Here is a 57,671-nt window from a genome sequence, read left to right as displayed (position 1 = left end):
ACCGCCCTCGATCTGGTTGATGACGCCGTCCGGATTGATGGCCTCGCCGACGTCGACCGCGAGCGTCAACCGCCGGACGCGAATGTTGTCGGTGCCTTCGATCTCGGCGATCGCGGCGCAATAGGCGCCCGTGTTCTTGTAGCGGGCGAAGCCGACGCCATGGCCGATGCCAGACTGTTTTTGCGGTTTCCACTGCGCGCGCCGTGCCGCGGCGCGAATGACGTCGCTGGCGCGCTCGTCGCGGAGATGACGCAGGCGGAACGCGATCGGGTCCTCGCCGCGCAGGACCGCGATCTCGTCGAGTATGGATTCGATCGCGAACACATTGCCTTGCCCGCCCAGGGTCCGCAGCGCCGACGTGCGCACCGGCATCGTCAGCAGCCGGTGGCTCGTGATGGTCCAGGCCGGAAGGTCGTAGAGTGGAACGGAGTTGCGGTCGCCGCCCCCGCCATTGGCGGCCGGTGGATTCGTCGAGATCATGCGCGGGTAGGGGTTCGCGATCTCGGTCGCCGCAAGCAGCGCCGGCTGCGCCGCGCGTCCCGGGCGCGCGGCGTGGCCGTTGCTCCAGATCGCATGGCGCCAGTCGATGATCTCGCTGTCCGCATCGAGGTCGGCCTCGATCTCGATGGCCATCGCTGCGCCGAATGGCGCATGAGACATCTCGTCATGGCGCGACCACTGCACCCGCACCGGGCGGCCGCCGGCGCCCTTCGCCAGCAACACGGCATCGAGCGCGACGTCGTCGGCCGCATTGTGCCCGTAGCAGCCGGCCCCCTCCATATGCTCGACGACGATGTTCTCGGCCGGCAGCTCGAGCACGATCGCAAGATCGGCGCGCAGCAGATAGACGCCCTGGCTGTGTGTCCAGACATGGACACGCTCGCCGTCCCATTGCGCCATGGCGCAGGACGGCGCGATCGAGGCGTGTGCGATGTAGGGACGGGTGTATTGCCGGCGAAGGGTGCGCGCAGCTCTCTTCGTCATTGACGCTGCTCTGGTGTCGATGACGGTGGTTTCGACCGGCTGGCTCTTCAGAAAGCTCGCGAGATCGTCTTCGTCGGGCAACGGCTCGCCGGCCGACCAGGTTGCGCCCTTGCGCAAGGCTTTCAGTGCGGCTTCCGCCGAAGCCTCGCTATCGGCAACCACGCCGGCAAAGCCGCCGTCGCGGACGATCGCGACGAGGCCGGGAACGACGCGCGCCGCCGTCTCGTCGAGCGCGATCAGCCTGGCACCCGAGATGTCAGGCCGCAGCACGCGGCCGTGCACCAGGTCCGGCAATGCACAATCGTGAATGAAGCGCGGTCGCGCAAACACCTTGTCGGGAATGTCGACCCGCTGGACCGAATGTCCGGCGACATCGCGTGTGGCAGCGGGCTTCGCGACGGCGCCCGCGGTGGCGTCGCGGTCGAGCGAGACGTCGCCAGCCAGCTCCCAATAGCTGGTCCTGACATTGCCGGGACCCGAGATCGTGCCGTCATCGACATCGAGCAGCGCCGCATCGACGCCGAGACGCTCCGATGCGGCTGCGAGGAAGCGCTGGCGGACCTCGGCGCAGACCTGTCGCAGTGCGCGGCCGGATTGCTGGACCGAGAGGCTGCCCGAGGTGACGCCCTCGTTCGGGCTGGCCGCCGTCGAGGCGCGGATCAGCTCGATCCTGCCGATCTCGACGTCGAGCTCGTCCGCAGCGATCTGCGCCAGCGCCGTGACGATGCCCTGGCCGATCTCGACCTTGCCGGGCGAGATTGCGACACCGCCTTCGCCACTGAACCGCACCCAGGACGACAGCTTTGGATTGGCCGCGAGACTAACCGGCAGTTTCGGGACGGGGGACGGCACACTCATGACGTCGCCGTCTCCGCTGCGGCGCGCAGCACGGCGCGGACCATGCGATTATGCGATCCGCAGCGGCACAGATTGCGATCGAGCGCGGCTCTGACCTCAGTCTCCGTCGGCGAGGGATTGCGCTTCAGCAGCGCTGCCGCGCTGATGAGGATTCCCGATACGCAGTAACCGCATTGCATCGCCTGCTCGGAGACGAAGGCGCGTTGCAGCGGATGCGGCTGCTCGGCCGTGCCGAGGCCTTCCACCGTGACGACGTCCTTGTCCGCCACCGACCACATCGGCATGTCGCAGGAGGCCATCGCGCGGCCATCGACCATGACGTGACAGGCCCCGCACTCACCGGCTCCGCAGCCGAAATGCGGACCGGTGACGCCGAGCCGGCCGCGCAGCACATCGAGCAGCGTCTGGTCGGGATCGGCCTCCACGGCTATCGCCGCGCCGTTGAGCTGAAATTGAATGGTCGGCATGATCGCTCCGCGACCTCAGGACTTGTCGAACTTCTTGACGACATCGGCCCATTTCTCGATATCGCCGCGAAGGAATTTTTCGAATTCCTCCGGCGTCATGGACATGGGTACGGCACCCTGCTCGGTCCAGAGCTTTACGATGTCCTGTCGCTTCACCATTGCGTTCACGGCGGCATTGAGCTTGTCGATGACAGGCTTCGGCGTACCGGCCGGGGCCATCAGACCAAGCCAGATCGTGGCCTCATAGCCCGCGACGCCGGCTTCGCCCGCGGTCGGCACGTTCGGCAGCACGGCCGAGCGCTCCTTGCCGGTGGTCGCGAGCGCACGGACCTGGTTCTCGCCGATATTCGGCGCCATCGCCGGCACGGCGTCGATCATCATCTGCACCTGTCCACCGATCACGCCGCTGCGCGCCTCGCCGCTGTTGCGGTAGGGCACGTGGACCACGTCGATGCCGGCCATCGCTTTGAACAGCTCGCCGGCCATGTGATAGGGCGTGCCCTGGCCGGAGGAGGCGTAGTTCAGCTTGCCCGGCTGCGATTTGGCGAGCGCGATGAACTCCTGCAGAGTCTTCGCCGGAACCTGCGGGTTCACCACGATGACGAGGTCGGAGTAGTTCACCGGCGCGATCGGCGCGAGGTCGCGCATCAGCTCGTATTTGCGCTTGTCCGGCGTCAGGAGCGATTCATTCGCGGTCTGGGTGTTGGACATCATCAAAAGCGTGTAGCCGTCGGCCGGCGACTTTGCCGCTTCGACGGTGCCGATGAGGCCGCCCGCGCCGGTGCGGTTCTCGACCACGAAGGGCTGGCCAAAGCTCTCCTGGAGCACGTTGCCGATCAGCCGTGCCGCGACGTCCGCCGGCCCGCCGGCGCCAAAGGGCACCACGATCCGGACCGCGTGGTTGGGGTAATCCTGTGCCAATGAGGGGGATGCCGAGAGTGCGGCGAACAGGCTTACGGCCAGCGCCAGCATAAAACGTCGGGCCATTATGCCCACCTCCCTGATGTCGTTCTTGTTGGCTGGCACTGTAGCGGCACGGAACGTGGACTGTCGACGCCTCACAAAGCTGGTCGAACAGGGAATATCGGGCGGTTTTCGGTGTGATCCCGCAGCATTTCGCAGGCGCGGCAGGAACCGCGGGCGCGCGCGATTTGAGCAATTCGCATGGGCATTGCCGGATAAATGCCCTCGGCTGGCTGCTATTTTGATGTTACGAAATGGACATGAACCAGCACGCCAAGATCGAAATCCGCCATTCGACCTGTCCGCACGACTGCCCTTCGGCCTGCGCGCTCGATATCGAGGTGGTCGAAGGCCGCAGCATTGGCCGCGTCCGAGGTTCGAAAAAGCAGACCTACACGGCTGGCGTCGTCTGCGCCAAGGTCGCCCGCTACGCCGAGCGCATCCATCACCCCGAGCGGCTGATGTATCCGATGCGCCGCACCGGGCCGAAGGGCTCCGGGCAGTTCGCGCGGATCTCCTGGGACGAGGCGCTGGACGAGATCGCGGATCGCTTCAACCAGGCCGAGCGCGAGTACGGCGCGGAATCGATCTGGCCTTATTACTACGCCGGCACGATGGGACTGGTGATGCGCGACGGCCTCAATCGCCTCACGCATGTGAAGAAATATTCGCGCTTCTATCAGACCATCTGCGCCAATGTCGGGCGCATCGGGTTCGCGATCGGCACCGGCAAGATTGCCGGCGTCGATCCGCGCGAGATGGCGCTCTCCGATCTCGTCGTGATCTGGGGCACCAACCCGGTCAACACGCAGGTCAACGTGATGACGCATGCTGCCCGTGCTCGCAAGGAGCGCGGCGCCAAGATTGCCGCCGTCGACATCTACGACAACGAGACCATGAAGCAGGCTGACATCAAGATCATCCTGCGGCCCGGCACCGATGGCGCCTTCGCGTGCGGCGTGATGCATGTCCTGTTCCGCGATGGCTACGCCGACCGCGCCTACATGGACAAGTACACGGATTGCCCCGATGAGCTCGAGGCGCATCTGAAGACGCGCACGCCGGAGTGGGCGTCCACGATCTGCGGCGTGCCGGTATCGGAGATCGAGGCCTTTGCGAAACTGGTCGGCGAGACCAAGCGGACCTTCTTCCGGCTCGGTTACGGCTTTACCCGCTCGCGTAACGGCGCCGCGCAAATGCATGCAGCGCTCTGCGTTCCCGCGGTGACCGGCGCCTGGCAATATGAAGGCGGTGGCGCCTTCTTCAACAATTACGCGCTGTGGCACTTCAATGAATCCCTCATCGAGGGCCACGACGCGATCGATAAGACCACGCGGGCGCTCGATCAGTCGCAGGTCGGCCGCATCCTCACCGGCGATGCTGAAGCCTTGCTCGGCAAGGGGCCGATCAAGGCGATGCTGATCCAGAACACCAATCCGATGACGGTGGCACCGGAGCAGGCGCTGGTGCGTCAGGGGTTTGCGCGCGAGGATCTGTTCGTGGCGGTGCACGAGCAGTTCATGACCGAGACGGCCGAGATGGCCGACATCGTGCTGCCGGCGACCATGTTCATGGAGCATGACGATCTCTATTACGGCGGTGGCCACCAGCACATCTCGGTCGGGCCGAAGCTGATCGACCCGCCCGGCGAATGCCGCTCCAACCATCAGGTCATGCAGGCGCTGGCGCCGCGGCTTGGCGCGAAGCATCCGGGCTTCGAGATGACGCCGCGCGAATTGATCGACGCGACGCTGAAGCTCAGCAACCACGGCGACATCGCTGGTCTCGAAGCCGACATCTGGCGCGACCTGCAACCGGACTTCCGGACCTCGCATTATCTCGACGGCTTTGCCCATGCCGACAAGAAATTCCATTTCAAGGCCGACTGGGCGCATCCACCGTTCGGCGAGACGATGGGCGATTTCGACAAGATGCCGTCGCTGCCGGACCATTGGGCGGTGATCGAGCATGCCGATCAAGCCCATCCGTTCCGGCTCGCGACCAGCCCCTCGCGCAGCTTCCTCAACACCACCTTCAACGAGACGCCGTCCTCGCAGGCGCGCGAAGGCAGAGCGAGCGTGATGATCCATCCGCTGGATGCGGCCGCGCTCGACATCGCCGACGGCGACGCCGTGACGCTCGGCAACACCCGCGGCGAAACCACGCTGCTCGCAACGCTGTTCGACGGCGTGCGGCGCGGCGTGCTGATCGCGGAATCCGTTCACCCGAACAAGAATCATATCGGTGGCCGCGGCATCAACGTGCTGACTGGAGCCGATACGATCGCGCCGATCGGGGGAGCTGCATTCCACGACAACAAGGTCTGGATCAGGAAAACGGTCTTGGCCTGAGCGCGCGCTTCGCTCGCCCGCCAATTTGTGTCGAGGCGCTAAAGCAAGGCCTCGTCGCAGATTGCCCTTGCGCCTGCCGCCCGAGCTGCCGCAAATGGCTGCAAACGGGAGCAAGGAAGCGAGCGTACCATGACCGACACCACAGCAATCATCACCGATAAGCGTGGGCAGGCGTTTTGGATCACCATCAACCGGCCGGAGAAGCGCAATGCGCTGAATGGCGAAGTCATTGCCGGCATCGCCAAAGGCTATCGCGACGCGCATGACGACAAGGACGTCCGCGTCATCGTGCTGACGGGCGCGGGCGACAAGGCGTTCTGCGCCGGCGCCGACTTGCAGAATTCCGGCGCGGCGTTCGCGATGGATCATTCCAAGCCGAATGTCGACTATGCCGATCTGCTGCGGCTGTCGCAGAACGCGACGAAGCCGGCGATTGCGCGGGTCGGTGGCGTCTGCATGGCCGGCGGCATGGGCCTGTTGTGCATGACCGACATGGCGATTGCGGCCGATCACGTCATCTTCGGCCTGCCGGAGGTGAAGGTCGGCGTATTCCCGATGCAGGTGCTGAGCCTGTTGCAGAGCATCGCGCCGCCGCGACTCGTCAACGAATGGGCGCTCACCGGCGAGCCGTTCAACGCGAAAGCGGCGCAAGCTGCGGGCCTGCTCAACTACGTCGTGCCCACCGTCGAGCTCGATGCCAAGGTCGACTGGCTGATCGGCCGCATCGTCGACAAGTCCCCGACCGCGATCCGCCGCGGCAAATATGCCATGCGCGCCATCGCCTCGATGTCGTTCGACGAGAGCATCGCCTACACCGAAAGCCAGATCGCGTTACTCGCCATGACCGAGGACGCCAAGGAGGGCCTGAAGGCGTTCAGCGAGAAGCGGAAGCCTGCCTGGACAGGGAAATAGCATTCCCACTCCACGGGGTTCAAAGTAGATCGCAATTGCGAGGCGTTCACCTGTACGTCTCGCGTAAGCTCCAATTATCTCGAGAGCAATCTTCGGTCGCGTAAGCTCTGATGTTGTTGGTGTGGTCGCGACTCCGAACTCGCATCAGTCCTCGTCTGAAGCGCGCCGACAGGAGAGGCTCATCAATGATTGTGGCTCGCGCGAAAACGTTGTCCGTACATTATCGCCGATGGTGCAATCGGCGACGACGCTTGGCCTTAGAGTTTCACGAGCGAGCGGCCTCCGCCCAGTCTCCCCCTTGATTCCGAAGGCGGACTGAGAAGCTTGATCCGTATCGGAAATGACCTTCCGGCAACGGCTTGAGCGTCTGATGGTGTCGAGATAGCGCAACCAAGATGCGTCGAAGCCGATCGGCCGCGGTAGTCGCGAGTTTTGCTCGTCCATTCTCATGAGGGCAAAGTCTTTCGCGGCGCCTCACGCTGCAGAGTACGTCAGGGTCCCCGGGCGACGAACGCTGTACGTAGAACTTTTGAAGCGGGTCGCTCACCCGGTAAATGGACCTCAGGCTTGGCCTTTCAGGGCGAGTTGCTTGGCGGCCTCAAGTAGCAGGCGGCAAAGTATGGCCGCCGAACGCGATAACGTTGCACAAAGCCCTATCGGTCATTGTTATCAGGAAATGATGGCCGACACGCGGATACAAGGGAGCGCGCTTAGCGCCTGTCAAGTACCGGCCTGAGCCACCACGAGTGAGCTTGATCTCCGTCGAAATCGCACTGCGATAGGCGTTCGCCGTGAGGCTTGCCGGTCGGAAAATAAGCTTCGCATCAAGGCGATCACGGCTGGGAATTTCGTGCTTATCTAGGTATCTCGGTCCGAACAGCCAGATCCGCAGTATCCGTCTCGCTCGTGACGGTAAAGCCGACTGCTTTGCCGTTCACTGCTTCCAGCGCGCGAGTCAGTTCCGCCTTCGTCTCTTCCTTTCATGTTTATTTTCACCATGTTGGGGCCGCCTACGCGACCTATTAACAGACACTCGTCCGTTCGGTGACCTCCGGCGATTGCATCGGTAAGATCTGCCTAGAGCACTACCTTGGAATGATGCGTTGCATAACCGCAACCGCTGACCATCTGGCCCGCCGGAGACTCCGGTGCCGGCTGTTGAAAACGGGGACGGCAGCCGGAATCCTGTTAGGCCATCTGTACGTTCGGAGTTAACAGCGTTTTGGCTTGCCGAGATTTGCATGCTTTTGTGTCACGGTGCCGAACGAACTGTAAGGTCCGCGCCGTCGGCTGAGGCCTTTCCAGCGGGCATAGAAGCTTAGCTCGCGGCACAGATTCATCTCACCGCGGATCCAATCACCGACGCCCTGCTGAGGCCGAGGCGGTGAAGTCCCGCCGGAACCATTCCGCTGCCGCCGTTGGGACGAACGGGGGACCCAAAGTCCGGCCGGAGAGCCGTGTCCTCGAAGGAGCCCGAGAGGCAAGGACCGGGTCGATCTCCATCACATCGAAGCAGCCTTGAGAGCCATCCAAGGACGAGTGTCCGAGCGCGTCGCGGCCATGTCGAGACGCGCCCCCTGGCGAAAGCGATCGTCGCAAGGGCGCTGGCGCGCGGAATAGCACTTGACGAAGCCTTCGAAGATCGGCTGTCGATCTACGGCGATGCTGCCACGTTGGGGAAAATGCTGGAAGCCGCGGATCAGATAACGGACTTCCATGCCTACGCCTCCGAGATCGGCATCAAAGATCCGAACTCGCAACCATGAGCTACTGAAACGACGCCGGCACGTCCTCGCGCCGAAAGATCCAGGCGCGGATCTTGTGCGGATGCGGAGAAGACGGTTAACGGCTGGGCTTTAGTTCGGATCGTCCGAACTAAAGTAGTAATTTCCACACCGTAATCCGAGTAGCCGGTAATTCGATGAGCAGCTTGCCTGGGACGGCCGCCGCGCAGCAGGTGACTATCCGTTTTCGGAAACTTCTCTACTGCGGCCCGCAGTGACAGCGGTCCCTGGTGCAGATATCCTTGTGGCCTTCGCGCGGGCGCATGTCGAACTTCGGGCTCGCCATCGACTTCGACGCCTTGTCGGTCTCGGCGATCTGCCGCCTGACGGCGTGGGTCGCGGTGTCATCCTGGGGCTCCAGGCGCAGCGAGACGTTCTCGAGCGCGGTCAGGATCGCGAGTTGATTGCGGAGGGCCAGTTCGATGCTCATGCGGCAACTCCCTGATCGAGGCGCTCGAACGCCTTCTCGACGCCCTTACGAATTTGCGGATCTGCGATCGAGAGGTCCTCGAGGGTGAAGATGAAGTTGCGGACCACGACGTAGCGCAGGCCCGCGTCATCCACCGCCCAGGCCGTACGGCCGCCAGCGCCATCGATACCTTCAACGTAAGGCCACCGATCAGCCTTCCCTGCCTTGCGGCCGGCGCGTTTGCGCATCGCTGCGATCGCGCCCGTCAAGCCTGTGTCCGCCAGCATATCGGCCGTCGCCGTCGGGTTCTCGCGTGGGTCGAACATCAGGATCTGCATCAGACCACCTTCCTGGTGCTTTCCTGCCAGGCCTTCACATCATCGGCGAATTAGGCGATGCGTTGGGAGTGATCGCGCGAGCGGCCGGGAAGTGCCCAGCGTCCATCTCGCGATAGAGCGTCGCTCTCGACATCGGCACGGCCTTCAGCACTTGCTTGACGGACAGCATCGGTCGCAGATCGACAGGCTAATCGTTATTTGCGTTCTCGGTCATCATGAGACTGAGCATGACGCCGCCGCCGACACCGCGTTAGAGGCACGCATTCTCTCTCCGCAAAAACCACCGTTCACCGTCCACCACCGGCGTCCACCATCCACCACCGTCATTGACGCGCTCTGTAAAATGTTCTCTATCTGTTCTCAACGAGGAGGCGAGCTATGGCGGGTCGGCGGGCCGCGGAATGGCGACTTCCGACAGAGAAGCAGCAGCGCACCGACGAACTGCGCAAGGCGCTGCTCAACCGGACGCAGTCAGCTCCAACAGATGAAGATGCCTGGTGGGACTCGGTGCTGTCGGATCCTCGCGCCAGGCCGACGACGCCCATTGCTGATCGTGAGCTTGGTCAAATCACTGAGGAGGTGCTGTGAGTCGAGTGCTTGAGATGCATGCGCATCGTCCAGATCACGCGCGCGGATGCGATCAAGCTCTACAGCGTAGGTTCAGTGTGGCGCGCCGTCTGAATGCATCTGTCCGCCGATGGCTGCCAGCACCGCACCGGCAGCCACGAGGAAGACGGCTGCTGGCCGGATTTTCGTTGATGCTAACAGGTCCGAAGCGGCCCTGTTGGGAGCTCCCAACTTTTCGAGTTTTGAGCCAGCACCGCACCGGCAGCCACGAGGAAGACGGCTGCTGGCCGGATTTTCGTTGATGCTAACTAGGTCCGAATCGGCCCTGTTGGGAGCTCCCAACTTTTCGAGTTTTGAGCCAGCACCGCACCGGCAGCCACGAGGAAGACGGCTGCTGGCCGGATTTTCGTTGATGCTAACAGGTCCGAAGCGGCCCTGTTGGGAGCTCCCAACTTTTCGAGTTTTGAGCCAGCACCGCACCGGCAGCCACGAGGAAGACGGCTGCTGGCCGGATTTTCGTTGATGCTAACTAGGTCCGAATCGGCCCTGTTGGGAACTCCCAACTTTTCGAGTTTTGAGCCAGCATTCGCGCCGCCAACTAGGGCCGAAGCGGCCGAGGTGACACCTGTCAACTTTTTGAGTTTTGGCTCCCGGCCTTGTACAGCCGACTGAGTTGGCAGATGCCAACTCAGTCTTCCTGGCTGCGCCGGTGCGCCCACATGGCGACCTTCGCGACCAACAGCCAAACCGATGTCGCGCGGGAGTGCTTCTCGATGCGACCGGTATCTGTCCATGCCCGCACTGCGGTCAGATCGTTGTCTTCCTCACCCACCGTGAACTCGTAGTCGCCAACCCACGCTGAGCCGCCGACATTCGAGATCTCGGCGCGCGCGAGTGTACGGATGAACCTTTCTTGGCCACCTGGAATCAACTCAACTGTCACACGCAGCGTCATCTGAGACCTCCGCATTTTCTCGACTGAACAAAACGTTTAGTCGAAAAAAATCGCCTGACGTCAAATGCGATCAGGGCAGCTTCACGCGGTCGAATTCGGTGAAGACATCCTTCAACCACTTCTTAACCGTCCCGCTCAGCACGGCCAACTGATTGTTGGCACCGAACGCAGCGAAGCCGGAGTTGGACCTGTCGACCGCCTCGCTCGCCTTGGCGGACAACATCGGGATCTTCACTGCGCCAGCGGGGAAGGCGAACTTGGTGTCATTGATGTGGTTGACGATCGCGATGTGACGCATGCCGGCGATCTTCTGCGCGACCGGCGCCAGCTCATCGATCGACGCCTGGTTGTTGCCGGCACGTGCATGATCGTGATGCCAAAGCGGCTAGGATCGAGGAAGCCGATATCCTCCAGGAGCTGCCGCGTCGGCGACAGCAGGCCGGCGCGAACATCGATCACCGTGGCGGTGGCGCCGCTGATCGTGTCGAACACCTTCATCTGGTCGTCGGAGTCGCGCAAGTTCACGATCTCGGTGCGCTCCGGGAAGAAGCGCTTCCGCACGCCTTCGGCGACCTCATTCTCCGTATCGAAGGCTCGGTTGCTGACGCCGCGCGCGTCGAGGAAATCCAGAAAGGCGCGGGTGACGGTGGTCTTGCCGACGCCGCCCTTATCGGCGCCCACGACAAAGATGACGGGCTTGCTGTGCATGGTGGAAGGACCTCCTTGATCCTGCTGCGCGTGAATTCGCGGCAGGCACGATCGCCTCCATGCCGGTGTGCTCGCAAAGAAGAATCGAGTCGATTTAAGCGAACCTTGAGTCTGGCTGGCGACGCCCACCCACCAGGTGGCTACGCAGCATAGCCGACATCCCGCACCGCGAAGCCCAATGGTGCGCGCTCGATCGCTTGTCTGAATGCCCCGGATCTTGGTCATAAGGATGCGACCCAACCATATTCAGTGAGGTGGCTCGACCCGCTTCGAGGCCTTTGAGCATGCGTCCTACCGCAGGATCCCGCGGGCACCGGCCGCAACACCGATCCGCCTTTCTTGAACGTTTGCGCCAACTGTCATAGATGGAACGACACATGACTAAACGACTTCAAATGCGTAAACGAGACACCGACCCGCCACAACCGATTGAGAAGACGCGGCTGGCTGCAGTCGCTAGTCTGCTTGGCGCTCCGTCTACTTTTCGAAAGGTTCCCCAAAGCCCGTTGGAGGCGCATGAGATGCTTCTGAACGGGCTGCCGTCCAGAGCACTGTTACATCTGGTTGAGAACCTGGCGTTTCTTCGCTGGGACGACTCTTTCGCCAAAGCGATTGGAATGAGCCATCGCACCTACCAACGCCATGCCTCCGCGGGAGGCAAGCCACTCAGCCCAGAGCAAAGTGGGCGAACATGGAAGCTCGCGGAAGTCCTGGCGAAAGCAACCTCCATTTTCGGTTCCATGCAGGAAGCTGAGCAATGGTTGGAACGGCCGGCTATCGGCTTGAACCAGCATAAGCCAATCGATCTGTTGGCCACACCGGCTGGTGTTGAGTTGGTGGAAGATTTTCTCGTTCGACTTGAGCACGGTTTCTAAAGTCTGCGCTCAGCTGATCCGTTCGACATGACATATCATTGAGTGGTGCCGTGGTGATTGATCACGGCAAGGATACCGTCAACGAACGCCTGGCACTCAGCGTGGGTCTTGAATGTGCCTTTGTATTTTCCGAATAGGAAGATGGTTCGTCCGTGGCCCTTTCCGAACAAATATTGGCCGATCGGCCTCCCGGCTTCGTCTTTAAGTTCAATGCTGTCGACGCTTTGCACTGCCTTGAGGTCGGTCGCGGGAAGCTTAATCTGCATAAGGTGTCTCCGCTGGATTGAGACCAGAACAGCCTCGCACCTGTTTGGTCAAATCCGCTGCTGCCGCGCCGGCAAGCAAGCCGTTTGTGCCATTATTTCTGGTCGTCCTTGCCGATCCAGAGTTAAAAAGTAAGATGCGCATCTGAAAGCCCTCCATACATCCAACCGCAACCAAAGCGAGAGCTCAAGGGGCGCCACCCTCATTAAGCGGTGGATTGCCCCAATCATCCTTTGACCCGCCGCGACTAAGGCGCGCCCTTCCGCAGCGCAATTATGCGCGTTGTGGAGCCGAGTATATCCCGTGTCAGGGCGCCCTGGCGCCGCCACAGGTGCAGGCGCGCGGGCCGTCCCAAGGACGGTCACGGCTGTTTCTCGCAAACCCAGCCGAGATCGTCACAGTTGATGCACGTCGTGGTCATTGCACCGGCGGCCAGAGGCTAATCCTCACGGGGCATCAGGCGACTCCGCGCAAGGGCAGCGTCAGCTGCATGTCGAGGCGCCTTCGTGGCGTTAGCGGCGATGAAGTCCTGCAGTGCAGGCGAGACCTCCACATCGGTGTCGGCTGCGCGCTGGGCCAGTGCGTCGGCAACGTCGGAAGTCGCATCCCGCGACCAAGGTAGGGCTTACAAGGGCACGTCAACCGCCCGTTCGCACCCCCTGAGGGAGTAAGTCAGACTCCTGAAGGGATTGGACTAGCGCCCGGAGGGAGTGAAAATTGCTGAAACTTGAGATGCGTCAAATCGACGGGGCCCCTCCCATCTAAATTTTCTTCATGTGGGCAAGAACAGTTGTGGGGTTTTCAATCCTTTGTATTTCGGGACCGAGGGCTCGACCAGCCTTGGTGTACCACAAGTTGCGCTCAACTTTCCCTATCATTTCGTCCCTCGCAACGTTCGCGCGGCCCCGGAATATCCCGCCACCGGCGCTAGCTCTCCGCTGCGGCTATTTACGAATGACATAACGGCCAGAACAACACGCTCAGTATATGCGAGGCAGGCCTTTGAGTGACCCGGGGATGCTGAACATCGTGCTGGATGGGTGCAAGGCGGAGCTCCAAATTCTCCAGGCCGAGCTTGATGACTTGCTCGGCTCAAATCCGCTGGACGTGACTGCCGTTCAGGACGTCGCACGACGCACGAGCGCGGTTGCCTTAAATCTCGCAGCGGTCAGCTTTGCGATTCTGGCTGGCCGGCCGTCGGGTGATCCTGTGAACTGAGCAGTTCGCTACCCTTGAGGTAATGGACTGGCGCCATCGAAGGGATAAGAGTTGCGCCGCAGTATCGACCCAGAGTGCCGGCATTGTTGCCGATACCAACAAAAAATGCCAACAAGCTGACGCGCCGTGGCAAAAATAAAACAGCAGGCTCCTTGCAGCAGGGAATGCCCATGCCGCTCCGGTCTCCACAATCGTCCCAACTGGAATCGAACCCGGCTCGGATCGAAATTGCTGCGGGATCGAGCTAACCCAATATCAGGAGGTCAAGGGCGGCTCTTGTCATACGTACCCATCCATTAGGCCCGACGATGTCGAGCGAGACACTTACCTCACAATAGACGACTTTGGCGGTCAGCTCGGTGGCGCATGGCACGAGACCGACGTCGAAAAGCGCTGATCGCGCGACGCTGATCCGCGATATGCTGAACCTACGATAAGAATGGCTCAATAAACGTCCTGACCCGAGAGCGCCACCACAGTCCGCATCATGATGCGGATGTCCAGCCAAATGCTCCAATTTGAGACGTACCATACGTCATACTCGACGCGCTTATTCATCAGATCGATGGTGGGTGTCTCGCCGCGCAAGCCGTTTACCTGAGCCCAGCCGGTCAGGCCTGGTTTGACGTGACGACGACAGGCGTAATTGCCGATCATCTGATCGTAATAGTTGTCGTGCGCGAGAGCATGGGGTCGCGGACCTACTAGCGACATTTCTCCGCGCAGCACATTCCACAGCTGGGGCAACTCATCGATACTGGTCTTGCGCAAGATCCGGCCGGCCCTGGTAACGCGCGCGTCCTCCTTGCTTGCCTGCTTGATCTCGGGACCATTCTCCGAGACCGTCATGCTGCGGAACTTCCAGATATCGAACAACTCGCCGTTGAAGCCACGGCGGGTCTGACGGAAAATGATGCTGCCTGACGAATCCAGCTTGACGACGATCGCCGTGATGATGAGCAAGGGCGCAAGAAACAAAAAGCCGATCGAAGCAAGGCCAATATCGGTGGCGCGTTTCAAGGCTCGCTCGCCGACCGAAAGAGGCGCTCGCTGGATTTCGATCGTGACAGATCCGCCGATGGGTGAGAATGGCCGAGATACAAGGTCGGCGATCTCGGAATCCGGCAGCAGACGGACTGGATTCGGCACCTGACGCAAACATTGGCTCAGATGCTGAAATAGCGGCAGGTCTCGCCAGTTGAAGGCCAGCAGAAATTCGTCGGCGCCTGCGCGACGCGAACTTTGAACGACACTCGCGAGCTCGCGCTTCATTGCGGCTGCGTCAGACTTCAGCGCAGGGTCGAGGACGAAGTGACCTACCACCTGAAAGCCGTTTCTGCGCAGATCTTTGAAACGGGCTGAGGTGAAGTCAAGCGGCTCGCCGCTGATCAAAACGACTCTTCGTTTGGGGGAGTGCCTGCGCGCGAAAGAAGAAGACAGGGCAAGTCGCCAAATCACGCGGTGTGCGACCAGACCAACGAAGCCGGTCGCGGTAAACAGCACGATGGTGATGCGAGATAACTCGGCGGTCGATCTCAGCAGGAAGGCGGAAAGCACGAGAATTGCGAGTGAGAGAAGCCATACGGTCGAGGTATTGCGCAGCTGCAAGCTCGTGTTGGCCAGGTTGTGGTTGTCGTAATAGCCTCTGAAGAAGGAGATGGCGACGAATGCTGTCGCCACAAGGAACGCAACACCAACGGGAGGTTCCCGCTCGGCAAGTGTCGCCATGAATCTGCGGTAGATCAGGTCGGCCGCGGCGTAGCTGAGCAGAATGAGCAGAAAATCGCCGGCCACGATGAAGAATTGGAGCGGCCTCTGGAGTGAGACGCCCCGCCTTGCCGGCATCGGGAATGAGGACTTCGAACCGTATGTGGTTAATGACATGAATGGCCTCATATCAAAGACTTGACGCGGAAATCGTATTCGCGAGAGGTGCTTTCAAAAATCTGCGTCGAGAGGCGACGGCCCCGATGCGATCGACGTAGCTCCTCGCGACGTCTCGACGATCGCGAGGATGAATTGCGTATGGCTCCTATCGCGGCGCCAGGGTCCGCAGACACGGCGAGGGTCCGCTCGCAGTGCGCTGGGTGCTGGCGACAGTGGAGGGGAGCGAAGACTCGGCCAGGGGTGGGGGTGGGTCCGCGACGAACTGCGCCGTGCTACCCGAAAAGAAGTAGAGTGTTGACCAATTGGTAGAGAGCTCGACCCAGTTGCTATTGCCGGCTCCTCGATTGTTGGCACCGTTGTGCAGCGCGTCCGGAGAGCGCCACCAATCGGCTCCGACATTAGCGACCACTTTCATCTCGGGATCCGTCGTCTTCATGTCGATCTGGACGTAAACGGCATCGACGGCGCCGGCGGCGTAGCTACCGCGTCTCACGAGCCACATCAGGTCATTGCGGCCGGAAGGAGGGCCGTCGACAAGGGTGCCTCCATCCGTCTGAACTTCGACCTTCAACTGGACGGCCACGTTCCTCGAGACAATCGCGTCGAAATGGGCTCCGACGATCTCGTTCTCCGACTGGTCTTGCACCAGAACCCATTCCTTCGTGGTGCGGAGGCGAACCCATGTCTTTCCGTTGGCGACGACGATCTTGCCGTCCTTGCCCGGCGTGGTCGCCCCGAACTTTGGAAATACAGACGCTATTCCCGTGACGGCGGTGAAGTCGGCGGGAGGTTCGCCGTTCTCGGGTTTGGAGGCGCCATTGCACCAGGAGGCCGTCTTTGGCGCTCCGGCAGGATATGCTTGGCTATACCCGGTGGTGTTTTGCTCGACGACGCTCGGGACGGCGTTCGGCCTTTCGTTCGCGGCATCGGCACTCTTCGTAGGGAAGGCTAGAATGCCAATGATGCCGAGTGACAGGAGCCAACCTGAGATGGACCGCTCGCAGGCGCAAATCGTACGAGCCTTAGCGGTAGGTGGCGAACAGGACGACGGGATAGAATGGCAAGTGTCAGACATAGACCGACCCATAACCAGTTAAGCGTCTTTTGGATCGTAGGCACCGGCGGTGCTCCGGACTTGACGAACGTCAAGAATGGCTCTGCGATTGGCGATGCGGCTCGGAAGATCGGCGTTGCGAAGCATTCCGTATCGCCAGAGCTGTTGGTTCCGGGCTCCGGAACAGCCGTGATGACTGTCGGCGTGCTGCCGCGTCAGCCCGTTTGACGCCGAAGCCCTTTGTTGTCGGGTGCCACGACGTCCGCGATCCGGCGCCTGCTGCCTCGCCCGAGACCGTCGATATAGTGCCGCGCCGGCGTTTCGATCACGACGTAGGAGAAATAGGAGATCGCGAATATGATCACCCATGAGATTGCGCAGAACACGACCATTAGTCCGGACGATGCCTGGAAGAGCTTGTCGGCGATCGCATTCATGACGATCAGGATGACGAGGGAGTGCCACATATAGATCGAGTAAGTCAGTTGGCCGAGAGGAGCGAAGCGCTTGACCAGCGCCGGCGCAGTCGCTTGATCCGCCGCGATTGCCGCGATTGCAACGACATAGACGAGCCCAAGCGAGATGAGATGATGGGTGTGGGTGACCATCGAGATCGTCAACATCGTCAAAGATAATAGCAGGACGCGTCCCGGTGCTGGGATCCGAACCTTGTCGCGGAAGTAGAACAGGCAAACGCCGATCATGAAGGAGGGAAGCGCCCGGAGGGGTGGCCAAACGTCGACCCAGGAGCGATCGACCGGGTTCTGCACGAGATCGACGATGATCATTGCAACGAGCGCAAGGGAGGTTATCGCAAGGAACCGGAGCTTTGACCTGACCACCGCCCAGGCGAACAGCGGAAACATCAGATACATGACCATCTCGGCGCCGATCGACCATGATACGCTGCTGAATTGATTCCGTTGCCGCAGGAGAACATCGAATTGAGCAGAACGGCGGTTTCAGCGATGCATCTCGCTTCGAAGGATGGCTGGTGATTTCCTGCCTTGCCGAGCGCGACGAATCCGGACCAGACGATAATCGCCGCGACTAGCGTCAGCCAATGCAGCGGCATCAGCCGGCCGACACGTCGTTGGAGGAACATCCCGTACTCGGAAAGGGTGCCCACTTTTCCCTGGTAGACATGTGCGATCACGAATCCCGAGATCGCGAAGAAGAGATCGACGAACAGGGCGAGGCCGCTCGGGAGCGTCGGCCGAATGGCAGCCGGATAAAAGAACTCGAACGAATGCCGGACGACAATGCCGACAGACGCGATGAACCGGAGCAGGTCCAGATGCAGCATCTCATCGGATGCGACCTGCAGAGCAGGAAGTTTCCACGCGTTGGCCGTCATGCTTTCACATCCGGTTTGCCCGTCTGCAGCTTGGCAGTTCTGGTCCGGCCAACTTTGACCAGTGCTCCCAGCGTCAGGGCGAAACCCAATAGGCAGTCGTTCGCCATCACACGGACGGTTGTGATCGGATCGGCGAGAATGATGTGCGAGCCGGAGTTGATGGACTGCTGCGAGGCCTGTTGAGCTGGAGCCTGCTCGCCGGTCGCGTTCAGGCCGGTGTGTTTCTGCTCCCCGGAAGGCGGCGCAGGTTGAATCGGCCCCTCCTGGATGACATTCTCGCCGCTTCGGGCAGGTGCCGGAGGGCTTGCGGGCGGCGTCTCCGTCGCCAAGCCGCGCAGCGGCGGAGCCGGGCTTGCGAAAAAATCATCGGCGCTCATGGAATAGAAGCCGATCACCTTCCACTGCGTCGAGAGCTCGATCCAGTTGGTGCCGCCGATGCCCGGATTATTGCTGTGGTCGTCGAGATATGGGGCTCGTGCGTCGCGCCACCAGTCGGCGCCGACCATAGCCACAAGACGCAGGTTCGGATCGGTGACCCGCATCTCCATCTGGACATAAACGGCATCCACGGCGCCAGCTGGGTAGGTTCCGCGCGCCTTGTACCAAAAATGGTTGTTGTAGCCGGCTGGGGGCGCATCGAACGCGATCGTCGCCCCGGCCAGGGGAGTGGCCTTCATGGGAATGGCAACGTTGCCGACGAAGTCGGGGACGAAATGTCCTCCCGTCAATTGGGTTTTGGCCTGGTCCTGCACCAGCGTCCATTCGCCCGCATGCTTGATGCGGACATAGGTCTTGGCGTTGGCGACCTCGACCGTCGCACCCGGATTGGAATACGGCGCCTCTCCCACCTTGGGATAGACCTGTCCCCAGCCCTCGACCGCGGTGAAATTCGTGGGCGGCGACCATAGCCCACCGTCATTCCAGCCCTGATACCAGTTGTAACTCGGGGGCACACCTGCCGGAAAGCCTTCGCTGTTCCCGGGGCTATTCTGCTTGATGAGCGCTGAGATCGAGAAATCCATCAACTATGCTTCCTTGCTCATGCATTGGGCAGGTCACGTGCCCGCCATTTCGGGGACGTGAACCGGCCTGCGTAGGAAAAGAACAGTGTCATCGACGTGAAATTGTCGATCAGGTTTTCGGACAGGAAGTAGATCAGAAGCACCGTGTACATTATCTTTGCCGCCCGATCCTTCAGCGAGAAAACGATGCTGAAGACGAAGACGACGAAGACCAGGAAATTGAGCAGGCCATATTCCGCCAGGACACGAAGGTAGTCGTTGTGCGGCGGGAGTGGCAGCACGGTAAGGACGCCGGTCTGGCTCGCGCCGTATCCGAACAGTATTCCGCCGGGCCCCAGCGACGAATAGATCTGCCAGATATTGGTCCAATGGGTGATGCGAAAGAACGCGGACATGTCCGTCGTTCCAGTCAAATCGATCAGCTGCTTCGTCGTCATCCGGGCGACCGTGCTCGGGTCAAGGCTCCAGATCAGCGCGATTGCGTTTAGCCCGGTCAGAAGTCGATCGAGTGCCCCGAAAGCGTGGGCCGCAATGCTGGCGCACGCCAGCAGGATGAGCACGACGAAGACCTGCGGTCGCAATGGGAAGAAGGACCAGAGGCCGATGGAGACGATGGTCGCCAGGGCCGGACCGACACGGTTCATGATCGCGGCATTGATAAACTGCGCGACCAGGACCCGATTTCCGAACCAGGGGGACAGAGCGAAGAACAACGCCGAGAAGTAAAGCGCTGCGGTATTCGTGTTGGGAAAGTAGGAGAACACGTCAGGATATTCGATGCTGGTGTAGACGTGGGTCTGGCCAACCACCCTGAAAATGAGCGGCAAAGCCGCAAGCATGTAGATGCAGCGCTTTTCCGGGAGTTGCATCCGCTCGGACATGCCGCGGCCGGCGACATAGAACGAATAGATCGAGACGAGCTTCAAACCATCGGATAGTTCGAAAGAGCCGAAGTTCACTAGATAGCTCGTACCCGTGAAGATGCAGGCCAGCGTCAACAGCGCATTATAGAAGTAGTTCTTTTCGTTCGTGATCATGACGTGGTGCGCAGACCACAGGATCAGGAGCAGGCTCGTCGAGTTGCTCAGGACGTTGAATACCGTCGAGCCGGTGAGATGAAAGAGGAAAGTCAGGCAATTCAGGAACACCAGGCCAAAGCAGGTGACCACGAAGAAGCGACCCTGCATGGTCATTGAACCGGAAGCGAGGTGCGGTGTTCCCTCCCTTCCCAGAGCTAGATCGTTCACGGCAGGCGTACTCCGCGCTTCTGACCTTTCGGTTCCGCGTCGTCCCTTCGAACGGGAGCGCCCTATCCGGCACCGATCTGTCGGATCAACATGTCGGCAATTGCCGGGTCTGAGTTGACGGTCGTCAATACCCGCCCGAGCGCTTGGGTGGACCGTGGGCTGTCACAAGAATTGGAGTCAACCGTGGAACGTGGCACGAGCAGTGTATTGGCCAGTGCATTCGGTCTGTTGTGGCGTCGGCAATGGGTCATCTATCTGTGCTTGTTGCTGACGTCCGGCGCGGCCTTTCTGTACTACGCTGCGGTTGGCGACCGCTATGAAGCCTATGTCCTGCTTCGTGCCGGGCAGGGCATCAAGGAGCGATCTGCCACGAATGCGGCGACCTCGCCATTCGGAGAGGGCGTCGACCTCCAAAGCCGAATGGAATCCCTGTCGCGCATCGCCAAGATCGATCAGGTCATCCTCGAAGCGGCGAAGAACGTCGGCTACGAGAGGCTATCGGCCGACTCGAATCCGACGCTTCTGGCCAGATTCATGGCATGGGGAAGGGAGATCGATCTTCGGGACGTATTCACCAGGGAATCTGCAGACCAGAAGGCGCAGGCGAATCCGGTTGACGAAACGGAAGAGGACATCGAGCGCAACCAGGCGGGCATTCTCAGCTTGCGGGACCGGGTGAATGCGAAACAGGAAGGGCGCTCGGATCTACTGAAGATAACGTTTCGCCACAAGGACCCGGTGATCGCCGCGAGCTATCTGAACGAGCTCGCCAACGCGTTGGTCACCGTGCAAAGCCTCGACGTGCAAATGCCGGGCGCTCAGGAGTTTTTCCAGGCACAAACGAAACGGCTGGAGGAGGAAGCCGAGGTCGCGGCTGCGGACCTGAAGCGCTTTTCCGTCGAGGCCTCGATTTATGCCGTCGACGACCAGCGGCAATTGCTTCTCAAACGAGCCAGCGACCTTTCTGCGCAGATTGCCACGACGCGAGGAACGATCGAGGACAAGAAGGGACAGAAATTGTCGATCGCCGATCAGCTGTCGATCTTGCGGCCAGTTGCACAGAACAAGACCGTCAGCCGGATGGTGACCACGCTCGGAGGGCAAGATACCCGCAAAGCGCTTGATCCGGTCGCAAAGCCGCCGGATCAGTTTGAGGAACAGCCGCCGTTGCTTCTGATCAAGGTCTACCAGGACAACATGGCATCACTGATGAAGCTGAATGCCGAACTCAATGGTCAGACGGAACTCCTCAATCAGCTCGGCACCGAGCTCGAGAAAGTGAACAAGGAGCTGGCGTCGCTCGCTGCGAAAGAGGCGGAATACGGAAGATTGAAGCGGGTTCTCACAACCGCATCGTCGGCTGCCGCTCAGTACGCGACTCGTATTCTCGAAGAGCAGATCAGCTCTGAGGTCGCCAAGAAGAGCCAGCTCTCCTCTCTTAGAGTGGTGCAGAAGGCGATAACGCCGACGGCCCCGGTGTTCCCGCAAGTCTCGCAACTCGTCGCACTGGCGATTGCTGGCGGAATTCTGCTCGGTCTGGGCGGCATTTTCGGTCCCGAGATTGCCAAGAGCACCATGTCTCCAGCGTCAAGCCAGGCCACCGCGGTTGCGGATCAGGATCAGGTCACGAATCTGTTGATGGCCGCCCAAAGAGGAGATCGGGTGAGGGGGCTCTATCCAGCCGGGTGGGCTGACTACGAGGACAACGGCGCCGGCACTGCGCGATCGTCCAGAATGCCGCCGCTCAAGGGATGAACGCAGTGTGCCGTGCGCGTGAGTGCCACCTGATGCGTTGGTAGCCGTCGCCGGTACAAAGGGTGATCCGCGACATGAAGATATTCAGCATTTGCTGCGTTCGAGACGAGAATGACATTGTCGAGGAGACGCTGAAGGCGGCTCTTGGGTGGAGCGATCGGATCTTTGTCTTTGACAACGGAAGTGTCGATGGGACCTGGGAGACGCTCCAGGATCTCGCCAATTGCCACCCCAGAATCGAGCTCGTTGGCCACGACGACAGGACGTTTACCGACGAACTCCGTGGAGACATATTTGAAACGCGACGCCACGTTGCTTCTCCGGGAGACTGGTGGTGCAGGCTCGATTCCGACGAGTTCTTCATCGATCATCCGGCCCGATTCCTCAAGGACGTGCCCCAGAACTACGGCTTCGTTCTCTCGGCGACGATGAATTTCTACTTCACGGATGCCGATTTGAGGAATTACGAGGAAAACCCGGCGGAATGGCTCGCCCGCCCTGTGCAGGAGCGCCTCAGATATTATCAGAACAATTGGAGCGAGCCGCGTTTCGTCCGTCATCGGCGCGATCTCCGCTGGGGCGGACTGATCTGGCCACATAATCGCGGACGCACATATCCGTCACGGATACGGTTGAAGCACTTTCCATACCGCTCGCCGGCCCAGATATCCAAGCGGCTTGCGATCCGTCAACAGCAGCCGGGGCTGTTCAAGCACGAGGCAAATCGGGTGCTTGCGAAGGGTCTTCAGCCTGACTGGGCGGACAGCGCTCCAACGCCGCAGCATGAGCTCGCCTCCTGGCGCGATCGCGTGAGAGAGGCTGCCGAATGCGATCTCGATCAGGGCGATGGAGTCTTCTTCACGCGCGACGATCTGATGCCCCCCCTTCCGTCGCCGGCCCTGGACCTGGTGAAGGTTGGGCTGCGGCGGACCCAACTGGGCAGGGCAATTGTGTCGCCGCTCCTGAGATGGCGGCGAAGCCAATTCGGCTGGCGGTGAGCCGTCTGTCCCACCCACACGCGATATCGACCACCTGGTCGAACTTGACTGAACCCGACAGGAGCAGAGACATGATGGTGAAGGATCGACTGAAATCGTTCGTCAGAGCAGCTGGATACGAGATTCGCCGTCATCATCCGAATTTGACGGAGTTTCTCCAATCCCGCTCTGTAAACCTTGTTCTCGACGTCGGTGCGAACGAAGGCCAGTTCGGGCAGGATCTCAGATCGCAGGGTTATTCGGGCAAGATCGTCTCCTTCGAGCCTGTGGTTGACGTGTTCAAGAGTCTCGAGAAAAGGTGCGCCGCCGACCAGAAATGGGAGTGCCGGAATACTGCGCTTGGTGACGCCAATGGCATCATCCAGATCAACGTGAGCAAGAACTCCGCGATGAGCTCGATCGTCAGCCAAACGGAGATCGGTCGCGCCAGCATCTACGAATCCCAAGTGGTTCGCGTCGACCAAGTCCCGATCGCCACGCTTGACTCGATGTTCGCGGAATTCGCCGGCGAGCGCGTGTTCCTGAAGGTCGATACGCAGGGGTTCGAGCAGAGCGTCCTGCGTGGAGGCGCAAACTCGCTTCATAACCTGCTTGGCGTTCAGCTCGAATTGCCCCTGATCCATCTCTATGAGGACACCTGGAAGTTCGATGAAGCACTCTGCTTCATGCGAGAGGCTGGCTTTACGCTGAGCCAGTTGCGCCCGGTGACTTATTACACCCGGGATCCCGCATCGTTGCTCGAGGTCGACTGCGTATTCAGGCGGACCAAATATGCCGGCGGTGTCAGCCGTCCCTGACGGCTGAACATTCCCGGGAACGCTCTGAACCTCTGAACTAGACGCCCGCCCGGCGGGAATGGACGTTCGAGACAGGGAAGCCGAACAGCAGCCAGTAGCGCCACAAGGTCATGATGAGCGAGGCCAGGAGGATTGCCGCTCCGGCGCCATGGAGCCCAGCGATGGGCAACAGCGCCAATTGCGCCAGTACAAGTACGCCGACCGAGGCGAGGTTCGTGACCGTCGTCAGACGGTCAAGATGCGCCGTAAACAAGGCCAAGGCTCCGAAATCGGCCATGTAACGAACGGCCAGTCCCGCCACGATCAGCCAGAATGCCGACAGTTGGGCGATGAGGGCTGGCTGTGGGGCAACCCAAGGCAGAAGCACCTGGAATGTGAATCCAACCGCCGTGCTGAGCGCAGCGGTCGCGAGCGCCGTCGTCTGCAGGAAACGCCAGGCCAGCTGACGATGCGCCGAGGGGCCGCTGGTCCGATATGCGCTGATCAGCGATGGGCGCTGCTTCTGTTGCAGGACCAGAGCCAGGAAGGTGGTTGCGGAACTGCCGACCGTCCAGAAAAGGAAGTAGACGCCGGCGACTTTCAGGCCCAGGAACAGTGTGATCAGGTAACGGTCGATATATTGACTCGTAATGAATCCGAGGTCGCTCAACAGCATCAGATAGGACCTGCGGATCGCGTCGGTGATCACGGCAACCCGGAACGGACGGGAAAAGGATGCCAGCCATGGCCATGACCGGCTCAGGAGGGCGAACAGTCCCACTGAGGCGGCGCCTCCCACCAGCCAGAAGCCGAACAGATGCGGAAGCGATCTGAAGCTGGTGTCCCAGATGGCGAGCGGGACAAAGACGAGAATCCAGGCCGCGCCACGAATGAAGCCGATGGCGTTTGCCCAGACGTGGCGCTGCAAGCTGGAAAGGAGGTAGAAAATGTCGTTGCCCACGTGCTCGAACGCGATCACGGCGACGATGAGGATCCAGAGAGACGTGGTGCCGAGGAGGACGGTTACCAGCGCCGCGATCGTCAGAAGAGTCGTGTACGCGAAGCCCACGAAGCCCCAATAGTGGCGCATGCTGTCGATCATGTCGTCGGTAGAGGCCGTGACGGCGTCGCGCATGAGCAGGTGGTTCATACCAAGATTGACCACGATCGGGACGGCTGCGATCGCGCCGGCGGCGAGGCCATAGAGACCCAGCGACGACAGGTCGAGATAGCGGGCGATGAACAGCGCGAGGCCGAATTTGCAACCCATGACGCTCGCCCGCATGGCCATGACCATGAGATCGACGAGAAGGCGTCTGGATGAAGCAGGCAACGCTGTTGTGCTCATGATGCGGGCAGTGAATCAGGCATAAAAAACCACCATCGCGCTCTTTCGCGTCCTGTCCGCTCGATCGGCAATCAACGACTCCCGGGCAGCCTAGGGCGCGAGAGCCGGACGAATTTGAGAGGCATCAATAACGGTTTAGGCCGGTCAATCGTGGCCGACTGTGCCGGCCCTGCAGAATTCGCTGGCGGCCGGCCAGGTTCGTGCCGTCAAGCGAGTTGTTCGGCGGTGCCGCGCCTCAAGCGACGCAGGCGGGCGGCGAGAAGCGGAGGACAAAGGGCGACAGCAACGAAGCGAAGGATGGCTTGCAGGCTTACGCCGCGAAAATCCCGGCGGAACTGCCAAGCCACGCTCGCCATCTCCGCGATGCTCGCACCGCCCTTGCGGAAATCCGTCAACGTGATCAGTCCCCGACGTGCAAAGCAGCGCCTGGCCTGGAGCTGGATGGTCTTGCGCAGCTGCATGTCCTGCACACAGGATTCCGCGGTGTGCGCGATCAGATCGGCGACCTTGCGACCGTCCTCCAGCAGCTGTTCCACTCCCAGTCGAGCCGTCTCGGAATCGTCGTGATAGGTGTAGGTCGCGCAAGCTTCGTTGACGAGACCGGCCTTGCCGAGAAGAAGCAGTGGTGCCCATGCGGCAACGTCGGCGGTGTGCGGCAGATCCAGCGGGATGCCGCCACGCTCGCGCAGGAGGTCGATGTTCATCGTCACGCCGCATACATTGACGGTAATCTGGTCGGTCAGGAATGCATTCAGAATCGTGGCTCCGTCCCAGACGCCGGTATCGAGAGTCCGGCTGGCGCGCGGAGGGCGCGTCTGGCCGAGCGAGGCCGCATGCAGATTGCTCAGCGTGATGACGACTGGAAGTTGCGGCTGTTGTTCGATGAGGGCGACGCATCGCTCGAGCAGAGAAGGCATGATTCTGTCGTCATCGGAGACGAGAATGATGTAATCGCCGCGGGCATTCGCGACGCATGCATTCCAGTTCGGAAGCAGGCCGATGTTCGTTTCCTGGGTGATGACGCGCAGCCGCGGATCGCTGAATTCGCCCAGGATCCGTGCGGTATCGTCCGGCGACGCATTGTTCGAAACGAGAACCTCGAAATGAGGGTAGGTCTGCGCCAGCGCCGATACGATGCATCCCTTCAGGAGTGCGGCCCGGTTATACGTCGGAATTGCGATCGTCACGTAAGGATGGCCTGTCGCGGCTGGAAGCGCGCGATCGGCGGCCGCACCGGCATGATTGGGCGGGGGAAACTCCACGATGTTTGCCGAATTTGCCGTGGGATTTGGGATCATCCGACGTGTCGCCGCGTCAATTGCCATGAGGCGCTTGATCTCGCCCGACCTAGTTTCCGATCGGAAGTAGAATTGCTCGGATGCACGGCCGGCTCCTTCCACGTGTGAGATCGCGCAAAGGCGTCATGGACGGCGAACGGCATCATTCTGGGCGCGCCCGGGGTCATCTAAACTGCGGCAGGTCGGGCCGAGTTGACGGCTATCAATTCCGTCTCTCGAAGCAAAAACGGGGCGCCGTGAAAAACGGGGCCCCGGAACTTGGTTCTATCCCGTCGCCGGAAAGCTAGTGTTGGGCGGGCAAGGAGAGCGTCTGCGCGAGTGAAGCGTTCGGGTCGGTTACAAGCGGCCCGTTCGTCACTGCGCTGGTTGTGGTCGCATCGGTCGCACTATATTGGCTCATCAACGCGACCGCCTGGTTTGCAGTGCTGAGCAGCGACGCTGAGGCAGAGCCTGCCGGCTTTGCAACCAAAGACACGTTGTCGTAGAGCGCACCGAGCCCGTCACTGCTCTGGCCCGCAACTTCGCGGAACGTCACGCGGTCCTGTCCGCCCGTGCCGGTCACCGTGAAATCGTAGTTCTTCCACGTGCCGTCCGGCGGTACCACTCCGACGACCGAGCCGTTCCAGAGCACTTCGATCGAGCAGGTCGAGCTTGTGAACCCCGGCCGCGAACGCGCGTCGAGGGAAAGAACGTACTGCTGCCCGGCCACGGTTTTCACATCCTGGTAAAGTCCGTCGCGGGCCCCAGCGTAGTCCAGTTCGCCGAAATTGACGCCGTCGGTTGCCTTCACGCCATTCAGATTGTTCCAGAGCTCGATGGTTCCGCCACTGATGGCGTGCCAGCCTGGAATGGCATCGAAGGCACCCCAGCGGCCGTCGAGGAGGGGCCCCAGCGAAGAGGATTCGAACGATCCGTTCACCAGAAGGTTCTTGTCCGCTGACTGCGGCGGTGGATCGACCGGCTTCGCCGTGGCGGTGAGCTGGATGTTGTCGTACATGGCACCGAGGCCGTCGCTGCCCTGGCTGACGACTTCGCGGAAGGTCAGGCGATCATTGCCGCCGGTGCCTACGACGTTGAAGTCGTAGGTGTCCCAGGTGCTACCGGGCGGGACGGTCGCAATGACCGAGTTATTCCACAATATCTCGATCGAGCAGGTCGCGCCGGTGAAACCGGGTCGCGAGCGAGCATCGAAAGACAGTTGGTAAGTTTGTCCGGCGACGGTCTTCACGTCCTGGTAGAATCCATCTCGCGCACCGGCATAGTCGAGCTCGCCAAAATTGCCGCCGTCGGTCGCCTGGACGCCACCGAGGTTGTTCCAGAGTTCGATCGTTCCGCCGGAGATCGCAGTCCAGCCCGCCACCGACTGGAACGCACCCCAACGGCCGTCGGCGAAGGGCGCGAGAGTCGTTGCCTCGAACGATCCGTTGACCAGCAGGTTCTTGCCATCTGCCGGTGGCGAAGTGACGGGGCCGCCCACGGTCACGTTCAGGGCAGCAGATTTCGTGCTGACGTTACCCGCGGCGTCAGTGGCCATCGCTGCAAAAGCGTGGCTGCCGGCCGCCAATTGGCCCGTTGTCAGGCTCCAGGCGCCGCTCGCGTCAGAAGTGGCCGTGCCAATCACGATCGTTCCCTCGACGACCTTGACCGTGCTGCCGGCTTCCGCCGCGCCGCTCAACGTCAACTGCCCGGTGTTCGTCGTCTTGGCCGCGGCGGTAACAGCACCCGGTGCCGTGATCGTGGGGGCCGCCGGCGCCAGCGTATCCACGCGCATGCTGAGCGAAGCGGATGTGCGACTGACGTTGCCCGCCGCGTCCGTGGCGGTTGCGGTGAAGGCGTGATTGCCGTCCGACAATTGGGCCGTGGTCAGGCTCCAGCTGCCACTTGTACCGGCTTTGGTCGTGCCGACCACGGTGGAGCCTTCAAGCACCTTGATGGTGCTGCCCGCCTCAGCCGTTCCGCTCAACGTCAATTGCTTGGCGTTGGTGATCTTGTCTCCGGTGGTACCCGTGTCCGGCGAAATCGTCGCTATCGTGGGCGCTGCCGGAGCCAACGTGTCGGGAGACATGACCGGGGGCGTTTGAGGAGACCCAAGCAGCGGCGGCGGCAAGTCTGCCTGGAACGCCGTAGTGCTCAGGGAATAGTAGCCGATCGTCTTCCACTGGGTCGAAAGCTCAATCCAGTTGCTGCCTCCGACACCTGGATTATTGCTGTGGTCGGCAAGAAATGGTGCCGTGGCGTTGCGCCACCAGTCCACGCCGACCATGCCCACCAGCTTCGCGTTGGCGTCGGTCGTTCTCATGTCCATCTGGACGTAGACGCCGTCGACCGTACCGGCCGCGTAGGTGCCGCGCGATCCATACCAGAAATGATCGTTGTATCCGGTCGTCGGCGCATCAAAGCTCGCTGCTCCGTTCGACAGGCGGGTCACAGTCATCGGGTATGCCGAATTACCCGCGAAGTCAGAGACGAAATGGCCACCGCCGATGCCAAGCTTCGACTGGTCCTGGACCAGCACCCACTGACCGGTCTCCTTGATGTGCACGTAGGTGACTGCGTTGGCGACTTCGACGTCAGCGCTTGGAGACGCAGCAGGAGCACCTTCTTCCGTATAGACCTGGCCCCAGCCTTCCACCGCGGTGAAGCCGGCCGGCGGTGTCATCTGACCGCCGGGATTCCAACCCTTGTACCAACTGTAGCTGTGCGGAACACCGGCAGGAAACGCCTCGCTCTGCCCGAGCGTGTTCTGTTTGATCAGGTCTGATAACGAAATCCCCATTTCACCTTCCCAGTCTTTCGATTTTTTGGATGTGAGACAGCACTCAAGGCTGACCGCGGATTGCGAGGCCAGAAGGCGCGCCGACGTCACGTCGTTCGCGCCTACCAAACGCTGTTTCTGCTGATACTCGACAGGTGCAAGAATCGGCCGGACGCCCTGCGGCCATTAACTCGCATTACGAAATCGGACTTGCCGAATCACTCTGAGCCTTTCCCGAAAGGATGAACTAAGCTGCGATAAAGTTCAATCAACGAGGCGCAATGAAATCCACGTAGCTTCACGTGATTGCACTCATTTCGAGCAGCGACTGTCACAAGCAGCGACCCTGCAACAGGGTTAACGCTTGCAACAGAATCTGTCGTCAATGTGATTGATTTGTTGCGGAATGGGGTAGCACTGAGGCACTCCTCCATCATTGCTGGATCATCGCGATATCTGCCTCAAGAGGCAGCAAGGCCTGTTTAATTGCCACCGCCGCTATCGCGAGGAAATACCGCTTGTTTTCGTCTTTCGTGCGTCGTGGGCTGGTCGCATGTTGGGCGCATTGCGTCGAATTGTCCTGCCTCGGTGTGCCGCATGGCTCCTCTGACATTTGAAACTTCGCGCATCGGCATCTCCTGACGAATGCGATCCTCGCCATCCCTGCGACGAGAGGTATTCGCGTCTGCCGCCGCTGGACCGCTCATTATTGAGCATCGTCAACTCGACTGGAAAGCTCGGGATTAAGCGGGAAGGCTGGCGTCTTTTCGGTGGTTCGAAGTGGTTCGAGACGGAAGGCATCACGTGATCGGCTTTCGCGCACAGACCGGAATTTCGAATGTCGTGTCGGATTGGCTCGATCTCGCACGCGGCCTCGCGGCAGTCGAAGTCCTGGCATTCCATTCCTATCAGCTGATGTTCATGGAGAAGCTGCCGGACGAGAGTTACGGTCCGGCAATCAGAGCGGTCTATTCCTTGCTGTGGGCAATCAGCGCGAATGGCCCCGCGGCCGTCCTCGTGTTCTTCGTCCTGAGCGGGTATCTCGTCGGTGGGCCTGCCTTGGTCAGAAGCTCGCAAGGACGGCTGAACGCCGTCGATTATTTCTCCGCGCGCCTATCGCGTCTCTACCTCGTTCTCCTGCCGGCGCTGACGATATCCTTTTGCCTGTACATCTCGACACGGCAGTCGACGGGGTGGCAGACCTACGTGTCCTCGCACCAGGATGTCTATAACAGTGCGCTCATTTTCCGCGCGCCTGTCAGTGCGGCGGCCGCGATCTGCAACGGCCTGTTTCTCCAGTCGATAGCCTGTTCGGAATTCGCGGGAAATGCCGCCCTCTGGAGCCTGTCGAACGAATTCTGGTACTATGTGCTGTTTTTTGCGCTGATCTCGGTGCGCAAGAAGCCAGCTTACGTCGCAATGATCGTCGTCGTCTTCGGGCTGTTTGCGCTCGCAGAGCATCACGACGCCAGCGGCACGCATGTGGGTCTGAAGTTCATCTTCTTCTTTTTCATCTGGTGCCTCGGCGTGATCGCCTACGCGGTGGTTGCGCCGGCCTGGGCGTGGTGCTGCTGCTTCCTGTTGAGTGCAACGGGACTGTATCTTCTCACAATGAAGGGCCTCTTCCCGCAATGGGCCGCGTTCAGCATGGCGGTCGGATTGGGCACAACCGCAGTCATTGTCGCCATAGACCATCTGAAGGTATCGCTGCCCTCATTTCTTCACGCCGGCAGGGAGCTCGCAAAGTTCAGCTTTTCCCTTTATGCGATTCATTATCCGATCCTGCTGCTCCTGAACGCCACAGCCGCCAGTGATCGCCAGGAATTCACCTTCGCCTCGGTCGGACTCAACGCAAGTTTCATCCTGTCGTGCCTGCTCACGGCGACCATCTTCTATTTTATGTTCGAAAGCCGTACGCCGGCCGTCCGTGACTGGCTGAAGGCCGTGATGGTTCGCAGTTGGGCAGGTGGGCGCGCTTTCCAATCGGCAGTGATTGCCTCCATGCCATACGCCTTGGCGTCCGATCGTGGCGTGGCTGGGCCGGCTACGACTGCTTTTGGAATGGCGCCGAGGCAAGCAGAGCCGCCGCAGGAGCACCTCGCTGCAGCTGCAGCGCAAGTCCCGATGGTTCTGTTGAACGACGGCCAGGCACTGCCTCAACTCGGCCTCGGGGTCTGGCAGATCGACAACGCGATCGCGCCGGAGGTCGTCACATCCGCGATCAACGCTGGTTATCGTTTGATCGACACGGCTGCGGGTTATGGGAACGAGAGCGGCGTTGGCACGGCCCTCAGACGGGCAAGAAACCAGTTCTACATCACGACCAAGCTTCGCAACGAGGATCAGGGATACGACCGGACGATGCGGGCGTTCGAGGCGAGCGCAGCGAGATTGCAGGTCGACATCGTCGATCTCTATCTGATCCATTGGCCATGCCCACAACAGGGCGCTTATCTCGAGACCTGGCGCGCGCTCGTCGAGCTCCGAAAACAGGGATGCGTCCGGTCGATCGGCGTATCGAACTTCGTGGCCGATCATCTGGAGCGAATCATCCACGAGAGTGGCGTCGTACCGGCGGTGAACCAGATTGAGCTGCATCCAGCGTTCCAGCAGCGCGAGCTGCGGAACATCCACGAGCGCTATGGCATCGTGACGCAGGCGTGGAGTCCGCTCGGGCAGGGCGCGGCTCTCGCCGACCCGAGGATATCGGCCATTGCGGAACGGTGCGGCCGTTCGCCTGCGCAGATCGTGCTTCGCTGGCACCTCGAAAATGGCACAATCGCGATACCGAAGTCAGCGAATGTGGCCCGTATGGCCGAGAACATCGACTTGTTCGGGTTCGAGTTGACCAGCGATGATCACGCCGTCATTTCGAGGCTCGACCGGCATGATGGAAGGATCGGCCCCGATCCGGCAGCTTACGGTCGCATTGGCCTGCTTCGCCGACTGAGCCGCCGCATCTCGAGGTCCTGAGGCAGCGGGGCTCCTGGTCCTCATGGTTTCCGGTTGCCCGACGCCGGCTGGATGAGTGGACGGAGCCGTCGGCTTGGAAGGTGCTGTGCGGGCTCACGCGGGCCGGCGAAACAGCGAGCTCCACGCGGTGAGGAGCATGTACCGCGAGCGATCCGCGAGTACGGAAACGAACGCCAGGATCGGTTTCTTTTCCGCCATAACCCTGGATTCGAGCAGGTGCCAGGATGCAATCGCGAATATCGAAGTCACGGCAAGGCTGAGGCCAAAATTGACGTACCAGATGCGGTGGTTCGGCAGCAGCTCGGCCATCGTTTGCTGGACGGGAAATCCGTAGAGATAGATGCCGTACGAGTAGTCGGCCACTCGGGTGACAGGTCCAATCTTGAAATTGAGCAGTCCGAGATACACCGTGAAATAACTGACGAAGAGTGCGGCGAGATCCTCCCCGGCGCGGCTGGAGGCGAGCACGGAAGCAGCGAAGCCAACCAGGCTGATCAATAGCCGCCAGCGCGAATACACAATCCGAGTTCGATTCAGGAACAGCGCCACTCCGCACAGGAAGGCGAGAACCAGCATCCGGCCCGGCGGCGCGGCGGGCGAGGCGGGCTTCGCCCCCACAATGTCTCGCAACGCCATCGCGATGACGACGAACAGGACTGCGAACAGGAAGAGCCGGTGCCGTTTCGTCAGGCCGATCAGCGCGGCCACGCTGATGACAACATAGCATTCGAGTTCGTGCGGGACGGTCCAAAGCTGGCTGTTCACCATGTTTGGTACGGGTAGGTCGGAAAAGACACCCGGCAGATAGAAGTGAATGTCACCGATCGTATTGAGAAAGTAACGGAAGAAGTCCGTGTCGGTGAAATATTGCGACAAAGCGAGATCCGTGAAGAGCGGGCCGATCAGAACGGCAGAGATCAGGACTTCCGCCGTCAAGGCAGGGAATATCCTGATGACCCGCAAAGTGACGAATGCCGGAAGGCTGTTTCGCTCGAGGCTTCCGGCAACGAGGAATCCGCTGAGAGCAAAAAAGGCGGGAACGATAACCCAGACCACAGGCTTCAATGGGCCGCCGTAGAACCATTGTTCGGCGGGCAAGCCGTAGCAGACCGCGACCGAGTGCCAGAGGATGACGGCGACCGATAACGAGATACGCAAGAGATCGAAGCCCGCGGGCCTGCCCTTCGCCGCTTCCCACTTGTCGCCGACCGATGTCATCGCGCTTTCCGCTTGGGTGGCGGGCGTCCGCCTCGATCCTCGAATATCGGTGGCGCCGATCGGCAAGTTGATGAACGTCAAATCGTCGCGCTGGTGAACGCGTCGCGACAGGGCGGTGCACGGTTCGATATCGCCCTCCCGAGTTGACGATCATCAACTTGATCGTGCCCCAGCGACCTACGGTCCAGGCTGCGCCATCCGAAACTGCAGCTATGCATGTTTCGGTGGGGAACCCAGCACAGGAGATCCCTATGAAGGTTGTTATCCTCGCCGGTGGCTACGGCACGCGATTGAGCGAGCATACTTCTGTGGTACCGAAGCCTCTGGTCGAGATCGGCGGTCGTCCGATCCTGTGGCACATCATGAAGCTGTATTCCCATCACGGCCTGAACGACTTCGTGATCTGCTGCGGCTATAAGGGCACCGTGATCAAGGACTACTTCATGAGCTATTTGTCCCATCAGGTTGACTTCACGATCGATCTCCAGCGCAACCGCATTGAGATGCATCGGAGCGGTACGGAGCCCTGGAAAGTGACGCTGGTCGATACCGGAGAGAAGACGATGACCGGCGGGCGGGTCAAACGGGTGCGCGAGCATCTCGGGGACTCCACCTTCTGCATGACGTATGGCGATGGCGTCAGCGACGTCGACATCGGCGGCCTCATCAAATTCCACCATCAGCAGGGCGCACTGGCGACGGTCACCGCGGTTCAGCTGCCAGGCCGATTTGGCGCCATCAATCTCTCGTCTGATCGTCCCCGCGCGGCCGGCTTCCGCGAGAAGGACGCGACCGACGGTCAGGTCATCAACGGCGGCTTTTTCGTTATCGAGCCGCAGGCCCTCGATCTCATCGACGACGACAGCACGAGCTGGGAGAACGAGCCGCTTGCCCGTCTGACCGAGCAGGATCAACTGGCCGTCTACAGGCACCGCGGTTACTGGCAGAACATGGACACCTTGCGCGACAAGGCCATTTTGCAGAGCCTCTGGGATGCCGGGGATCCACCCTGGTGCGTCTGGAATAAGGGCTCCGCCGCGAATGGAAGCGCCAAGGTATCGCAACCCGCAACCGCCGATCAGGCGACTCATTGAGGAGATGAATCAGATGCGAGTTCTCTTCACTGGGGCTGACGGATATATCGGTGCTGTGCTTGGTCCGCGACTGCTCGAGCGCGGTTACGATGCGACAGGCATCGACACTGGCCTCTATCGCCGCGGCTGGCTGTTCGATGACGGCAGGACGCGTCCGATGGTCATGTCGCGCGATACGCGGCAGCTGTCACCGTCCGATCTGGAAGGCTTTGACGCCGTGGTCCACCTCGCGGAGCTTTCCAATGATCCGCTGGGAGAAAACGATCCTGCCATCACGATGGAGATCAATCATCGCGGCTCCGTGGAATTTGCCCGCAAGTGCAAGGCGGCGGGTGTCGAACGGTTCATCTATGCGTCCTCCTGCAGCATCTATGGTGCCGCCGGCGCCGAGACGAAATCCGAGACGTCCTCTTGCGAGCCTCAGACTGCGTATGCGCGATGCAAGGTTCTCGTCGAGCGCGATCTTGTCGAGCTGACCGATTCCCGTTTCACGCCCGTGTTTCTGCGTAACGCTACCGCGTTTGGCGCGTCTCCCCGACAGCGCTTCGATCTCGTCCTGAACAATCTTTCGGGGTGGGCGTTCACAACGGGAAAAATCCGCGTCATGAGCGACGGCACTCCCTGTCGCCCGCTGGTCCACATCGAGGACATCTGCCAGGCCATCCTGTGCGCGTTGGAGGCGCCGCGCGAAGCGGTTTGTGCCGAGGCGTTCAATGTCGGCGATGAAAGTCAGAACTACACGGTGCGGGAGATCGCGGAGATCGTGAACGACACGTTCACCGGTTGCGATCTTTCGTTTGGTCCCAGCGGCCCGGACAATCGCAGCTATCGCGTCTCTTTTGCGAAGATCAAGGCGCATATGCCGAATTTCCGCTGCCAATGGAATGCGCAGCGCGGCGCGCAACAATTGAGGGGGGTGTTCCAGCGCATCCAGCTCGACGAAGCGACCTTCAATGCCGCGCCGTTTACGCGCCTTTCCGAGCTCCGGCACCTGCAGCACACCGAGCAGCTGGATCCTCATCTGCGGTGGACGCCAATTCCGGAAATCGTTCCGACGATTGTGGGTGCATGATCACGCAATTTTGACGTGTTCTCCAGGCGACGCCGGCCCTTTGGCGCGTCGACTTCGGAACGCATTGCTATAATGCGTTGACTTTTCCCTAACTCCTCATAATATTTTTGCAATGCGGCAATCGATCATGCCGTCGTTTGAGTGGAGGTAGGGGACACCAAGAGCTAAGAGCCTATGACCGTGCCTGTTTTGCCATCGTAATTATTATTCGTTCGAACTGCCATCTATGTGAGAGTCCCGGGTAAGAGTACGGGATTGCTCGGAGTTTGAGCAGTGCCTGTCATTCTGATTGTTGATGAGCACAGTGTTTATCGGAGCGGCCTCCAAGGTGTTATTGAAGCCCGGTTCAAGAAGTCGCGCGTCATAGACGCTTCACAGCTCGAGAATTTTGAGCTGGAGACAAGTGTCGACCTAATCCTGATTGATCTGGATTGTCTTAACCATCACGCGCTTGCGGTCCTATCCGAAGTTGTCGATTTGAGGCCGGCGACCCGTATTGCGGTCATGTCGGCGTCGAGCAGTCGGGCGGATGTACTGAAGTGTCTTTCGGCTGGCTTTCATGGGTTTTTGCCCAAGCTCCAGTCGGACGAGGAATTGCTGTCCGCGATCGGCGACCTGCTCTCCGGACGCATCTACGTTCCGCGATGGTTGGTGGATGATGATGTCAGCCGACCCGAGCCCCAACAGACGGTCAACTTCAATCTGGAATCTCTGCGATTGACTCGCCGGCAGAACGAAATTCTTCCACTGCTAGCCCAGGGAATGTCGAACAAGGAGATTGCGCGCGAGCTGAGCATCGCGGAAGGGACCAGCAAGATCCATACGGCGGCGCTCCTGCGTGCGCTTTGTGCCCGCAATCGGACGGAGGCGGCGTTTATCGCCGCGAAATTGGTCGGCCCCAGGGACAAGCTGGCGAGAAAGACGAGAACCAGGCGCTTCTCATTGGATCGGAGCAATGGCTCGGGCCCAGGCTCGGATTTGATTATTGGCGATCGATGGGCGCGGCCTGCGGAGAGGTTCGTCTTTAGGCGAACAAACGGGTGATCGCTGCATTGGCTCAAGCTGTTTGAGATGGCCTCTCGGCGACCGTGTTCGCCGGCGGTCGTGCCGGTTCGGCTGAATAAGCCCCCATGCGCGAGATCTTGTCCTTCTGAACCGGCTGCCGTGCGGCGGCAGCCGGAGGGATGCCGGTGGGGTCGCGATACGCGACCGCAACCGCAGAGCCGCCGATAATCCACGATATCATGAAGCTCCGCCACGCTGCGGACCAGCAAGGCCGAACCGTTGCAGTCCGGTCAAAGACGACCGGCGGCGGGTGTGGGGCCGCGGAGATTGGGTGAAAGCCGTCGAGGGTCGCGTCGTCCCGTCGCGGTGATCATCGTCAACGGCGACGGCCGGTCGGCAGGAGTTCGACATGGCTCACGCGATGTCACCACCGGTACGGGAGGTCAAGGTTCTGACGCCCTTTGGCAGCGCTGTACCAACCTTAAGCTGAGCTTTCCGGCTCAAGCGACTGTCAGGGCCTCTTCGAGGAGCTCGCGGCTTCTCGGACAGGCGAGCAGCTTCGGATGACGTCATGCCAAGGGGCAATAGCTTGTTCGAGAGCGTAACTTTCCTCGAAAAATGGCACGGAAGATGAAGCTCTCAGATTGGGCAAATGTGGCAACTGCGTGAGCATCGCTGCTGCCAATCTGCAAGAGTCTTTTGCGCCACTGAGCGCCGGACGGGCAGCGAATAGTTTTATCGCCTGACCGGACTAGTCCAACCGGCTTAGCCGGAACCGGAAAAATCCTAACGCATTAGCCTGAATATCCTTCGGATTTAGTCAGCCTACACTTCAGCGTATTGGAATACGTGCTGAGGTGTTTTCAAATGCTTACCGAATCCGCGTTTCTTCCGAATGGTGAATCCCTTTCGCAAGGTCTCAGATCGAACGTTGCTAATTTTCGGCGCCCATCCACGTCCTTTGTCCCTCGCTGCCGGGCCCTCTTTTGGGAAGGAGAGGAAGACGCGCAGAAGATCGAGATCGTTGAGGGGGTCGTGCGGGCAGTCCGCCTTCTCGAGAACGGAAATCGCCAGATCCTCGCTTTCTACTGGCCTGGCGAAGTAGTCATGCCGACCCATTCAACCCATCAGCAATTTACTGCGGAGGCCGTGACGGATTGTCGCGTTATCCGATCGAGGACCTCCGGAGTGTGCCGAAGCGATGAGCCCTGTGGGGCGCACCAGGTTCTGGCAGATACCCTTACCCTCGTGATGACCATGAGCCAGAAAAACTGTGTGGCACGCATCGCCTGGTTGTTGTTGCGCATTCGGCCGCGCCTGCCTCCAGACCCCAAACGCCCTGGCGCGTTTCGGCTTCAGCTCCCCCGGGCCGATATCGCCGATCACGTTGGCACGTCGCTCGAAACGGTCTGCCGTACGCTGGCGGAGTTCAAGGCGAAGGGGGTCATCGACCTTCCCAATCGTAAGACGATCAAATTCACTGATATCGAGGGGCTCGCGAGGATCTCCAACGGGCGCGCCGCCGACTAAACCGATCCATGTGTTTCAAGCTTCTCGCCGCGAATTGCTCCTTGAGCTCGCGGCGAGTTGTTTTTGGATGTCGAACGTGATCGGATCGGCGGGCCTTGCAATACGAGACGCCGCGCCAGCCCCGATGACTCAACCGGCCTTGGCGCGCCTTCAACGGCGAGCTTTCGTTGCAGGCGCCGCGGTCGAAGTCGAAGTGGCTCGTCGACGAAACACCGGCGCGACCGGTCGGCCAGTCAGATGGGTTTGCGGCCCGTCTTCCAGCGCCCTCTGATATACCGCGAATGCGCCGTCGATCGCCTCGATGGTCCGGTCGATGTCATCGTCGCTGTGCGAATAGCTTGTGACCAGCGAGGGCGCCAGCACGCCGCGACGAATTGTCTCCTGGAGGAACAACGTGCGGAAGATCTGTGATGGCACTCCGTCGCGATCACAACAGGCATAGACCAAATTCGCAGTTCGGCCGGCGAGCCTGAAATTGCGGGTAAGGCCGCGGCGCTGCGTCGCGGCTTCGATGCCTGCCTTCAAGCGATCTCCCTGGCGGTGAAGCGTTTCGACGACTGGCTCGTCACGATAGGTGTTCATGACGGCCAGGGCCGCAGCCAAAGCGTGGGTCTCGGCTCCATGGGTCGTCGAGAGCAGGAAGACGCGATCGCGATCATGATCAAGGCCGCCCAGCTCCATGATTTCGCGCCTGCCGACCAGCGCCGAAATCGCGATGCCGTTGCCCATCGCCTTGCCGAAGGTCGATAGGTCGCCCTCAATTCCATGGTGGCGTTGGGCGGAGCACCCTGGCCATCGAAAGCCAGTGATCATTTCGTCCAGGATCAGGAGGGCACCGTTCCGATGACACACCTCTCGCAAGCCGGCTAGATATCCTGGCGCCGGCGGCACGTCCTTTTCGGCCTCCAGGATCAATGCCGCCAGCCGACCCGGGTACCGGGCGAAAAGCGCCTCCGCCGAGGACAAGTCGTTGTATCGGAATCCCTGTGTCAGGTTCGCCACGGCGCTGGGAATGCCGCTGCTCATAGGTGTCGTGCAGATTGCCCAGTCGTCGTAAGAGAAGAAGGGGTGGTCGGAGCAAAGCGCGATCATGTCGCGTCCCGTGTAAGCCCGGGCAAGCCGGATTGCGGCCGTCGTGGCCGTCGATCCGTCCTTCGTGAACTTCGCCATTTCGGCGCCTGGAACGAGTTCGATCAGACGTTCCGCACATTCGACCTCGAGCGACGAAGGCCGCGTGAAGTTTGTGCCTCGCAGCAGCTGCTCGACTGCGGCCTGCGCGGCAGCCGGAAAGCCGTGGCCCAGCGACACTGCGCGCAGGCCCATTCCATACTCGATGAACTCGTTGCCATCGACGTCCCAGACATGGCAGCCCGCGCCTCTCGAGATGAAACCGGGCGACACGAGTGGATACTGATCGTCACCCTTCGCGTAAGTATGTGCTCCGCCCGGAATCGCGGCGCGCGCTTGCAACCGCAGCGCTCCAGACTTGGCATACTTCTGCGCGTCTACTTCCGAGAAAAACCGTGACCTGATGTTCATTGCCAAAGCCCCTCACAATGCGTGACTCATGAAAAACCGCAATCGCATGCCGCCCTGGGAGCATTTGACGAAGCCCGAACTAGGCGAATTTGACGGTTCTCAACTTGGAACCGACTCCGGCCACGATTCCGGGAGGCATTGTCCAGGCCGCAATCCGGTTCAGGCGAGACCTGGAGGTCATCGACCTCTAGACGATGTCCGGCGCGGATGCGGTCGGACTGGCGGGATCCATTATCCTGCTACCCACAGCGTCGTTCGGGCGCTGCTGTCCCATGGCCCGCGTTATTGAGCTTTGTCAGATTGGCGAGCCTTTCCCTGGCTAGCCTGTCGCGAGGTCTCGTCACAGATTGAGCGGCCCAATGTCTGAATTCGATCAACTCAGGACCACAACCTACGCACCGCAGCTCAGGATCGCGAAAGCCTTAAACTGGCCGGCTCTGGGTATCGGGGTTGCGCTGGTCAGCCTCGTTGCGTGGGATCTAGCCTTGGCGTGGCTTGCCTTCAAACTCTGCCGAATCGTCTTCCTCCAGTAGCCAGAATCGAGCCAACGCGTCTGTCGTATGATATTTTCCGAAACAATCCTCGCGGGCGCCTACACCGTGGAAATAGACCGGCATCAAGACAGCCGGGGTTACTTTGCTCGGGTATTTTGTGCTGACACGTTTCTTGCGCACAGTCTGAAGCTTGCCGTTGCGCAGGCGAGCATCAGCTACAATGCAAAACGCGGCACTCTGCGCGGCCTGCATTTCCAGTACCCCCCCGCAGCGGAGGTCAAGTACGTCCGTTGCACAAAGGGGGCGGTGGCGGACGTGATCGTCGACCTGAGGCCGGAATCGGCAACATATCTACGGCACGTCATCGTTAACCTCTCGGCGGACAATGGCCGCGGGCTCTACATACCGGAGCGCTTCGCGCACGGGTTCATCACGCTAACCGACGATACGGAGCTGATCTATCTCATCGGCAACTATTACACGCCAGGCGCGGAAGGCGGGTTGCCGCACGACGATCCTGCGCTGGCAATTTCCTGGCCGACAGAAGTGCGCGTGCTCTCGGATCGCGACCGGGTCTGGAAGCCCTATGGCAATATCGGGGACGAATTGAAGGCCCGCATGAACTTCGCTGCGGCCAGGGGATCGTAGATCGAGCGCGGACGCGATCCGCAGGCGTCAAAAGCAAACGTGACTTGACGACCGTCAATAGCTCTGTCCCTGGCCGACGCTAGCCTGTCGGCGACAATCACAGATTGCCCTGCAGGAGACCTAGAATGCTGAAAGAAGCGGCGTCCCCCATCAATCTCAAAGCACCAATCGGGCACGCGCCAGAGTTGAGCTGTTGCCGTTTCTGTAACGCGCCTCTCGAACGCGTGTTCATCGATCTGGGGCTGTCTCCGCTGGCCAATTCCTATCTTCGTGACGAGAAGGCCAAGCAAGACGAACGGTTCTTTCCGTTGCGTGCTTACGTCTGCGGAGAGTGTTTCCTTGTCCAGCTCGAGGAATGGGAGGCGCCGGAGAACATCTTTGGCGACTACGCGTATTTCTCATCCTACAGCGATTCATGGCTGCAGCATGTGAAGTCCTACGTCAGCCGGGTCATCGAACGGTTCGGAATCGGGGCGAACAGCAAGGTCGTCGAGATCGCAAGCAACGATGGTTATCTGCTGCAGTACTTCGTCGAAGCCGATGTGCCGGTCCTGGGCATCGAGCCGGCGCAGAACGTCGCCGCGGTGGCGCGGGCGAAAGGCATTCCCACTCGCGTGGAGTTCTTCGGTGAACGTGCGGCCCGTACCCTGCGACGCGAGGGGTTGCGCGCCGATCTGCTGATCGGAAACAACGTCCTGGCGCACGTGCCGAACCTGAACGATTTCGTCAAGGGAATGAGCTTGCTTCTCGCCGAGTCGGGTGTCATCACGATGGAGTTCCCCCATCTGATGCGTCTGTTCGACGAGTGCCAGATCGACACGATCTATCATGAACATTTCTCGTACTTCTCGTTCATCGCCGTGGAGAAGATCCTTGCGGCCCACGGCTTGAGGTTGTTTGACGTCGAAGAGTTGCCGACCCATGGCGGTTCGCTTCGGATCTACGCTCAGCACGCCAACGAGGGGTGGCATCCGATCTCCCATCGGGTGCTGGATCTCAGGCGACGCGAAATCGACGCCGGGTATGCCAATCTCGATCACTATGCTGCGTTCGAGGAGCGCGCCATGGAGACGAGGAAGAAGCTTCTTTCCTTTCTCGAGGAAGCAAAACGCCAGGGCAAGCGCGTGGTCGGATACGGTGCGCCGGCCAAGGGCAACACTCTCCTTAATTACTGCGGCATCACGGCGGACCTCATCGAGTATACGGTCGATCGAAACCCTCACAAGCAGGGATCGCTGTTGCCGGGATCTCACATCCCGATCTACGAGCCCGAACGCATCAATGTGACGAAGCCGGACTACATCCTCATCCTGCCTTGGAACCTGAAGCGGGAGATCGTCAGCCAATTGTCCTTCGCCCGCAGCTGGGGAGCTCAGTTTGTGGTGCCGATTCCCGAGCCCAGAATCGTCGATTGAGTCAGCAGGATCCCGGAGGACGGTAGAGCATGGACGATATAGCAAAACATGCGGACCTCGCGGGCCTCCGGGAGAGTGACGCGGCCGTCGACCTGTCGGCGGACAAGACCGGACGCGCACTCCACGAATTTGTTGCGGAGATGTACCCCATCTCTCGCAGCATCACGGGAGATGGGGTCCGAAGAACGATCGATCTCATCCGAAACCATATCCCGCTGACGACGTGCGAAGTGCCGTCCGGCCTCCAGGTATTCGACTGGACCGTGCCACCCGAGTGGAACGTGCGCGACGCCTACATCAAGAACTGCGCAGGCGAACGGGTGATCGATTTCAGGAAGTCGAACCTGCATCTTCTTGGTTACAGCATACCGGTCAGAGCGCGTATGACGCTCGAACAGCTCAAGCCTCATCTCTACTCGGACCCCGATAAACCGGACTGGATTCCCTATCGGACGAGCTACTACAAGGAGGCCTGGGGCTTCTGTCTGTCGCACAATCAATTGTTGGCGATGCAGGAGGACGAATATGAGGTTTGCATCGATACCAGCCTCGCTCCGGGCCATCTGACCTATGGGGACCTGAGGCTGCTCGGTCGCACCTCGGACGAGGTGCTGATCTCGTGCCATATCTGTCATCCCTCGCTCTGTAATGACAATTTGTCCGGAATCGCGGTCGCGACCGCGCTCGCGCAACACCTGCGGAAGATGGAGCACAAGTACACCTATCGCTTCGTCTTCATCCCCGGTACGATCGGAGCGATTACCTGGCTGGCGCTCAACGAGGGGCATGTCGGTCGCGTGAAGCATGGGTTTGTGCTGACCTGCGCAGGCGATCCGGGGTCGATGACCTACAAGAAGAGCCGCCGCGGCAATGCGGAGATCGATCGGGCCTGGTGCTATGTGCTCAAGCAGAGCGGCGAGGCTCACGAAATTCAGGAGTTCTCGCCCTACGGCTACGACGAGCGGCAATATTGCTCGCCTGGCTTCAACCTGCCAATCGGGACCGTGATGCGAACGCCCTTCGGCAAGTTCGCGGAGTATCACAGCTCGGCCGACAATCTGGATTTTGTTCGCCCCGACGCGCTGTACGATACTCTGACGAAAGCGATTGCAGCTATCGACGTCATCGAAAACGACGCCTGCTTTCGGAACGAAAAGCCGTTCTGCGAACCGAAATTGGGTAATTATGGCCTTTATCGCGGATTGGGCGGGCTCGCAGCTGGAACTTTCCAAATGGGGCTGCTCTGGATTTTGAATATGTCGGACGGCGACCATTCACTCCTCGACATAGCAGAACGATCTATGCTGCCTTGGGCCGTGGTCAAGGAAGCCGCCGCCGCATTGAGCGGAGCTGGTCTCATCAGGCAAGCCGTGCCGATTTCAGCAGAATAGTATGAGGCAATGATCCAAAGGCTGGCTCTCATTGCCGGGTGGGCGGCGCTTGGGTTCATCACGTTCGCGACACTATCACCGATTCAAGATTGCCCGACGCTGGCTGGCCTCAAGACGGAACACTTTGCAGCCTTCGCTGTCACGGGCTTTGCGTTTGCACTCGGCCTACCGCGTCGCACATCGGGCGTTCTTGCGCTGACGATCCTCAGCGCGCTTGTCCTCGAGAGTGCTCAGTTGCTGACGCCGGATCGGCATGGTCGGCTTCTCGACGCTGCCGTGAAGGTCCTTGGCGGCGTCTGCGGGATCGGCTCCGGCCGTCTCGCTCCGAGCTGGCGGCAGCTGATCGAACTCGGCACATCGTCATCCGCGAAACGTCAACAGCAGTAGCACGGCCAATGTTCGGGCGAAGTGCTCGCGCTCTAAAATTAGCGCTCCCGCAAGCTTTCCTGCTTGTACCGCATGATCGGCGACAAGAGATAACTGATGATGCTGCGCGAGCCGGACTTGATCTCGACCGTGGTGGCCATGCCGGGGGAAAGGCTGACGTGCTTGTTCTCGATGTTCATGTAGTTGCGATCGAGTGACACCCGTGCCGCATAGACCAGCTCTTGCCCAGTCGGTTCGCTGCTGGTCGTCCCGGCACCGAACGACTTGGCGTTGCCGTTTTCCGGCGGCTTGTTGCGGGGAATTGCATCCTGGGAGATGCTGATGACCTTGCCTGTGATCAGTCCATACCGGGTAAAATTGAAGGTATCGATCTTGATTGCGGCGTCCTGACCTGCCTCGACGAAGCCGATATCCTGATTGGAGATCATGGCTTCAACTTCGAGATTGCTATCGCGCGGGACGATCATCATGGTGGGTTGCGCGGGTGTCACGACACCCCCAACCGTGTGAACGGCGAGTTGCTGTACGACACCATCGATTGGTGCCGTCAGGGTCTGCAGGCCCGTGTGCCGCTCGGCCTTGATGACATCCTGGCTCAGGCCGGCAGCCTTCTGTTCGGCCTTCGCTAACTCCTCGAACAGATTGCGTTCGTACTCGGCGATGGTCTTGTTGCGGGTCTCCACCAGGACCGCGATGGCCGCTTCCGCTTCGCCAAAGCGGCTTTGCTGAACGAGTATTTCCTGGCGTTGGCCAAGTAGCTCCTGGTATTCGGTCAAATACTGTAGCTTGGATCCGAGTTCCTTCTGGTACAGCTGCTCGCGTATCTCGACGCGCTGCTGGAGTGGGCCGATCGTGGCCTTCAGCTTGTCGATCGACGCTTTCGAGGTGGCTCGTTCGGCTTCCTTTTGCGAGATCTGGCGGTCAATTGCAGCCAGTTTCGAGGCCTGCTCTGCGGTTTGGCTGGCGAGAAAGCGACGATGCATCTCGATCAGGGCAGGCGGGGCGGCTGGCGGTGGGACGAAAGCTGAGGCGGGGTCAGTCTTCGACAGTAATGCCTTCAGGCGAGCAGCGTCGAGCTGCGCACTCATCAGATCGCTCTTGAGGTGGTTCAGCTCTGCAGTCGAAATGGTCGCATCCAGATCGATCAGGCGTTCGCCGGTTCTGACGGATTGGCCGTCTTCAACGTAAATTGCGCGGACGACGGCTGTCTCGAACGGCTGGATGGTCTTGGTTCGATCGCTCGGGATGACCTTGCCGGGAGCGGTTGCAACAATGTCGATGGTTCCAAGGCAGGCCCAGATCAGCGCGACAACGAAGCCCGCCGTGATGCTGATGACGATCGTACGTCCCACCGGCGAAGGAGGGGTCTCTACGATTTCCAGCGCCGCCGGGAGGAAGGCGAGTGCTTCGTTCGGGCGAGCGCCGCGAGAAGGTGTCAGCCCCGCAACCGCCCGACCGAGCCTGCGGGCATGGTCAGCGAAAACGATGACGGCATTCCCGCCGTTCGTCCTCTGGAGCGGCTCCGCCGGCGCAGCCGGCTGCGGCTTGGAAACCGCGGACGCGCGACCAGCGAGGGATGAAAACAGTCCAGCCGGTCGTATCCGCACGACCCCGTAGCGCTCCTTTGACTGCCGAACAAATCCGAGACAGCTTCGCAGAATGCGCGAGAGCAACGCGGTGGCGGCGCGTCGTGGTGCGATCACGATCAATCGCCCGTCCCAAGTGGTCTCGAGGTCGTATCTCGAGATGATGGACGGCCTCTCGGCGCCCGATGTCATCACGACGGCCTCATGGCCATGGACCTTCCCGAGCAGAAGAAAGCCTCCGCCGCGAAATGGCAGGATGCCGGGCAGGGCAGATCCGGACAATCCATCCCAATCGGTCGTCACACAGCTCGCAGAGAGATTGAGCTCCTTCGCATAGGCGAGCATCTCCGGAACGCCGATCGGCCGGTAACCGAACCGCTGGAGAATGTGATCGAGGCTGCTGTCAACGCCGCGCAAGCGGAGGAGCAGGTCGAGCACGAACAGCCCTGGATCGTCGCGCATCTCCGCTCTTGTCTGTTTCATGCGATCTCGTCGACGCTGGCGTGTGCTCGACCGTTTCGTCGGTTGGTGGCGCGGTGAGCGATGGGGAAACTATGGAAGGTCATGGAAACCCGACTGTAGGCGGAAGAGCTTTGAATAGCGCCCCCCGCGCTTGATCAACTCCTGATGCGTGCCGTCCTCGACCAGGCGGCCATCTTCGATCGTGATGATCCGGTCGGCCATTCGTAGCGCCGATAGCCGATGCGCAATGATCAGCACAGTACGGCCCTGCACGATTTTCGCCATGTTCTGTTGGACGACGTGCTCACTCTCGTAGTCGAGTGCGCTGGTCGCCTCGTCGAAGATCAGGATTCGGGGGTCGGTGACCAGCGCGCGTGCTATCGCAATGCGCTGACGCTGTCCACCGGATAGACTGCTCCCGCGCTCCCCAACGATGGTGTCGTACCCGTTCGGTAGCTGCAGGATGAAATGATGCGCGCCGGCCATCGTGGCTGCCTGGACCACGCGTTCCGTCGATGTCGCAGGATCGGCGAAGGCGATATTGTCCCTGATCGAACAATTGAAGAGCACGCTATCCTGGAGAACCACGCCGATCTGTCGTCGCAGCCAGGCAGGGTCAACCTGCGTCACGTCAATCCCGTCGACCAGAACGCGGCCGCGCTCCGGGATATGCAAGCGCTGAACCAATTTTGCCAAAGTGCTCTTTCCTGATCCCGAGGAGCCCACGATTCCAATGACCTGCTTTGCTGGAACGCGTAGTTGGACGTCTCGAAGGATCTCGGGTCCATCGATGCGGTAGCGAAAAGTCACCTGCTCGAATGCGATGTCGCCTCGGATCGTCGCCATCGACATCTTGCCGGGACTGTAAACGGGCTCGGGTTCCGTATTCAGGATGTCGCCGAGACGCGCGATCGATAGCCTAGCCTGATGAAAATCCTGCCAGGTTTGGGCCAACCGGAGCACTGGGGCGCTGACGCGACCGGAGATCAGATTGAAGGCAACCAGCTCGCCAACGGTAAGGTACCCTGTCATGACGAACCGTGCGCCGAAATAGAGGATGGCCACGCTGACCAGCTTGTTGATGAACTGGACTGATTGGCTCGATACGTTCGCGAGGCTGGTGACGCGAAAGCTTGCCGCGACATACCCGGCAAGCTGCTGCTCCCAGCGACGTTGCATCTGAGGTTCCACAGCCATCGCTTTGAGCGTTTCCATGGCCGTCACCGTTTCCACGAGAAACGCCTGGTTCTCTGCGCCCCGCTGAAATTTGTCGTCGAGACGTTGTTGAAAGAGAGGCGTTGCTCCGACGGAAATCGCGACGTAGATCGGAAGCGAGGCGAGAACGATCCAGGAGAGGGTTGGCGAGTAGAAGAACAGCACGGCAATAAAGACGACCGAAAAAAACAGGTCGATGACCAGGGTCAGGGCCGAGCTCGTCAGGAAGTTGCGGATATTTTCGAGCTCTCGGACCCTTGCGACAGAATCACCCACCCGTCGCGCCTGGAAGTAGCCGATCGGCAGCGCCAAGAGGTGACGGAACAGCCGGGCGCCGAGCTCGACATCGATCCGGTTGGTGGTGTGAGAAAACAGATACGTCCGTAGAACTCCGAGGATCACTTCGAACAACGCCGTTGCCAGGAGGCCGAACGCAAGCACGTCCAAGGTGCTCATGCTGCGGTGCACGAGCACCTTGTCGATGACGACCTGGAAGAAGAGGGGCGATATCAGGCCGAACAGCTGAAGGCAGAACGATGCTGCAAGGACCTCGAGAAGCAATCGCCGGTATTTTCGAATGGCACCAAGAAACCACGTGATGTCGAAGCGCCGTGCAAGATCGGAAAGCGAGGCGCGGCGCGTCATCAGGATGACCGCACCGTCCCAGACGGCCTCAAGTTCCATCCGCGACAACATCACCGGTTGCGGTTGACCAGGCTCGAGCGCGATGACTCGCTCCTCGGTGGCCTTTCCGAATATGAGAAATCTGTCTTCCCGAAGGATCGCAAGAACCGGCATCGGTAGACCGGAAAGCCTAGACCAATTGGTCCTGACGATTCGGGCCTTCAACCCAAGCTCCTTGGCGCAGCGGAGGATCTCGGCGGCCCTGATGATGGTCCCGAACTGGTGACGGATGCGCTCAGGATCTATCGCGAGCCCGTTGAATCGGAGCATCATGACCAACGCAATCAACCCTTGGTCGGGGGCTGCGCCGATTGGCTCAAGTTGCTCGGGCATGCTCTCTCCGCGCGGCATCAAGCAGTTATGACCCGGCAACCCCGTGCAGTTTCTCGCCGATTATGAGGCTATTTCGCGTTGGCGCCCGAGCGGGCCGTAGGAGCCCCCGTATCCGTCGAATGGGGCAGCCTTGCGACTTGAAGCCAGCACGACATCTTAGCTCGGGCGACGACGCCGAGTTGACGGCCGTCAACTTCGGCGGGCAGCGGTCGCCTATCATCCCGGAGATGGTTGTAATTGCGACGAGATCGGCCGTGCACCGCCCGACCGAATACCAGGCCCCAGGCTTTGGTGTTTGTCCAGCGGTGCGGCCTGTCCCGGTCACCAGGGAAGGGCCGCCGCGATGACGGAGCCTTCGATCGATTTCAGCGAGGAGGTCGCCGTTTCGGCCGCTCGTTCAAGGCTCATCATCGAGCAAGATGCCCAGGCACGCAAATTGAAGCGGCTCGGTGATCCGGAAAGGCACGTCGAGAAAGTCCTGTTTGCGAACAAGTTCTTCTTTCGCAATGGCGGATCCGAAGTCGTCATGTTCGACGAGATGGATCTGATGCGGAAATGGAAAGTCGACATCGTCGAATTCTCCATGAACGACGATCGAAACATGCCGTCGCGCTTCCAGTCGTACTTCGTTTCGCAGAAGTCGTACCGCGCCTCATCCAGGCGCGAAAAGCTGAAGTCGGCCATATCCTTCATTCATTCGCCGGAAGCAGTCTCGAACATTACGCGTCTGATCCGGGATGAGAAGCCCAGCATCCTGCACTGTCACAACATCTACCACCAGCTCACTCCCTCGATCGTCACCGCAGCAGCGGAGATGGGCGTTCCCGTCGTTCTCACGCTTCACGACTACAAGCCGGTCTGTCCGGTCTATACGCAGCTCAGCAACGGAGAGGTGTGTTCAAGATGCGGCGACGGCGCCTTTGAGACGATTCTCGCCCGCCGTTGCGCAGACGGCTCTTTGGGACGTAGCGCCCTGCTTTGGGCGGAGGCTCGCTATCACGCGCTGCTGGGAAGCTACCATCGTGTCGGAAAGTTCATTGCGCCGAGCAAGTTCATGTACGATGCCGTGGTTCGACGGTTCGGTGCCGACAAGGTCGTTCATATTCCGAACGGTATCGACGCGTCGCGCATCGACGCTTCGGCGGGCGATGACGGATACGCGCTGTATCTTGGCCGCCTGTCGCCCGAAAAAGGCGTCGAGGATCTTCTCAGGGCCCACGCGAAAGCCGAGGGAGCCTGGCGGTTGGTGATCGCCGGCACCGGTCCGCTCTTCGATGAGCTTCAGCGCAAATACCCCGCTGCGGAGTTCAGGGGGCATCTCACAGGCACCGACCTTGCGCGAACCATCAAGGGGGCCGCGCTGATGGTGGTGCCCTCCGTATGGCACGAGAACAGTCCGCTCTCGATCCTCGAAGCGATGGCGCACGGCAAGCCGACCGTTGCTTCGAGCATCGGCGGAATTCCCGAGTTGGTCAGGGACGGGACGACAGGTCTGCTGTTCGAGCCCGGCAATACGGCTCAAATCTCCGAAAAAGTCGGAAATCTTCTCGTCGACCGTAGTCGTCGCGAAGCGCTCGGTCGCAATGCGCGGGCAATCGTCGAGACCGAGTACACGCTCGAGAAGCACGGCGCGGCGCTGTTCTCGTTATACGAGGACCTGATTGCATCAGCTGGCTCTTACAGGAAAGTTGGATCATAAAATGGACCTCACCGTCATTTCCACGTTCCGCTGCAACTCCAAGTGTCAGATGTGCTACATCTGGCAGAATCCGACCGAGCCGAAGGAGGAAGTGTCGCTGGCAACATTGTCGAAGCTGCCGTCCGGCTTCGACAATCTGAACGTGTCGGGCGGCGAACCGACGCTTCGCAAAGACCTCGGCGAGATGATCGACCTTCTCTATCCCAAGGCGAGGGTGGTGGAGATCTCGTCGAACGGGCTGCATCCGGAGCGCCTCGTTCCGATCATCAAGAAGCACCCCAACATCAAGGTGCGGTTCTCGCTCGAGGGCGATCAGGAAACGAGCGACAGAATTCGCGGCGAGAAGGATGGCTATTACACCAAGGTCGCGGGGCTGCGTATGCTGCGCGAAGCTGGCGGCACCGACCTTGGCTTCGCCATGGTCATCCAGGACGAAAACGTCGATCAGCTCGTCAATGTCTACGAGTTCGCTCGCAAGGAGGGCTTTGAGCTCGCAACTTCCACGCTTCACAATGCCTGGCAGTTCTACAAGAACGACAATTACTTCTACGACCGGAAGGCAGTCGCGCGGAAGGTCGAGGGGCTCATCTCGGCGATGCTGCGCAGCAAGAAGCCCAAGAACTGGTTTCGTGCCTATCTGAACCTCGGCCTTATCGAAAAGATTCTTGGTCATGACCGGCTGATCCCTTGCAGCGCAGGCAAGGATTTCGCCTTCATCGATCCCTGGTCGGACGTGTGGGCCTGCAACGTCCGTTCTGATCTTCCCATGGGAAATCTCGCGCGGGAATCATGGGACGAGATCATGGACAGCGAGGTCGCCCAGCAGACGCGGAAGAAGGTCGCGAATTGCGGACAGAACTGCTGGATGGTGACCACCGCGCGAACGGCGATGCGGTCCAATCTGGTGCCTCAGCTCCCGAAAAGCGATCCGCTGCTCTGGGTCCTCAAGAACAAGCTCAAGGTCTCGATGGGCAAGAGCGTCTGTTTTGACAGTTACATCAATTATTCCGACGTGCGCCCGTCGCCGCACGTCGAGCGAACGTCGTTCCTGAACAAGACTGTCAAGGCCAGGCTGGTCAAGGGACGCATGACGGCAGACGAACATTACCCGTTGCGAACATTCATGAACAATTAGATTTGGAGGAAGTCCAGATGAGCAGGCGTGAGATCTACATGTTTGGCTTCCGTGGCTTCCCTCAGATCCAGGGTGGTATCGAGACGCATGCCGAGAATCTCGCACCAAGGGTGGTCGAGCTCGGCAGGCGGGTGACCGTCTGCATGCGATCTCCCTATGTGACGCCGGATGTCCCAAAAGTTTGGCGGGGCGTTCGGGTGCTGCGGCTGTGGACTCTCAGCAACAAATATCTCGAAACGCTGCTCCATTCCGTGGTCTGCGCAATTGTCGCGATGGTGCGGCGGCCGGGGTTGGTCCATATTCATGGCATCGGCCCTGCAATCGTGACGCCATTGCTTCGTGCTGTCGGCCTGCGGGTCGTCGTCACGCATCATGGTGAGGATTATAATCGCGAGAAGTGGGGCTGGGCCGCGCGCATGGTGCTTAGGACCGGCGAGGCTCTCGGAATGCGTTATGCGAGCAAGCGCATTGCGGTCAGCCGCAGCATCGGCGAACTGATCACGTCCAAGTACGGTAAACCCTGCGAGGTCGTGCCGAATGGCGTGGTATTCTCGGATTTGCCGCAGCAGAGCGAAAAGGTGGTCGAGTTGGGCCTCGAGCCGGGACGATACGTGTTGACCGTCGGCCGGCTTGTGCCGGAGAAGCGGCAGCTCGATCTGCTGCACGCGTTTCTGGCCGCGGAACTGCCGGGGTGGAAGCTTGCCATCGTCGGAAAGATCGACCACCAGAATGAATACGCCGATCAACTGGTTCGAGAGGCGGCCGGCCACCAGAACGTCGTCATGGCCGGTTTTCAGACCGGCGACGGCTTGCGGCAACTCTACGCACACGCTGCGCTGTTCGTTCTGCCGTCATCTCATGAAGGGTTGCCGATCGTTCTGCTTGAGGCGCTCAGTTACGGATTGCACGTGCTGGTCAGCGATATCGCCCCGAACCTGGAGGTGGTGACCGATCCCGAGCACATTTTCCATGTCGGTGACTGTGAGGAGTTGGGTGCAAAGCTGTCGGCGCTGACGAAGACACGTTTGAGCGAGGTCGAGCGCGAAGCGGTGCGCCGCGAGAGCGCCATGCGGTACGATTGGTCCGACATCGCGTTGCGAACGCTGGACATTTATGATGACCTGCTCGGCCGCCAGCAGCAGGGCAATCTGTCGCACGCAGGCTGGGCCGCAGGGTCGCCATCTTCGCCTTACGGCACGCCCGCCAACAACTGAGGCATGGCCCGACGCACAGTCTGGCAACATGCGCGACGCGCCCCAGTCGTTGATCGCACCAGTCTGACGCCGGGCGCCGGCCGGTGACGCAGCGGATTATGGGGGACCCGGAGTCCGGTTAAGATCGGGCCCCGAATGTTCTTGGTGTTGAGATCTCAACTCGGTTAGTTGCCCCGGGACGTTGGTGTGGCGATAACGCCGGCCCGACATGGGCTTGGCCGCTAAAGTCTTCAGCCTTCAATCGAAATCCTGGTGAACCGCAGTTTTTTGCGGCCGGATCCTGTCGATCGCCCAGCCGCCGGCACAAAGCCGGATTTGCCCCGTTGCCCGGGTACCAAGCATAAGATTGGGCTTTCGAAACCGGTTGAACCCTGAGAGGCTCCGGGCTGGGGATTCGTAGGCCCGATGGCCAGCCAGGTGTCGAGGCGCCGGGCGGCGTTGCCGGATGATCTGAGAATGAGCAGTGTGGTGGGTGTGCTGACGACCAGCGAGATCGACGAGCGGATCGTTTCGATCATCGAACTCGCCGGAGAAAGGTTGATGCGCTTGTCCGATCCGTCATTCGAGTTCGTGACGGAGCGGATGAGAGGAGGGATATTGACTATTCATCAGCGCCTGAAGGCTGAGCTTGCTTCGCTTGTCGAACTGCGGACCGTGTATGGCGATCTGATGGTTTGTCGGGTTGTTGCCGGCGACTATTCGCGGGGCCATGATCAGGTGTCACCGTATCAGCATTTGCGGCTCGCCTGGCTGCAGCTCAAGCAGTTGGGCAACATGTTCGATCACTCCATGAGCGAGCTTGATCGGCTTCACAACGAAACGCTTGAACTGCTCTCTATCGACGTCGAAACGGCAGCTGTGGGTGACGCTCCCCGAACGAGGTTGAGCGAACGAGAGGCGCCGGCCGATCGATGGTTCGCAATTATGCCAGGACATGGAGTGCCGAGGTTCGAGAGGATGAGGGTTCCGGGCGAGTTGTCGATCGCTGATGCAGACGTCGCGGAGTACTGTGACAATGCCCGGCGCGAATTATTTGCGCAATTGGACGCGACCGTCGATATCGTCAGTTCCGGCATTGCCGGTTTCCTGTCGAACCATGGGGGCGAGCTGCTGGACCTTATCGGTCGCTACAACGACCTGATCGACAACCTTCAACATCAGCATCGACGGATGTAAGACGAATCCGAACCGTCGATGGCGCCAGGTTGCGTTCATTCTGCAGACTTGGACTCGCGGGTTGCGACGCGCAGCTGACCGGCCGTGACCTTGCCTTCAACGGAGACGAGTTCATAGCTCACACTCTGGCCTTGGATGAGCGTTGGCAAACCAGCTTCTTCGACGGCAGACATATGGACGAATATGTCTTTACCTCCGCCGTCGGGCCTTATGAAGCCGTAACCCTTGAACTGGTTGAACCAGACTACAAATCCGTTAGCCAAAATTCCTCCGGGCATTCGCGTAATCCAGTCCGACGCAATCATCGCAATGTGCTGAATTTACATCGAATCCAGATGCAATCACCGTGCCAAAGAGCCCTGGTTACCGCGTTGCGCGAGTTTCCATCCTTCGAGCACGCAAACGACGCCGCGGTCGACGTATTCCTCGATCGCCGCGTAATCGATCGCGAACCAATCGAGGAGGACGCCGACCTTGCTCTCCATGCCTTGGGCTTCGCGCTACAAGATATCGGTTGGGCGTCTTGAAGGCTCAAGCCAGCGGATTCCGGTTCAGAGAGGGAGCCCGGCCCGCCAGCACGACGAAGGCCTCCTTGGGATTTTCGTCCACTAGGCGAGCGAGCAGATCGGTGCCGCCCCGGGAACGGGCTGCCACCAGTTGCCAGAGCTCCGCCGCCGTGTCCGGATATCGTCCCACCTATTTGCGACATATTCGGCAGGCCTATGACCGACACATCGAAAACTATTTTTGGTTTCCAGACGATCCTTGGTAACGAGCGCCTCGCTTGCATATCTAGCTGGAACTCAGCCGGCGGGCTGGTACATCCGCGCGCGCCGTACGAGTTCATCGACATGTCGGTGAAGGAGGCATACGACAGCGGTTGGAAAGATAAGGTGCGGACTCGGATTCGCCGATCTGACGGCGTCATCGTTCTTGTGAGTAAGAACTCCACCAACTCGACCGGCCAGAAATTGGAAATTGCCTGTGCCAAGGAAGAGGGCAAGAAGGTCCGTGGAATCCGGGCTACAGCAACGACCGCACGGAGATCCAGGGCATAACCACCTAACTTGGTTGGCGACGTAACGCCTGGCAGCGTCTATGCGCACATCGATCAATCGCTGGGGCCTTGGGGCGGCCAGAGGCCCGTATTCAAGACCAACGTCAAGTCATTTGTCTCCCTCCGAAAAGCCGCGCCACCCATTGCGCTCGAAGAGTTGCTGCAGTTGGCCAAGCACTTTCCGAAGCCGGGGTTCAATTTCCCGCTCGATCCATCTTACGAGCCGGAAAGATCTCAGGAGCAGCGCGACGATCCAAGCATTCCTCCACCTGGTCCTGCAAAGAATGTCATCTTTAAAGTGCTGCAGAACTACGTCAGGGTGAACTTGGTTCGGCGGGTTTCACGACACCAGTTATGCGAGGGTTATCGATTCCGAGGTCTGCCCGGGGGTAGAACTCGACCACCCAGGTTGGGAGCGCCGAAAAGACTGAGTGGAAACGTTTCCCGACCAAGCGGTCGAGCCAATCATGCGAGACGGTGGCTCGATCATCATGACCACGGCCTGGTTGAACCAGGTTGGGGTGTCGGGGCGTGCTGTCCTGTCGGCTTCAAAAGCGGCCGTGCGCTCTTTCGCCCGCACCCTGTCGGCGGAGCTGCTGGACCGGCGTATTCGCGTCAATGCGATCAGTCCAGGTCTGATCGACACTCCTATCCTGCGGGGAGTGGGACAGTCCGAAAATCCTGGACGGACCGAAGCGCAGTTTCGTGACTACCTCGCAGGCGCGAGCAGCATCATTCCGATTGGACGCCTTGGACACGCCGACGAAATTGCTGCGGCGGTACTGTTCCTCGCCAGCGACGCATCCAGTTATATGCTCGGATCGGAGCTGGTCGTCGATGGTGGGTTCGCCGAGCTCTGAGAAGGTTATCATGGCGCGGCACAATCCGACTTTGGGCCGAGCACGCTTGCAGTCAAGCAGGTCTGCTATAGACCCGAAGGCGATTTCGGCGGCTGTCATTTGACATCCGAGTTGGCGCCGAAGCCGGAACACCAGCGCGAACAAGTAAGCCCAAGTCTCCTCACGGCTTGTACCCGAACCGCGCTGCCGAGCAAGGCAGCGCGGCTTATTGTTGGTCACGGACCCTGCGACAATTCATGCGGAGCTTTTAGGATAAGCAGGTCAATTGAGGAGTGTTCCGCCGTCTCCTTCTCGTAGCGAAGCGCGATGGTTAACGAACGGTTCCGGAGGCTGCTCGATCGAATCGTCAGCCCATGTCGCGCTCGCCCGGACGGTTGTGCCGACGATCGTTATGACAGAGTGTTGCTTTCTGCCACGGCACAAGCGGATTCGGCAGGTCGCGGAAGCGCCCGAGTCTTACTTCGAGCTCAAGGCTGCTCAAATCCCAGATGAATAGCTGGACCTCCCAAATGGTCCAGTTCGTTGGTTCATCCAAGTCAGGCGGCAGATCGAGGTCCGCATCGGGATCGCTCTGCGCGTGCTTGTGCCGAGCGGTGAATCCATCGACTTCCTCACCGGCGTAGTGACGAACAAATGCCTTGGTGATAGGGCTGAACGCGTCCAGCGCCCTTTCCCGGAAGGAGCCGCAAGATGGATTTCTTGAGCTGCATAGGTCTTGCAGCAATTTGAGGCCGCTGCGAGCGGAGGCGCTATATGCAAGCCGATTGCGTACCTCCTGCGAAGCAATGATCGGTGCTGGAGTGCTATCCTTTCCGTTCTTGGGCAGCTCTTCCCAAAAAAACTGATCCCCCAGCATGCTCGCGTCGGCGTTCGCGTCGCGACATTGTGTCCGTTGATGCGGGAGCGCGGCGAACAGCGACCGACGGGCAGCCTCGACAAGCTCAAGCTGGTTTCTCGCGATCTGGGGATCGACAAAAATCTTCACGCCGTCGTTATAGCGCGCTGCGAGCAGAAGAGCAGCCCATACCCGGCGCGGATCCGTGGCCTCAATGGTCAATTGGGCAGGGGCCGTGAGACCGAAGGCTTGCCTCAGGGAAATAGCTGCCGCCGGCTGAATGTGGGCGTGGTCAAGCTTAAGGTCGATCACCTGACGCTCGTCCCAGATCATAACGTCAGTTACGCCGCTTGCCCGATCGATAGCGGCGATCTGGAAAAACTCGCCGCATTCGATGGCCTCATTGGAGACCAACTTGTCGGTTGTCACGAACCATTCGCCGACAGAGAGTGCGTCCTGGACGATCGACGGCGCTATAGGAGTGTAGTGAAGACCGGAATGCCCGTCGGCGCCTCGCGCAACATTGTGCGTCGAGACAAGTCGCGTTGGATCGTCGCACACGATAAATTCCAGCTTGTGCGGACGGTGGTCAAGGCGATCGCCGAACGCGATAAAGCCACCGCGCACCATCAGCTCGACGGCGTGCCGCACGAGGCCGGCCCGGAGCAGTCGTCCGGCAACATCCGAAGCGTCCTGCTCCGCCGGAATTTCGGGGCTTGCCAGCACGTCCGCGGCGTAGGCGGCGAGCTGGCGGCGCACTGTTCCGGTCTGGGCGCCTTGAACGTGACCGAGGACGAGCTTGGAGCCGGCCTTTTTCGCGGCCACGATCAACGAAGCCAGCGGCTGGTCTTCGATGAGCTCGGCGTGGGGGACGATCACGGGGCGTCCGGGCCGCAGGGCCAGCGCGTCGGTAATGGCCGTTGATTCCAGCCCGTCGATCCTGAGGAGCCGGGTTTCCGGGTTTGAAAGCACATTCGCGGTGGCCTCGCAGTTGGAGAGCGCTTCTGCGAGGAGGAGGGGGCGGTCAGCCGATGCGTTCTCGCACAGCCGGGCGATCTGCACCACGACGGCGGGCTCATCGGCGCCAGTGGCGGCGACGACTGTGCTCTGTCCCTGCTGATCGAGAATTTCGGTGGCCAGCGTCAGCAGATCGTGGACTGGCTTCGTTGTCACGAAGGCGGCCGTCGACGGCTTGCGAAGATCGGCGTAAGTGACGATTTCCTTGCCCATCAAGATGCGGTCGATATGCGAGTCCCCGCCGTCCACGAAGAATTTCCCGCATAGTTGGCGCACAGCGGCAACCGGAAGGGTGGATCGGCCACGGAGGAGTCCGTCGACGAGCAGGAGGGGCGGCCCTTTGATGATGTCGATGTTGGCGCTGCGGTAGTCGAGACGCGCGGCGGGAAGCTCGTTCCTGTCCGTTAGATGCTTCATGGGGCTGGGAGCAATGGGATCGACGATGAGATCGGTGCCAAGCTCGACGAAAAATGCCTGCTGGG

The 57,671-nt window shown here is 60.3% G+C and carries 50 protein-coding genes and 1 pseudogene (2 of these 51 only partly in view); 24 read left to right on the top strand and 27 right to left on the bottom strand.

The genetic code is table 11. From position 1 onward, the window contains the following. The 3 genes in view from AB7535_RS23415 to AB7535_RS23405 are tightly spaced (at most 15 nt apart) and all read right to left on the bottom strand, a layout consistent with a single transcriptional unit that may run on beyond the window. Positions 1-1,842, bottom strand: partial view of a molybdopterin cofactor-binding domain-containing protein gene (locus AB7535_RS23415; RefSeq protein ID WP_439036974.1) — the 5' portion only. It extends 291 nt beyond the left edge of the window; the window shows 1,842 of its 2,133 coding nt (coding positions 1-1,842); its start codon is at positions 1,840-1,842; its stop codon lies beyond the left edge, outside the window. After that, positions 1,839-2,309, bottom strand: coding sequence for a (2Fe-2S)-binding protein (locus AB7535_RS23410; RefSeq protein WP_439036973.1), 471 nt, complete (start codon positions 2,307-2,309; stop codon positions 1,839-1,841). Before AB7535_RS23410 ends, AB7535_RS23415 begins: the two co-directional genes overlap by 4 nt. Before the next feature lie 15 nt (positions 2,310-2,324). Next, complete coding sequence (locus AB7535_RS23405) at positions 2,325-3,296, bottom strand: Bug family tripartite tricarboxylate transporter substrate binding protein (RefSeq protein ID WP_439036972.1); 972 nt, start codon at positions 3,294-3,296, stop codon at positions 2,325-2,327. A 236-nt stretch (positions 3,297-3,532) separates the two neighbouring features. Here AB7535_RS23405 and AB7535_RS23400 point away from each other — a divergent pair, with 236 nt between their 5' ends. Continuing rightward, entirely contained in the window at positions 3,533-5,623 is a 2,091-nt protein-coding gene (locus AB7535_RS23400; RefSeq protein WP_439036971.1) for a molybdopterin oxidoreductase family protein, read from the top strand. Between the two features lie 129 nt (positions 5,624-5,752). Then, positions 5,753-6,535 (top strand): enoyl-CoA hydratase/isomerase family protein, encoded by a 783-nt coding sequence (locus tag AB7535_RS23395; protein ID WP_439036970.1) that lies wholly within the window; start codon positions 5,753-5,755, stop codon positions 6,533-6,535. 1,502 nt (positions 6,536-8,037) lie between these two features. Here the strand turns inward: AB7535_RS23395 and AB7535_RS23390 are convergent. From AB7535_RS23390 to AB7535_RS23375, 4 genes are all read right to left on the bottom strand, one after another. Beyond that, complete coding sequence (locus tag AB7535_RS23390) at positions 8,038-8,253, bottom strand: hypothetical protein (protein WP_439035311.1); 216 nt, start codon at positions 8,251-8,253, stop codon at positions 8,038-8,040. Positions 8,254-8,518: 265 nt separating this feature from the next. Then, a complete protein-coding gene (locus AB7535_RS23385) occupies positions 8,519-8,749 on the bottom strand; it encodes a hypothetical protein (protein ID WP_166342999.1) in 231 nt (76 codons plus the stop codon). Beyond that, a complete protein-coding gene (locus AB7535_RS23380) occupies positions 8,746-9,066 on the bottom strand; it encodes a hypothetical protein (protein ID WP_439035310.1) in 321 nt (106 codons plus the stop codon). The genes AB7535_RS23385 and AB7535_RS23380 overlap by 4 nt, the downstream gene beginning before the upstream one ends. Before the next feature lie 34 nt (positions 9,067-9,100). Next, entirely contained in the window at positions 9,101-9,235 is a 135-nt protein-coding gene (locus tag AB7535_RS23375) for a helix-turn-helix transcriptional regulator (RefSeq protein WP_439035309.1), read from the bottom strand. 209 nt (positions 9,236-9,444) lie between these two features. Between AB7535_RS23375 and AB7535_RS23370 the strand changes: the two genes are divergently transcribed. After that, the gene (locus AB7535_RS23370) at positions 9,445-9,654 is read left to right on the top strand and encodes a hypothetical protein (RefSeq protein WP_439035308.1); all 210 of its coding nucleotides are present in this window, start codon (positions 9,445-9,447) and stop codon (positions 9,652-9,654) included. 667 nt (positions 9,655-10,321) lie between these two features. Here the strand turns inward: AB7535_RS23370 and AB7535_RS23365 are convergent. The 3 genes from AB7535_RS23365 to AB7535_RS23355 form a co-directional block, all read right to left on the bottom strand. Beyond that, on the bottom strand, positions 10,322-10,588 hold the full coding sequence (locus AB7535_RS23365; protein ID WP_157788368.1) for a hypothetical protein: 267 nt from the start codon (positions 10,586-10,588) through the stop codon (positions 10,322-10,324). A gap of 70 nt (positions 10,589-10,658) precedes the next feature. Next, a complete protein-coding gene (locus AB7535_RS23360; protein WP_439035307.1) occupies positions 10,659-10,811 on the bottom strand; it encodes a hypothetical protein in 153 nt (50 codons plus the stop codon). Between the two features lie 8 nt (positions 10,812-10,819). Beyond that, entirely contained in the window at positions 10,820-11,521 is a 702-nt protein-coding gene (locus AB7535_RS23355; RefSeq protein ID WP_439035306.1) for a hypothetical protein, read from the bottom strand. 170 nt (positions 11,522-11,691) lie between these two features. Here AB7535_RS23355 and parS point away from each other — a divergent pair, with 170 nt between their 5' ends. Beyond that, positions 11,692-12,171, top strand: coding sequence for a type II RES/Xre toxin-antitoxin system antitoxin (parS, locus tag AB7535_RS23350; protein WP_439035768.1), 480 nt, complete (start codon positions 11,692-11,694; stop codon positions 12,169-12,171). 35 nt (positions 12,172-12,206) lie between these two features. On the opposite strand, the gene AB7535_RS23345 is transcribed toward parS, so the two are convergent. Then, positions 12,207-12,437: a hypothetical protein gene (locus AB7535_RS23345; RefSeq protein ID WP_038934721.1), complete on the bottom strand. Its 231-nt coding sequence runs from the start codon at positions 12,435-12,437 to the stop codon at positions 12,207-12,209. Between the two features lie 1,015 nt (positions 12,438-13,452). Here AB7535_RS23345 and AB7535_RS23340 point away from each other — a divergent pair. Next, a complete protein-coding gene (locus tag AB7535_RS23340) occupies positions 13,453-13,653 on the top strand; it encodes a hypothetical protein (RefSeq protein ID WP_282520785.1) in 201 nt (66 codons plus the stop codon). A gap of 444 nt (positions 13,654-14,097) precedes the next feature. Here the strand turns inward: AB7535_RS23340 and AB7535_RS23335 are convergent, their stop codons facing one another. From AB7535_RS23335 to AB7535_RS23310, 6 genes are all read right to left on the bottom strand, one after another. Beyond that, a complete protein-coding gene (locus AB7535_RS23335; protein WP_439035305.1) occupies positions 14,098-15,537 on the bottom strand; it encodes an undecaprenyl-phosphate glucose phosphotransferase in 1,440 nt (479 codons plus the stop codon). 148 nt (positions 15,538-15,685) lie between these two features. Then, complete coding sequence (locus tag AB7535_RS23330) at positions 15,686-16,615, bottom strand: hypothetical protein (RefSeq protein ID WP_439035304.1); 930 nt, start codon at positions 16,613-16,615, stop codon at positions 15,686-15,688. Between the two features lie 194 nt (positions 16,616-16,809). Next, positions 16,810-17,469, bottom strand: coding sequence for an acyltransferase family protein (locus AB7535_RS23325; RefSeq protein WP_439036969.1), 660 nt, complete (start codon positions 17,467-17,469; stop codon positions 16,810-16,812). Further along, positions 17,460-17,951 carry an acyltransferase family protein gene (locus AB7535_RS23320; protein ID WP_439036968.1) on the bottom strand — a complete coding sequence of 164 codons (492 nt, stop codon included), beginning with the start codon at positions 17,949-17,951 and terminating at the stop codon, positions 17,460-17,462. Before AB7535_RS23320 ends, AB7535_RS23325 begins: the two co-directional genes overlap by 10 nt. Next, complete coding sequence (locus AB7535_RS23315; protein WP_439036967.1) at positions 17,948-18,973, bottom strand: hypothetical protein; 1,026 nt, start codon at positions 18,971-18,973, stop codon at positions 17,948-17,950. The genes AB7535_RS23320 and AB7535_RS23315 overlap by 4 nt, the downstream gene beginning before the upstream one ends. Before the next feature lie 17 nt (positions 18,974-18,990). Next, a complete protein-coding gene (locus tag AB7535_RS23310; protein ID WP_439035301.1) occupies positions 18,991-20,166 on the bottom strand; it encodes an O-antigen ligase family protein in 1,176 nt (391 codons plus the stop codon). A 237-nt stretch (positions 20,167-20,403) separates the two neighbouring features. Here AB7535_RS23310 and AB7535_RS23305 point away from each other — a divergent pair, with 237 nt between their 5' ends. From AB7535_RS23305 to AB7535_RS23295, 3 genes are all read left to right on the top strand, one after another. Then, positions 20,404-21,975 (top strand): hypothetical protein, encoded by a 1,572-nt coding sequence (locus tag AB7535_RS23305; protein WP_439035300.1) that lies wholly within the window; start codon positions 20,404-20,406, stop codon positions 21,973-21,975. A 74-nt stretch (positions 21,976-22,049) separates the two neighbouring features. After that, positions 22,050-22,973 carry a glycosyltransferase family 2 protein gene (locus AB7535_RS23300; protein ID WP_439035299.1) on the top strand — a complete coding sequence of 308 codons (924 nt, stop codon included), beginning with the start codon at positions 22,050-22,052 and terminating at the stop codon, positions 22,971-22,973. Next, positions 22,943-23,770: an FkbM family methyltransferase gene (locus AB7535_RS23295; RefSeq protein WP_439036966.1), complete on the top strand. Its 828-nt coding sequence runs from the start codon at positions 22,943-22,945 to the stop codon at positions 23,768-23,770. The genes AB7535_RS23300 and AB7535_RS23295 overlap by 31 nt, the downstream gene beginning before the upstream one ends. Before the next feature lie 37 nt (positions 23,771-23,807). Here the strand turns inward: AB7535_RS23295 and AB7535_RS23290 are convergent, their stop codons facing one another. The 3 genes from AB7535_RS23290 to AB7535_RS23280 form a co-directional block, all read right to left on the bottom strand. Continuing rightward, on the bottom strand, positions 23,808-25,097 hold the full coding sequence (locus AB7535_RS23290) for a lipopolysaccharide biosynthesis protein (RefSeq protein ID WP_439036965.1): 1,290 nt from the start codon (positions 25,095-25,097) through the stop codon (positions 23,808-23,810). Between the two features lie 206 nt (positions 25,098-25,303). Next, positions 25,304-26,359: a glycosyltransferase family 2 protein gene (locus AB7535_RS23285; RefSeq protein ID WP_439036964.1), complete on the bottom strand. Its 1,056-nt coding sequence runs from the start codon at positions 26,357-26,359 to the stop codon at positions 25,304-25,306. A 319-nt stretch (positions 26,360-26,678) separates the two neighbouring features. Continuing rightward, a complete protein-coding gene (locus tag AB7535_RS23280) occupies positions 26,679-29,261 on the bottom strand; it encodes an Ig-like domain-containing protein (RefSeq protein WP_439035296.1) in 2,583 nt (860 codons plus the stop codon). Positions 29,262-29,930: 669 nt separating this feature from the next. On the opposite strand from AB7535_RS23280, the pseudogene AB7535_RS23275 reads away from it, so the two are divergent. Then, a pseudogene (locus tag AB7535_RS23275) lies at positions 29,931-31,019 on the top strand (acyltransferase family protein); the annotation flags it as partial. A 192-nt stretch (positions 31,020-31,211) separates the two neighbouring features. Beyond that, on the top strand, positions 31,212-32,123 hold the full coding sequence (locus AB7535_RS23270; protein ID WP_049802953.1) for an aldo/keto reductase: 912 nt from the start codon (positions 31,212-31,214) through the stop codon (positions 32,121-32,123). A gap of 93 nt (positions 32,124-32,216) precedes the next feature. Here AB7535_RS23270 and AB7535_RS23265 read toward each other — a convergent pair whose 3' ends face one another. Beyond that, positions 32,217-33,422, bottom strand: coding sequence for an acyltransferase family protein (locus AB7535_RS23265; protein WP_439035295.1), 1,206 nt, complete (start codon positions 33,420-33,422; stop codon positions 32,217-32,219). Positions 33,423-33,592: 170 nt separating this feature from the next. Between AB7535_RS23265 and rfbF the strand changes: the two genes are divergently transcribed. From rfbF to AB7535_RS23245, 4 genes are all read left to right on the top strand, one after another. Further along, positions 33,593-34,435: a glucose-1-phosphate cytidylyltransferase gene (gene rfbF, locus AB7535_RS23260; RefSeq protein ID WP_354134217.1), complete on the top strand. Its 843-nt coding sequence runs from the start codon at positions 33,593-33,595 to the stop codon at positions 34,433-34,435. Between the two features lie 13 nt (positions 34,436-34,448). Continuing rightward, positions 34,449-35,507, top strand: a complete 1,059-nt coding sequence (locus tag AB7535_RS23255) for an NAD-dependent epimerase/dehydratase family protein (protein ID WP_439036963.1) — start codon at positions 34,449-34,451, stop codon at positions 35,505-35,507. Positions 35,508-35,780: 273 nt separating this feature from the next. Beyond that, a complete protein-coding gene (locus tag AB7535_RS23250) occupies positions 35,781-36,551 on the top strand; it encodes a response regulator transcription factor (RefSeq protein ID WP_354134215.1) in 771 nt (256 codons plus the stop codon). Between the two features lie 828 nt (positions 36,552-37,379). Beyond that, the gene (locus AB7535_RS23245; RefSeq protein WP_248878937.1) at positions 37,380-38,042 is read left to right on the top strand and encodes a Crp/Fnr family transcriptional regulator; all 663 of its coding nucleotides are present in this window, start codon (positions 37,380-37,382) and stop codon (positions 38,040-38,042) included. 150 nt (positions 38,043-38,192) lie between these two features. On the opposite strand, the gene AB7535_RS23240 is transcribed toward AB7535_RS23245, so the two are convergent. Further along, entirely contained in the window at positions 38,193-39,581 is a 1,389-nt protein-coding gene (locus tag AB7535_RS23240) for a glutamate-1-semialdehyde 2,1-aminomutase (RefSeq protein WP_354134214.1), read from the bottom strand. A gap of 560 nt (positions 39,582-40,141) precedes the next feature. Here AB7535_RS23240 and AB7535_RS23235 point away from each other — a divergent pair. The 4 genes from AB7535_RS23235 to AB7535_RS23220 all read left to right on the top strand — a co-directional run bounded on the left by AB7535_RS23235 (position 40,142) and on the right by AB7535_RS23220 (position 43,916). Further along, positions 40,142-40,723 (top strand): dTDP-4-dehydrorhamnose 3,5-epimerase family protein, encoded by a 582-nt coding sequence (locus tag AB7535_RS23235; RefSeq protein WP_354134213.1) that lies wholly within the window; start codon positions 40,142-40,144, stop codon positions 40,721-40,723. Positions 40,724-40,848: 125 nt separating this feature from the next. Next, on the top strand, positions 40,849-42,138 hold the full coding sequence (locus AB7535_RS23230; protein WP_439035293.1) for a methyltransferase domain-containing protein: 1,290 nt from the start codon (positions 40,849-40,851) through the stop codon (positions 42,136-42,138). A 29-nt stretch (positions 42,139-42,167) separates the two neighbouring features. Continuing rightward, positions 42,168-43,529, top strand: a complete 1,362-nt coding sequence (locus AB7535_RS23225) for a DUF4910 domain-containing protein (protein WP_354134211.1) — start codon at positions 42,168-42,170, stop codon at positions 43,527-43,529. Positions 43,530-43,538: 9 nt separating this feature from the next. Beyond that, positions 43,539-43,916 carry a VanZ family protein gene (locus tag AB7535_RS23220; RefSeq protein ID WP_439035292.1) on the top strand — a complete coding sequence of 126 codons (378 nt, stop codon included), beginning with the start codon at positions 43,539-43,541 and terminating at the stop codon, positions 43,914-43,916. A gap of 38 nt (positions 43,917-43,954) precedes the next feature. Here AB7535_RS23220 and AB7535_RS23215 read toward each other — a convergent pair whose 3' ends face one another. Both AB7535_RS23215 and AB7535_RS23210 read right to left on the bottom strand, forming a co-directional pair. Then, complete coding sequence (locus tag AB7535_RS23215) at positions 43,955-45,964, bottom strand: HlyD family type I secretion periplasmic adaptor subunit (protein WP_439035291.1); 2,010 nt, start codon at positions 45,962-45,964, stop codon at positions 43,955-43,957. Between the two features lie 90 nt (positions 45,965-46,054). Then, positions 46,055-48,196 (bottom strand): type I secretion system permease/ATPase, encoded by a 2,142-nt coding sequence (locus tag AB7535_RS23210; protein ID WP_439036962.1) that lies wholly within the window; start codon positions 48,194-48,196, stop codon positions 46,055-46,057. A 343-nt stretch (positions 48,197-48,539) separates the two neighbouring features. Here AB7535_RS23210 and AB7535_RS23205 point away from each other — a divergent pair, with 343 nt between their 5' ends. The 4 genes from AB7535_RS23205 (at position 48,540) to AB7535_RS23190 (ending at position 53,420) form a co-directional block, all read left to right on the top strand. Continuing rightward, entirely contained in the window at positions 48,540-49,895 is a 1,356-nt protein-coding gene (locus tag AB7535_RS23205) for a glycosyltransferase family 4 protein (protein ID WP_439035289.1), read from the top strand. Between the two features lies 1 nt (position 49,896). Continuing rightward, a complete protein-coding gene (locus tag AB7535_RS23200) occupies positions 49,897-51,030 on the top strand; it encodes a radical SAM/SPASM domain-containing protein (RefSeq protein WP_439035288.1) in 1,134 nt (377 codons plus the stop codon). Between the two features lie 17 nt (positions 51,031-51,047). Beyond that, entirely contained in the window at positions 51,048-52,244 is a 1,197-nt protein-coding gene (locus tag AB7535_RS23195) for a glycosyltransferase family 4 protein (RefSeq protein WP_439035287.1), read from the top strand. Positions 52,245-52,649: 405 nt separating this feature from the next. Continuing rightward, complete coding sequence (locus AB7535_RS23190) at positions 52,650-53,420, top strand: hypothetical protein (protein WP_439036961.1); 771 nt, start codon at positions 52,650-52,652, stop codon at positions 53,418-53,420. 35 nt (positions 53,421-53,455) lie between these two features. On the opposite strand, the gene AB7535_RS23185 is transcribed toward AB7535_RS23190, so the two are convergent. Together AB7535_RS23185 and AB7535_RS23180 are read right to left on the bottom strand one after the other, a co-directional pair. Next, on the bottom strand, positions 53,456-53,698 hold the full coding sequence (locus tag AB7535_RS23185; RefSeq protein WP_430642631.1) for a cold shock domain-containing protein: 243 nt from the start codon (positions 53,696-53,698) through the stop codon (positions 53,456-53,458). A 63-nt stretch (positions 53,699-53,761) separates the two neighbouring features. Next, entirely contained in the window at positions 53,762-53,905 is a 144-nt protein-coding gene (locus tag AB7535_RS23180) for a hypothetical protein (RefSeq protein ID WP_439035285.1), read from the bottom strand. A 237-nt stretch (positions 53,906-54,142) separates the two neighbouring features. Between AB7535_RS23180 and AB7535_RS23175 the strand changes: the two genes are divergently transcribed. Together AB7535_RS23175 and AB7535_RS23170 are read left to right on the top strand one after the other, a co-directional pair. Then, positions 54,143-54,478 (top strand): TIR domain-containing protein, encoded by a 336-nt coding sequence (locus AB7535_RS23175; RefSeq protein ID WP_439035284.1) that lies wholly within the window; start codon positions 54,143-54,145, stop codon positions 54,476-54,478. Between the two features lie 430 nt (positions 54,479-54,908). Then, positions 54,909-55,337 (top strand): SDR family oxidoreductase, encoded by a 429-nt coding sequence (locus tag AB7535_RS23170; protein ID WP_439035283.1) that lies wholly within the window; start codon positions 54,909-54,911, stop codon positions 55,335-55,337. 346 nt (positions 55,338-55,683) lie between these two features. Here the strand turns inward: AB7535_RS23170 and AB7535_RS23165 are convergent, their stop codons facing one another. Then, on the bottom strand, positions 55,684-57,671 hold the 3' portion of the coding sequence (locus AB7535_RS23165) for a MobA/MobL family protein (protein ID WP_439036960.1). It continues 595 nt past the right edge of the window; only the last 1,988 of its 2,583 coding nucleotides appear in the window; its start codon lies beyond the right edge, outside the window; it ends in the stop codon at positions 55,684-55,686.

The sequence above is a fragment of the Bradyrhizobium sp. 956_D2_N1_4 genome, from assembly GCF_052076025.1.
Taxonomy (GTDB): Bacteria; Pseudomonadota; Alphaproteobacteria; order Rhizobiales; family Xanthobacteraceae; genus Bradyrhizobium; species Bradyrhizobium barranii.
Note: the sequence above shows the minus strand (reverse complement) of the source record. Positions and strands in the feature narration are given on the sequence as shown.

Bases quoted from the DNA above. Each gene is read 5' to 3' on its own strand.
- AB7535_RS23405 (WP_439036972.1), bottom strand. From the start codon at position 3,296: ATGGCCCGACGTTTTATGCTGGCGCTGGCCGTAAGCCTGTTCGCCGCA.
- AB7535_RS23300 (WP_439035299.1), top strand. From the start codon at position 22,050: ATGAAGATATTCAGCATTTGCTGCGTTCGAGACGAGAATGACATTGTC.
- AB7535_RS23355 (WP_439035306.1), bottom strand. From the start codon at position 11,521: ATGACCAAGATCCGGGGCATTCAGACAAGCGATCGAGCGCGCACCATT.
- AB7535_RS23235 (WP_354134213.1), top strand. From the start codon at position 40,142: ATGATATTTTCCGAAACAATCCTCGCGGGCGCCTACACCGTGGAAATA.
- AB7535_RS23310 (WP_439035301.1), bottom strand. From the start codon at position 20,166: ATGACCATGCAGGGTCGCTTCTTCGTGGTCACCTGCTTTGGCCTGGTG.
- AB7535_RS23195 (WP_439035287.1), top strand. From the start codon at position 51,048: ATGAGCAGGCGTGAGATCTACATGTTTGGCTTCCGTGGCTTCCCTCAG.
- AB7535_RS23345 (WP_038934721.1), bottom strand. From the start codon at position 12,437: ATGCAGATTAAGCTTCCCGCGACCGACCTCAAGGCAGTGCAAAGCGTC.
- AB7535_RS23295 (WP_439036966.1), top strand. From the start codon at position 22,943: ATGGCGGCGAAGCCAATTCGGCTGGCGGTGAGCCGTCTGTCCCACCCA.
- AB7535_RS23200 (WP_439035288.1), top strand. From the start codon at position 49,897: ATGGACCTCACCGTCATTTCCACGTTCCGCTGCAACTCCAAGTGTCAG.
- AB7535_RS23320 (WP_439036968.1), bottom strand. From the start codon at position 17,951: ATGACGGCCAACGCGTGGAAACTTCCTGCTCTGCAGGTCGCATCCGAT.
- AB7535_RS23400 (WP_439036971.1), top strand. From the start codon at position 3,533: ATGAACCAGCACGCCAAGATCGAAATCCGCCATTCGACCTGTCCGCAC.
- AB7535_RS23290 (WP_439036965.1), bottom strand. From the start codon at position 25,097: ATGAGCACAACAGCGTTGCCTGCTTCATCCAGACGCCTTCTCGTCGAT.
- AB7535_RS23375 (WP_439035309.1), bottom strand. From the start codon at position 9,235: ATGCTGTCCGTCAAGCAAGTGCTGAAGGCCGTGCCGATGTCGAGAGCG.
- AB7535_RS23385 (WP_166342999.1), bottom strand. From the start codon at position 8,749: ATGAGCATCGAACTGGCCCTCCGCAATCAACTCGCGATCCTGACCGCG.
- AB7535_RS23175 (WP_439035284.1), top strand. From the start codon at position 54,143: ATGACCGACACATCGAAAACTATTTTTGGTTTCCAGACGATCCTTGGT.
- AB7535_RS23315 (WP_439036967.1), bottom strand. From the start codon at position 18,973: ATGGATTTCTCGATCTCAGCGCTCATCAAGCAGAATAGCCCCGGGAAC.
- AB7535_RS23360 (WP_439035307.1), bottom strand. From the start codon at position 10,811: ATGTTGTCCGCCAAGGCGAGCGAGGCGGTCGACAGGTCCAACTCCGGC.
- AB7535_RS23370 (WP_439035308.1), top strand. From the start codon at position 9,445: ATGGCGGGTCGGCGGGCCGCGGAATGGCGACTTCCGACAGAGAAGCAG.
- AB7535_RS23365 (WP_157788368.1), bottom strand. From the start codon at position 10,588: ATGACGCTGCGTGTGACAGTTGAGTTGATTCCAGGTGGCCAAGAAAGG.
- AB7535_RS23410 (WP_439036973.1), bottom strand. From the start codon at position 2,309: ATGCCGACCATTCAATTTCAGCTCAACGGCGCGGCGATAGCCGTGGAG.
- AB7535_RS23390 (WP_439035311.1), bottom strand. From the start codon at position 8,253: ATGGAAGTCCGTTATCTGATCCGCGGCTTCCAGCATTTTCCCCAACGT.
- AB7535_RS23180 (WP_439035285.1), bottom strand. From the start codon at position 53,905: ATGGAGAGCAAGGTCGGCGTCCTCCTCGATTGGTTCGCGATCGATTAC.
- parS (WP_439035768.1), top strand. From the start codon at position 11,692: ATGCGTAAACGAGACACCGACCCGCCACAACCGATTGAGAAGACGCGG.
- AB7535_RS23205 (WP_439035289.1), top strand. From the start codon at position 48,540: ATGACGGAGCCTTCGATCGATTTCAGCGAGGAGGTCGCCGTTTCGGCC.
- AB7535_RS23220 (WP_439035292.1), top strand. From the start codon at position 43,539: ATGATCCAAAGGCTGGCTCTCATTGCCGGGTGGGCGGCGCTTGGGTTC.
- AB7535_RS23185 (WP_430642631.1), bottom strand. From the start codon at position 53,698: ATGCCCGGAGGAATTTTGGCTAACGGATTTGTAGTCTGGTTCAACCAG.
- AB7535_RS23230 (WP_439035293.1), top strand. From the start codon at position 40,849: ATGCTGAAAGAAGCGGCGTCCCCCATCAATCTCAAAGCACCAATCGGG.
- AB7535_RS23380 (WP_439035310.1), bottom strand. From the start codon at position 9,066: ATGCAGATCCTGATGTTCGACCCACGCGAGAACCCGACGGCGACGGCC.
- AB7535_RS23245 (WP_248878937.1), top strand. From the start codon at position 37,380: ATGCTTACCGAATCCGCGTTTCTTCCGAATGGTGAATCCCTTTCGCAA.
- AB7535_RS23215 (WP_439035291.1), bottom strand. From the start codon at position 45,964: ATGCGCGACGATCCAGGGCTGTTCGTGCTCGACCTGCTCCTCCGCTTG.
- AB7535_RS23210 (WP_439036962.1), bottom strand. From the start codon at position 48,196: ATGCCCGAGCAACTTGAGCCAATCGGCGCAGCCCCCGACCAAGGGTTG.
- AB7535_RS23340 (WP_282520785.1), top strand. From the start codon at position 13,453: ATGCTGAACATCGTGCTGGATGGGTGCAAGGCGGAGCTCCAAATTCTC.
- AB7535_RS23255 (WP_439036963.1), top strand. From the start codon at position 34,449: ATGCGAGTTCTCTTCACTGGGGCTGACGGATATATCGGTGCTGTGCTT.
- AB7535_RS23325 (WP_439036969.1), bottom strand. From the start codon at position 17,469: ATGTATCTGATGTTTCCGCTGTTCGCCTGGGCGGTGGTCAGGTCAAAG.
- AB7535_RS23270 (WP_049802953.1), top strand. From the start codon at position 31,212: ATGGCGCCGAGGCAAGCAGAGCCGCCGCAGGAGCACCTCGCTGCAGCT.
- AB7535_RS23190 (WP_439036961.1), top strand. From the start codon at position 52,650: ATGGCCAGCCAGGTGTCGAGGCGCCGGGCGGCGTTGCCGGATGATCTG.
- AB7535_RS23395 (WP_439036970.1), top strand. From the start codon at position 5,753: ATGACCGACACCACAGCAATCATCACCGATAAGCGTGGGCAGGCGTTT.
- AB7535_RS23240 (WP_354134214.1), bottom strand. From the start codon at position 39,581: ATGAACATCAGGTCACGGTTTTTCTCGGAAGTAGACGCGCAGAAGTAT.
- rfbF (WP_354134217.1), top strand. From the start codon at position 33,593: ATGAAGGTTGTTATCCTCGCCGGTGGCTACGGCACGCGATTGAGCGAG.
- AB7535_RS23225 (WP_354134211.1), top strand. From the start codon at position 42,168: ATGGACGATATAGCAAAACATGCGGACCTCGCGGGCCTCCGGGAGAGT.
- AB7535_RS23330 (WP_439035304.1), bottom strand. From the start codon at position 16,615: ATGTCTGACACTTGCCATTCTATCCCGTCGTCCTGTTCGCCACCTACC.
- AB7535_RS23335 (WP_439035305.1), bottom strand. From the start codon at position 15,537: ATGTCATTAACCACATACGGTTCGAAGTCCTCATTCCCGATGCCGGCA.